Raw genomic sequence first — 57,671 nt, 5'->3', positions numbered from 1 at the left:
TCGCTTTACTCGCTAGTTCCCGAACCCCCTTTGAGCAGGAAGCGCCTTGATCAGCGCTTCCTTGCTGCTATCAAATCAAAAAAACCTCTGGTATCTATAAAGCGCGAGGTGTTTGGCGAGGATGTCGGCAGCATTGATGCTGCCGTCAAGCCTCCATGGATGGGTTCACGGCGGTCCTCGACAGACACCCCGTACCTTATAATGAAGTCGAACGATTTTTCAGTATGAAAGGATTCATTCCTCTTTTACCCATATATGGACTCCTCCCCAATTGCAAGCCAAGATTGCTTAAAAAATGATGTTTCCAACAGAGATCGAGATTGCCGCCATATATTCGGCCTCTTTGTGAAGGCACTTATGACCTTCGGGCCCTGATGAATCTATCCGCGTGCTTTTGTCTCAACCACCGTAACGATTTCCAAGAATCTCTGGGTAAAACGGACTTCAAAAGCACCGGTCTGACCTGTTGATCGTCATCACATTAAGTTCTCTTGCCTCCGCAATCTGTTGAACTCTTTTACATCACCGGTTTGAGGGTTATCCACGCTTGGCCCAGCGCCGGAACCCTTCCATCGCGTGGAGGCGGTGGGGCAAGGGTGGATAACCCGGTCTTTCAGTTACTAGGCCGTTTGCGGTACATAGTCCCCGTCGCGCGTTGCCAAGGCCCAGATGATCCGGGCATTCTTGTTGGCTAGCGCCACGGCTGCTTTATTGAAACCGCGCCGTTCGATCAGGCGTTTGAGCCACAGGCTCAAGGGATCGCTTTTATCGCCGCAGTATTTCAGCACCGACCGTGCGCCGTGAATCAACGAGGTCCGCAACGACCGATTGCCGCGCTTACTGATGCCCAGCAAGACCTGTTTGTCCCCACTACTGTGTTGCCGGGGCACCACGCCCAAGCTGGCCGCGTAATCACGGCTCGAATGATAGTCCTTGCCGTCCCCGACATCGGCTGCCGCCAACACGGCGGTCAAAGGGCCGATACCCGGTATATCGACCAAGCGACGGCTTAAGGCATGTTGCTGACAGACCGCGCTAATTTCCCGTTCCAGTGCTTTGATTGCTTCGTCCAAGTCTTTCAGGGCCTGATACTGCGTGGCCACAAGCCGGCGGCTTAGCGCACTGAGCTGATTATCGCCATCCTCCAGTATCTCCGGTAGTTGTTTTCTGAGCTGATTTACGCCACGCGGCAACACCATGCCCCGTTCGGCCAAATGCCCACGTATTTGGTTGGCCAAGGCCGTTCGTTCGTCGACCCTGCCTCGGCGAATACCGTGTAACATCGTTAAATCTTGTTGCTCGATCGTTTTTACTGCCACGGTGCGTTTGTTCGGCTGACAGGCTGCGGTGAAAATCGCTTCGGCGTCATTGAAATCGTTTTTGTTGCCGACTCCGAAGGCCTTAACGAAGCGGGCGTTCAATAACACCACTTCGTGGCCCAAGGCTGCAAACTCCCGAGCCCAATGATGCGCTCCACCACACGCTTCCATCGCGATCAAGCTCACTGGCAGTTGTGCGATAAACGCCAACAACTCAGAACGCTTCAACTTCTTTTTCACGGCTTTGCCATCTTTCATCGAGAACAAATGAAATACTTGCTTTGCAATATCCAAACCCATTACGTTACGATTCATGACAGGCTCCTCTTTCTTCCGGTTAAATTAGTCGGTGTATTTTGACACCGTTTAGGGGAGAGGAGGAGTCCATATCATCACCGTTACCTTTTTTTCCTTCAAGTTGGGAAAAGCTGAAGTCAATACCTGTTTTCTGGCATGTTTGCTTTGATTGACTATGATTACCCGCTTAACACGCTGAATTTCAAAGGGTAGTAAATCAGTCTGATCCCAGAAGGGCATCAGAGCTATCAGATTAATTACCCGGATGGGTTTACAGCTTGATCAATGAAACTTTAGCCATAATAAACGTGATTACTTTAGAGAGGGGAATCCATGGGTAGCCAGTCAATTTGGGGAAATATCGACCTTGATGCTTATCGGCAATTGGCCGATCCGGAAGTGGACGCATTAGTGGCCGCCCTGCTGCCTAAAAAAGGCAGCGAGTCTATCGGCCGCTTGGGTTATAACTCGATGCTGCTGATGGCCGATAAACTGATTCAAGACCCTGAGTTGGCTTTGGTCAATGATTCGCGACTTGCGAACTGGCTGAAAAACATGCCCGAGGAGATTGTTGATTATTTTGATCCGATGGAAGCGCCGGATTGGGTCGATGCCGCAAAGCTTGAACAAGGCTCTAAATTATGGCAACAGAACTCGTTGATAATGTTGCTTATTTTGTATTCAGGCAGTTTGCCCGCTTGTTATTTGATGAAAAACGGCATTCCGGCTTTGTACAAAACCGATAAACTGCGTGATCACCAATATATTTTTCAACGTATTTATGAAACCGGTTTGATGCTGGCGGCCTGTATGGATAAAGGTGGAATCAAAGTTGCTGAAGATGCTGCGGTTCAGGACGATGTTTTACTTTTGGAAGCGCTTAACATGCTTGATGCCGAGGGGCGATGGCAACAGCAAGGCTCTCGCCTGATTCGCACGGCAGGTGAAACCGGCACTCCGGCCGACTCCGAAAAAATAGCCGAGCAGATTGAGCTGTTACGCGGTAAACCGAAACGTTATCTGTGGGGAAAAGGCTATATCACCGCTAAAAAAGTGCGTTTTCTGCATGCCTCAATGCGTTTCATGCTCACGGAACCGGACAGTTTCAAACCCTGGGGCAACAAAGAGCAGCCGCAGACCTTCGCTGAACAGTTAAGTCAGGTGCAAACGCCTTGGGATTCAGAAAAACTGGGTGTTCCCGTTAATCAGGAGGACCTGGCTTATACCTTGTTGACCTTTGGTCTGGTCATTCCCCGGGGCTTGGAAAAATGGGGCTTACCGCTTAATCTGGAACAAAAGGAAGCTTTTTTGCATTTATGGAAAGTGACGGGTTACATCATGGGTATCCGGTCGGAATTATTGACAGATAACTGGCAGGATGCAGAAGCGCTTTTTGATGCGATTCACAGTAGACAAGCCGCTGCATCCGAAGAAGGCGCCGTATTGACTTCGGCTCTGATCGGCTTTTTAGGTGATTACTTGCCGGATGTGCCCGGTTTTGCACATCGCTTGTCGGCCGCCATGATCATCAGTCAGATTGGAATGACGAATGCGTCATTTTTGCTGGACAATACCTTAATCAAGGAAACCCGGGTTTTTTGGCGTAAACCTTTTTATACATTGGCTGGGGGCATTTTTAGTTGCAGTCTGTGGTTGCGCGCCAGATTTTATAAACGCTTCAAACACTTAGGCTGGATAACCGCACATCGTTTAAATGAAGTGAGTGAGTTGTTGATTGACAGCTGGCGCGATGCCTACTCACGCAAGCCGTTTTTTGTGCCGGCAGATGCGTCAACCTGGGTCCGCCAGCCGGGCGTCGATCAAGCTTATCAGGTGCGTTTGACCCGGTGGCGCAGACAACTGTTTTTTGTCGTGGGTTGTTCATTCGGTTTATTGACACTGGCGTTATTCGGTTTGGCGGCGGCCATTCCCGCTGCATTGGTGGGTGGGTGGAGCGCTGCAAAAATCGCATTGATTGGCGCCATTTTTTCCTGGCTAATTGCACTCGGTATGATGAACTTTCGGTTACCCACTATTTTTAATCTTCGGCCCACACTTGATGAGCCCAGTGATTAAGCCGTTCGTTTTGCTTGATTTGTTTCGTGCGCGTTCCTGAGTTTTTAATGTCATTACGGAGTCGATTTTTCTGATGAACACCTCGGTATGGTCAAAATTGCCCAAAACGGTCGCCAAACTGGCTGCCTTGGAGCAGGCTCCGGTTGCGAGTTTATGGGTGGATCAGGCCGGCATCGTCGGTTATTTTAATCAGCGTTTTGCTGAAACGATGGGCTATGGACCCAACGCCTTGCAAGGCACTTCGTTGGATCAGTTAGTGCCCGGCATCGAACTGAACCAATGGCAACAGGAATGGTGGAAAATTATTGAGACCGAACGTTATCTTCCGGTATTTCCTCTGACCTGGCGCCATGCTAAAGGCATCGCTCTGGAATATACGGCTTCGGTTTCTCTGGTTGAAGTGTCGGGTCTCCATTTTGCGGTATTTTATTTATGGCCCAAGCACTGCCCGCCAAAAGCAACAGAATCACTGCAAAAGCATGATCAGATGTTTTTTTTGCGAAACCTCGGTGAAAGCGTGTGTCTTTTGGATACGCTGGGCATCATCCGTTTTACCAATACCGCTTTTTGTAAACTTGCCGGCGGTTTAGAGTCTGATTTGATGGGATTACCCTTGCTGGAAATTATTTCTCCGACCAAATCATATTTAACCCGGGTTTGGGATGTTCTGCAGCAGCAACGCTCCAATTCCGAGTATGAATTTCGAAACCTGGCTGGAAAAACAGTGCATGTCAGAATGACGGTCGTGCAACTGTCGGACAATGAATCCGACTTCGCGCGTTATCTGGTCAGTTTTGTCGATATCACCGAGCAGATTAAAATCGCCAGGGAATTAGAGTTACAAAACGGCAGTTTTGAGAGACTGGCGTCTAATGTTCCCGGTTTCATTTACAAATTTCGCATGACGCCGGACGGATTGTTTTCTTTTCCCTATGCCAGCAGGGGCTGTAAAGAAGTCTTTGGTGTTGAGCCGGCCAGTGTCAAAAACGACGCAACCCCTATCGTAAACACGATTCACCCTGACGATTTTCCGATGTTTCAGGAGAGCATTCTGGAATCGGCCATGCACCTTAACCCTTGGAATTTCGAAGCCCGTCAGAAAACCAGCAATGGTGAATGGAAATGGTTTCATGCCGCTTCCAGACCGCAATTGCAGGACAACGGCGATATCATTTGGGAAGGCTTGGTGATGGATGTCACCTCGCGTAAGAAAGTGGAAGAGGAGCTCGCCAAAGCCAAATTGGCCGCCGAAGCTTCCGCCTCGGCCAAGGCGGATTTTTTAGCCAATATGAGTCATGAAATAAGAACACCGTTGAACGCCATTATCGGATTGAATCGCCTGGTTCTAAAATCCGAGTTGACCAAAGTCCAGCGTGATTATTTGAATAAAGTTCAACTTTCTTCAGAAAATCTGTTGGGTATCATCAATAACATTCTCGATTTTTCCAAGATTGAATCCGGAAAATTGGTCATCGAGCATATCGAATTCAACCTTGACAAGGTATTGGAAAATATCGGCACCATGCTCGAACCGATTGCGGCGGAAAAACGCCTGGAGTTATTGGTTGACCGGGGCATCGGCGTGCCTTTACTCATGATCGGCGATCCGCTTCGGATTGTTCAGGTGTTAACCAATCTGTGCAGTAATGCGATCAAATTTACCTCGCAAGGCGAAGTCATTATTGCCGTTGAATCGGTTTTCAACAAAGGGGAGGAGGCGCTGAGGTTCAGCGTTAAAGATACCGGCATCGGATTGTCGGAACAGCAGATAAGCAGGATCTTTGAGTCATTTACTCAAGCCGATAGCTCCACAACCCGTAACTACGGAGGGACCGGGCTGGGATTGTCGATCAGTAAGCATTTGATCGAGCATATGGGAGGTGAAATCGGGGTTAACAGTATTGAAGGTGTCGGCAGCGAATTTTATTTTACGTTACCGCTGAATGTCCTTCCTGACGCCCAGCCAGGAAGTGTCATGCCCGCTGAATTGGAGGGCTGGCATGTTTTATTGATTATGGAAAACGAAACGGGCTGTGCCATTTTCGAAAAAATGCTGCACGATTTGCGTTTTAAAGTGACAGTCTGCTCCTTGCGCGCCATGTCGCTGGAACAAATCCTGGATAATCAGCAGAAGTCCCAACACGTTCCCCATGAATTGGTGCTGTTGGATTGGAACATGCCGGCGAATCAAAAACAGGTCATCATTAATGCGCTGGAATCGGATGGATTTGGCTCTCAAACGCCGATCATCATCAATATTTCTTCACTCGAATCCGAAAGCATCAAAAAACTGTCGCATCGCTTCAGCAATATTTCATTTCTTAACAAACCCAGCACGCCTTCGTGTTTGATGGACGCCATTCTGAACGCCAGCGGCAAGGAAGCGTTGATAAGGACCATACAAGCCAAACATGATTCCAGGAATTTGGCTTTCTACGAGGCATCAGTGCGGGGTACTCGCGTTTTAGTCGTGGAGGATAATGAAATCAATCAGGTCGTGGTGCGTAAAACGTTGGAGGCTGCAGGGGTCAGCATTGACATTGCCGGCAACGGACGAGAAGCTGTTGATTGTTTGTCAAGCGCAGCCGATGGCTATTACAATGCCGTGCTGATGGATCTGCAGATGCCGGAAATGGATGGCTACGAGGCGACATTAACCTTGCGCAAAAATCCGCGCTTCGATAATTTGCCGATTATCGCGATGACAGCGCACACCATAGAATCGGACAAGCAGAAATGTCTGGAAGCCGGTATGCAAGACCATGTCGGAAAACCGATAGAACCGGAACTGCTTTTTTCAAAATTGGCGAAATGGACCACCAGCCGTCACCAATATCCTTCAGATCCGACGTCTGCCACTTCGGTCCGCCCGCCTGAAGTCATATCGACTAATCCATATCCGTTACAAAATCTTGTATCGGTCAATGTTTATTCCGCATTACATCTTTTGCAGGGTGACGAAAAACTCCTGTTGCGCTTATTGCTGAAATTTGCCGGTGAACAAAAAGAGACACCGGAGCAATTTAAAGCATTGCTGAACGATAACGAATGGGACAAGGCTGCCGAAAAAGCACATCAAATCAAAGGCGTTGCCGGCAACTTGCAAATTACCGCTGTTTTTGATGTGGCTAAAAAGCTGGAAACCGCGTTCCGCAATCATGAAAATGCAGAGCTAAGCCGTTTATTGGCTGATTATGCTGCTGCAATCCACGGATTTGTTAACGAAATAGCACATTGGCGTTTTGAAGAGCCTGAGCTGCACACTCATGTTGCCGACACCGATGAAATCCTGTTAACCGGAACCGATCTCAATGAAATCGTGACGTTATTCGATAAATTAATCGGTTTTCTGGAGGCCAACAATTGGCATGCAGAGGATTGTCTGGAACATATCAACGTGCGCTTGGGCGAAGTGTATGCTCATGAAATGAAGCGGATTAAAAACCATCTTGAGGATTTGGAGTTTCAAGCTGCAGCCGATTGTGTGCGCAAACTCAGAGAGCGCTTGCACGCTCCGATTTGAACTAAGTAAACGGGGGATTTATATGCCGGTTAAAGAATATCAACAGACTATCTTGATTATCGATGACGCCAAGGAAAACATCGTTGTGCTATCCCGCTTACTCAAATCGCACGGCAATATCATCTTCGCGCAAAACGGTGAAGAGGGCTTGCTTTCAGCTATGCAAAGCATACCGGATCTGATTTTGCTCGATATCTCAATGCCGGGATTGGACGGTTTTGAAGTCTTGATGCACTTGAAGCAGTCGCCTTCTACCGCCGATTTGCCGGTTATTTTTATTACCGGTATTCCCGACAGTGATACCGAAGAAAAAGGATTAACATTAGGCGCTGTTGACTACATTACCAAGCCGTTTTCCTCGGCGGTTGTTAAAGCGCGTGTCAGGCATCAACTGAAGCTTCAGCGCTTGACCCGGGCCTTAAAGGATGCGAATGCCCGGTTGACTCTGCTTGCCATGACAGACCCGCTAACCGGTGCCCATAATCGTCGCTATTTTATCGATATGCTTAAAAACGAGATGTCTCGCGCCAGACGCTACCAGCATCCGATGAGTTTAATGGTGATCGATATTGATAGGTTCAAAAATATCAACGACAGTTTCGGTCACGATGCCGGTGACCAGGTGATCATGGAAGTTGTTAAAACCAGTGCGGAAGTCTTGAGGAAAAACGATGTCTTTAGCCGTTTCGGGGGGGAAGAGTTCACTATCCTGATGCCTGAAACAACACTGGAAGAAGCCGCGCAAATCGCCGCAAGACTATGTGAAAAAGTGGCCGAAACCCAACTTGCTACAGATCATCATCAAATCAACTTTACAGTCAGCGGCGGTGTGGTTCAACTTGAAGACGGCGACCTGACGCCGGAAGCCATTCTCAAACGTGCCGATATTGCGCTGTATCAAGCAAAGCAGCAGGGCCGTAACCGGATTGTTGTGGCTGGAATGAACAATAACGGATAGAAAATTCGAGTTTGCTGACTGTTCTCAAAATTTCCTTAACTTGAAAATCCTGCACCGGAAGCACGCTTCTCGATGCTTCCGGATCAGGATAGCGCTGTTTTTAACCCAAATTAAAGCCTACTTTAATGGTCACTTGCCAATGTGCAATTTTGTTTTGCTCAATGTGGCCCCGTGTTTCAACGACTTCAAACCAGCGCATATTGGGAATGGTTTGGCTCGCTTTTTCAATCGCATTTTCAATGGCTTGTTGTAAGCCAACGGATGATGAGCCGGTGAGTTCAATTTTTTTATAGATATGATCGCTCATGAGTGTGTGCCTCTTCGGTAGTGGTGATCCAGTTCGAGTAACCTTTCGGGTGTGCCTATATCCAGCCAAAATCCTTCGAATTTTTGGCCTGTTATCCGCTGCAGTTCGATAGCTGATCTGAGTAGGGGTGCCAATTTCTGCTTACCGTGTAGACAGCCTTCGAATAATGCAGGGCTGTAAACGCCTATGCCGCTGAAAGTCAACTTGACAGGGGCATCATTCACGACATTGTTCGATTGGTCAAGACCAAAATCACCATCAGGATGGTGGGCGGGGTTATTGACCAGTATCAGATGCGCGAGATTGATTTCCAGTGTTCTGAGTGAAGCAAACGGAAAATCGGTTGCAATATCGCCATTGACGACAAGAAAAGGGGATGATCCCAGCAAGGGCAAGGCTTTGATAATACCTCCTGCAGTTTCGAGTGCGCCATCACCTTCATCGGAATATTCAATGGCAACATTGAATCGATTGCCATTGCCCAGGAAATGCTTTATCTGTTCGCCTAAATGTGCGAGATTGATAACAATTTCAGTGAAACCCGCCTGGCAGAGTTGTTCAATGGTGTGGACGATCAAAGCCTTATCAGCTGCCGGCAGCAGAGGTTTGGGCGTATGGTCGGTCAATGGCCTCATACGTTCGCCGCGACCGGCGGCAAGTATCATCGCTTTCATGCTCGACGCTCATAAATAGGAAGCACGGATTGCATCAGAAAGTCTGAAAATCCGGATAACTCGGGATAAAGTCGGCCTACCGATACGACGTGGTTCAGCGTGCGGGGAATATCTGCCAGATAGCCGGATTTATCATCGCGAAGATGCAAGCGGCTAAAAATGCCAATGGCTTTAAGGTGGCGTTGTAAGCCCATCAGGTTGAACCAGCGTTGGAATTGCGGATAGTCGGCCTCGAAGGGATGAACTTGTTTCAGTCGTTGGAAATAGTTTTTGAGCCAGCCATCAACGGCGGCTTCCGGCCAGCTGATATAACAATCTTTGAGTAATGAGACGGCATCGTAAGTGATGGGGCCCATTACGGCATCCTGGAAATCTATAATGCCTGGTCCGTTAGCACCGGTAACCATAAGATTTCGCGAATGGTAATCGCGATGAACAAATGTGACCGGTTGTGAGAGGGCTGAGCTTATCAAAAGTTCATCCCGATCCGATCTGATAGTGTCCGGAATGGCAATATCCAATAGCTTCTGCAAAAACCATTCGTCAAAAATTGCCAGTTCACGAGTCAAAAGCGGCGAGTCGTAATGAGGAATGTCCACGGTTGCATTCATAAAATACTTTTGTTGACGAAGCAAACTGTCCAATGCCTGCCCATAAAGCGCATCAACATTCTCTTCGCTGAGAATATCCAGAAAGCTGGTTGAGCCCAGATCCTCAAGCAACATAAAACCTAGCGCGTGATTATTTTCGAAAATCTCAGGGACATGAATCGATGCCTTGCGCATTAATTCGGCTATTTTTATGAAGTTAGCGGTGTTTTCCTTATCGGGTGGCGCATCCATCACGATAAAGCTTTTTTTTGAGGTGGAAATTCGAAAATACCGGCGAAAACTGGCGTCGTTTGAGGCCGGGCCAAATTCATCGAGCGTCAGCGATAAATCATTTTCTAGCCAATCGAGCATAAGGTTTACACGGGGGTCATCTGTGGTCATAGGGTCGGGTGTTACTTAAGTTTATAAATCAGGTAAAAAAACGGTTAGAATAGGTGTCCGGCATTTTATTCGCTTAGACCGATCCAGCCAATCATACAAAACTCTATCTATGCATTTCCGTTTTTTTCTCTATTTATTTTTTTTTGCTGCTGCCAAGACTGTATTGGCTGATGATGCAATTTGGGATTGTGAAAAAACCAGTGAAAGCGAGGAATGGGAATGTGTAACCGAAAAGCCCGCTTCTACTCAAGTCGTCACGCCTCCTCCTGTGCAGGCAAATCCGGTTCCTCCGGTTTCTGAACAACGCCCCATCGATAAGGTTCCTGAACCGCCTGTAGATAACGTCATAGATTCAGCCGAAGCCCCCGAAATAAAGACTTTACCGTCTGAATCGTTCAGTGAGGAGGCAGAAGGCGTCGCTTCAACTGAAATTGAACAGCCAGATCAGGAACTGGCTGATGAAAAGCCTTCTGAGTTGCTGAGTGAACCCGTTGCCGAAGAAAAAGCCAAGCCGGAAAAGCCTCCGGTCATGGTGAATTACACTGGCGCCAAGCCAAAAGCAACGCCGCCGACCGTTTCAGCAAACGATCAAAAAGGGTGGAATTGTGATGTCAAAGGCGACAATGATAACTGGAATTGCAAGCTGAGTGGAACAGACCCCAGAGGGAAGGCGAGCGTGATGGAGGACAGTGACACCGGGTTCACTCTGTTAACGCCGACATTTGATCATGACCAAGAGCAGACTTTCGATATTCTTCAGTCAAGGCTCAGTTATGATCCTTGGGCGACTTGCACCACGTCATTGGGAATGCCGCCTGATTTTAAATCCAGTAAGGATTTAAGAGAACAGACGCCAATGGAAGTGAATGCCGATTATTCCGAAATTTTTGATAATGAAGTGACCGGTTTTTTTGGCAATGTTGATTTGGCCCGAGCTGATCAACGTTTGACTGCCGATATGGTTCACTATGATACGGTCTCCCAGACAATGGATGCTCAGGGGCATTCTTTTTACAGCGAAGATGAATTGTCACTGTACAGTGACACGATGATGTTGAAACTGGGATCAGATGAAGCCAGGTTAAGAAACGCCCTGTTTATTTCGCCATCTACCCCCATCCGGGGTTCTGCAAAAGCGGTTTACCGGGACAGTAAATATTTTTCCAGATTCACTGATGTGGCGTTCACCAGTTGTGCACCCGGAAATCAGGACTGGTTAATGCATGCTTCCAATTTAAAGCTGAATAAAGAATCGGGTGAAGGTTCGGCTAAAAACGCCTGGCTGGAATTTAAGGGGGTGCCTTTCTTTTACACGCCTTACATTTCATTCCCTATCGACAATCGCCGGAAGTCCGGTCTTTTGTCGCCCAACTTTAGTTACAATGACAGAAACGGAGTTGATGTTTCCGCTCCTTATTATTTCAATTTGGCGCCGGATTATGACGCGACATTCCGTCCTCGTTATATTTCCAAACGGGGGATGATGATAGGGGGTGATGCCAGGTATTTATCCCGCATGAGCCTGAGCGAATTAAGCTTGGATGTATTAACGACTGATGCGTTGCGCGATGATGAGACGCGATTTCAAGGTTCATTCAGAAACAACGTAACCTTTATGCCTAATTTGGTTTCTACCATTGATGCCAATTATGTATCGGATGATGATTACATAGACGACATGGGTAATACGTTTAGTTTTAACAACAGGCGTTTTTTGAGGAGTCACGGAGACGTTCGCTACAATTTACCGGGGGTGTCGTTTTTTTCTCAGCTTGAAAGTTATCAAACCATTGATAAAACGATTCTGCCGGAACAGGAACCGTACCGCCGATTGCCGCAAACCAGGCTGGACCTGGGGCACTCTTTTGATTTTATGCCCCTGGATGTGGCGATGGGATCGGAGTTTGTGTATTTTCAGCATGATGAGATCGTTGAAGGAGCCCGGTTTAATGTGAAACCTTCAGTGAGTCTGCCTTTGGCAACGCCAGGCACTTTTCTGACGCCCAAGTTTTCCTTGCAACATACTCAGTATTCACTGAACAACCAGGCTGTAGGGGTGTCTGACAGTATTTCCCGTACTTTGCCGATTGTATCGGTAGACAGCGGCGTGATTATGGAGCGTGATCTTAACCTGGGTCAGTCGGCTTATACGCATACCATCGAACCTCGCCTGTTTTATTTATATATACCCAATACCGATCAGAATGATATTCCTATTTTTGACAGCGCTGAATACGACTTTAACTTCAGTAGTATGTTCAGGGAAAATCGTTTCAGTGGCGAAGACAGAGTGCAGGATGCGAATCAGATCACTACGGCATTGACTTCACGGTTGATTGATGCGGGTACAGGCAGGGAACAGCTAAAATTGAGTGTCGGCGAAATATTTTATTTTCAAGATCGCCGTGTTGATATCCCCACAAGTGAAATTCTCAGAAATCAATCCATCGCGGGCTATCAGGTGCAAGCGCCTCAACCGTTGGACACCAGCTTATCAAATCTGGTCACCGAGTTTGATGCTCAGTTGACTGATCATTTCAAGCTGATAACGGCTTTGCAATGGGATCATTATCAAAATGATGTCACCCGAACTGAAGTGGCTTTGAGGTACAACAACAGAGCTGATCAGATCATTAATCTTGGTTATCGTTACCGGCAGGATCTGTTGGAACAAACCGATGTTTCTATCCGTTGGCCGATTGTAGACAACTGGTATGTTGTGGGCAGGTGGCAATACTCAATGTTGTTCAACTCAACGGTTGAAAGTTTTGCCGGATTTGAAAAAGAAAGCTGTTGCTGGCGTTTTCGTATCATCGGCCGCCGTTATATCAACGCGATTAATGATCTGTCAGTCGCCGAGCAGGCTTATACCGGTGAAAGTCAAACGGGTGTGTTTGTTCAGCTTGAATTGAAGGGACTGTCATCTTTTGGAACCAGTCTGGATACGTTTTTTGAGAAAAATATCTATGGGTATCGTAAGCCCCAATAAGAGGATGTATTACATTTTTATGAAATTAGCGTTAGTGATTTTCCTGTTCTTGCGTTGTTTTTTTATTGCCCCTGTGGGAGCGCAAGTACTGGATAGAATAGTCGCGATTGTTGAGGAAGATGTCATTCTGGAAAGGGAGTTACAAAATGAGGTCGCCATAATTTCGCAGCGGATTAAAGAGAGCAAAACGATGATGCCGCCTGATTACATTCTCCGTAAACAGGTACTGGATAAACTCATCATGGACAAATTGCAGCGGCAATTGGCTGAGCGGTCCGGCATTAACATCAATGAGGAAACATTGGCCAATGCTGCCAACGATATTGCCCGAAGAAATAATATGACCACGGCGCAATTTCGTAACGAGCTGGAAAAGCAGTCTATCTCCTATCAGAGTTTTCTGGATAACCTGCGTAATGAAATTATTATCAATCAGCTGCGTGGCCGCGAGATCGGCGAACGGGTCAAAGTAACCGACAGGGAAGTCGAGCATTATCAGGATACCGAAGGTAAATTAGGCGGTGATGCAGTTCAGTACCGGTTGGGACATATTCTGGTGTCTTTGCCGGAGGGCGCATCGGCATCGGCTATCCAGAAAGCAAACAGTAAAGTGCAAGGGATAGTTAAACAGTTAAGGGAAGGCCAGGATTTCGGACAGGTCGCCATGGAGCAATCGGAAGGTGGTGATGCTTTGAAAGGTGGCGATTTGGGCTGGCGCCCGATCAGCCAGATACCTACTTTGTTTGTTGATGAAGTGGTTAAAATGAAACAAGGCGATATCTCTGATCCTATAAGAAGTCCAAGTGGCGTCCATGTGATCAAGTTATTGGAGACCAAAGGCGGAGGGAGTGGCCAGCACATGATCACGAAAACCCAGGTCAGGCATATTTTGATTAAAACCAATGAATTGGTTAATGATGAAGAGGCTAAGAAAAGACTGATAAACCTGAAGGGACGGATTTCAGACGGCGATAGTTTTGAAAGTCTGGCGAGAGCCCACTCGGATGATAAAGGCTCGGCATTGAATGGAGGAAGTCTAGATTGGGTAGCACCGGGTGCATTAGTAGCTGAATTTGAAGAGACCATGAATAAATTGGCAATTAATGAAATCAGTGAGCCGATACAAACGCAATTTGGCTGGCATTTGATCCAGGTATTGGACAGAAAACAACAGGATAACAGTTCCGAATTTGAAAAAGAGCAGGTCAGGGAGACGATACGCAAACGTAAAATTGAAGAAGAAACAGAGCTTTGGTTGCGCAGGCTCAGAGATGAGGGCTACGTTGAAATTTTTCACGACAGGTTATAAGCAATTTGCTGTCTTGGCGTCGATTGACAATAGTTTCCATAACGGATGACCAATATGAAAATGGATGACCAGTTAGTCCTGAAACTAAAAAATATTCTAGAAACACAGTCATTGTCGGCACATAGAGCTGCCATCGGTGACCTTGTGAAGGAACTGCAAATCGATGCACTGGAATGCGCTGCAGCCTTGCTGTATTGGGTCAATTCCATTGAACCCCCTGTATCTGAGAAAGACATCAGCCTTGTTGATGATGAAGCGGTCAATGTTCCAAGTATAAACCCACCGGCCAGAATGGTCCGCTATCGGCTGGATGTCGGACGTAAGCAGGGTTTATCAAAAGAATCGTTAACTGATCTATTAGTAGAAGAATCCGGCGTTGAACGAAAAATGATTGGCAACCCGGATATTCGATTGGCTTTTACTTTGGTTGAATTGCCGGAGGGCATGCCTGAAGATATTTTCCAGCATTTAAAATGTGTAGAGTTCAATCAACACCGGCTGAATATCAAACGCACCGGCAGCAGTTCTAGAAAAAAAAGACATCATAATTTTAAGCGATCAAAACAGAGTTCAGGTCAATCTCAGAAAAGTCCCGTCGAATGAGGCGGATAGCAAAAGTTCCCGGTTCTGAATGGTCAAGCCTGCTGCGTTTTTTAAGCGTTCGCAGTCGTTAATTTTTTCCGGCTCTGGTTTTCTTGATTTGCACTGACAGTTTTCCAGAAAATGTCCTAACCTTTATTACCAGATAGCAAGAGACGCTTTTGATTGAGGCGATATGCTGAACACATTAATTTTTTTAACTTTTTATGCCCATTATTCAATACATAGACACAGCACCCAAATTAAGCGAACTCTGCAGGCAAATCAGTAAAGAATCCTGGTTGGCTCTGGATACCGAGTTTCTCAGAGAAAAAACGTATTATCCAAAGTTTTGCCTGCTTCAGATTGCAACGCCCGATTGGGTTGCCTGCATAGATCCTTTGGCTTTGGATAGTCTGAATGAATTGTTCGACGCCATCTACAACCCGGACATCATTAAAGTCTTTCATTCCTGCAGGCAGGATCTGGAAATCTTTTACCAAATCACCGGTAAGGTTCCTTCACCGGTTTTTGATACCCAAATCGCAGCACCATTGCTGGGGTTTCAGGAAAATCCGGGCTATGCCATGCTGGTATCCAGTTTATTGAATGTAAACCTCAGCAAAGCCCATACGCGCACGGATTGGACGGTGCGCCCTTTGAGCGAGGCTCAGTTGGAGTATGCAGCAGATGATGTGATTTATCTGTGTCAAATTTATAAGCTCATGCTGGAAAAGCTGGAAAAATTGAACCGTCTGGATTGGCTGAAACTCGATTTTGAGCTCTTACAAAACACAGAGTTATATGATGTATCCCCCAAAAATGCCTGGCTTAAAGTACGCGGCAAAAATAAATTGACCGGCAAACAGTTATCCATTGTGCAAGCCTTATGCGAATGGCGGGAGAAAACCGCACAGAACGAAGACAGGCCAAGAAACTGGTTGTTGCGGGACGATATGCTGTTTGAATTGGCTAAGCTTCAACCTTCAGGTGTAGACGAGTTGATTGCCGTGCGGGGCTTTAATGAACGCATCGCGATGAAGCACGGCAAAACCATTTGCCGGTTGATTGACGAGGCAAAACAAAGGCCGCCGGTTCCACTCAATGAGAAAGGACGGTCAGCAAAAAAGTCTCAGCATCAAGAAGCGATTCTTGACATTTTAACCGCCCTGGTCCGCATTCGAGCTGATGAAAACGATTTAAATCCAGCGATTCTTGCCAGCCGGAAAGATCTGGAACTGTTGCTGTTTGATGACCCGGATTCCTTGCTCAGGCAGGGCTGGCGTTACAGCATGGTCGGACAGGAGTTGGAAGGCCTTTTAAAAGGCGAGCAACTTTTAGGCATAGAAGCGGAAAAAGTGTACAGCGTAAATAAACCGGAGTAATTCAATCTGAATTGGATTGGCAAGTTGTCCTAGAGCGTGACATTCAGTAACTGGGGGCAGAGTTAAGTGAATCTAAGTTTACTTTGCCCCCAGTTATTTATTAATCGTCGCGGCCGCTCGTCCATTAACAGCAATTATTTTCTCCCTTGCCCTACCAAAAATCCGATTAAGCCGGATGCAATTGCGCTGATAATGCCGGCGGCCCATTTTTTGTCTTCCACCGTTCCTACCGCGAAGAGATAAACACAGCCGCCAAAAACAACACCCACGACGAGAAGTGCAAAACAAAATAGCGAATAGGTCATCTTTCGTTTCAGTTCGGCCTCTGCCATTTCCCTTGCACGTCTGGCAGTTGCATCCTCGGGTGTTTCGTTGCTGACTGACAACTCGTACTTATGATCGTTACCGACAATTTGTCCCAGGTTGATCTGGGAGTCGCTGCGTTTTTCGTCGCTTATCCCGTTCACTAGATGCCTACGATCTCGGTCAATAATTGTTTGTTTTGATCAAGGATACCTAATCTTTTTTTCTCCGATTTAGCTTCAGCGACCACGTCATACAAGGCAATGGCTTTACGTAGAATCTCGGTTTTAGTGGTGTGCCCCGAAGAAGCCAGTTGTTCCAGACGTTCGTTTAGCTCAGGTGACACACTCAAGCTGAGGCGAATTGTTTCTTTATCGTTTGCCATACAGTTCTCCAATTGCGTTAAAAAGGCGCTATTTATATGCAAATAATACGCTTATTTTTCACATAAACAAGTTGCGAAATTGCAGACCGGTAGGTCGGGCACATGCTTTTCGTGCCCGACATTTCAATATTTCAATGTGGCAACGATTTGTGGTTTTGATGCTGCCATTTTATCATTGAGCACCGCAATGTCGGGCAACGATAAAACTGTTGCCCGACCTACACTTGGGAGTGTTGATATGCAATATCGCCGCGCCAAAACGGCGTTCCACATCACAAAAAATGCGCCATCCATTCACTGTCGACGCCATTGTGCTGTTGCCCTAACATCTCCACGGCATTTGGACTTTGCCACCGAGTTGTGTTTTGACTTGATTTCTTTTTGTTAGACGACCGATTTATGTCCCCTACTCGTCTTTAAAAACCAGTTCCTGTTCGTTCCTTTTTGGCAGGTTGCAGCTTACGATTTTCTCGTAACATTGTCGGCCCGATTGTCAGGTACACGGCATTTCAACATTCGGCAAGTTCTGATTGTAATAATCGGGGTCAGAGTAACATTAAGTTAAGTTAAGTTAATATTACCCTGACCCCCAGTTATTAATCGGTGTGATATTTCAAGCTAATATCTGCTAATTCACACCGGGAAATAGTTCAAAAATTATAGCGCGCCGAAAACTGCAGCCTTTGTAAATCCCCTTCCCGTCCGTCTAACAACTCGCGATTGGCGTAAATATACTCTAAGCCCATCACCGCCTGACTAACCGGGCTCCATAATAAATTGGCGTGTAACGACTGCACTTCCTGATTTAGAACCTGATTGACCCAATCCGGCTGTTCAGCTTGGGCATACCCGTAGACCACCGTCGAGCGCCATTGTTTGTTCCACCAATGCTGGTAAGCCAACATACCGCCGTAGCTGGTGGTCAGGTATAAATTGCCTTCATTATCCAGAGAGGCATCGCTGAACGTATTGTCCGTGCCGACATATCTGCCGTGCCCGTTGCCGTAATGCGCCATGAAACGAATGTTATCGAGATTAAAAACGTTGATTTTACCCGCCAAGCTGACAGCTCCGCCCCAGGCATCCTGTTTCAGGCCTAATTTGCTATTGGTGTAACGTATCTGTCTGCCTAGCGCCGCTATCGACAACGTGCCCCATTCCGGTGAGAAATTCAACCGCGTCACCAGATCAGGATAGCGGTCGGCATCAGGGTTGCTGAAAAAGGAATAGGCATTAGGATCGATGTCGTTCGCAGACTTCGAATTAGAATCCCAGATTCGAGATCTGGGCGCCTCGATTGCGGTTTGCCATTCCATCGCCGTGCCGGCCAAAGAGAAGGGCTGAGTCCACCGTACCAAGGGTTGTCTAAACAGGAACAGAGAACCAGCCGAACCGCCGTTATCGAGAATATCCGGTATTGCCTCCGCATTCAAAAATGTTGGCCAGGTCTGGCCCGCCAAAAAATGCCCAATTGAACCGTAGGCATGTCGCAAACGCGGGGTGTAATTATAAGTGCCGGCATTACCGAAAAAGTCCATTTCGATATAGGTGTTGATATCACCCCAGGCGCTAGGTGTAAACGACTTGAACCACAAGCGGCTCTCTTTGGCATGGAACGTCAGCTGGCTGTGTTCGCCAGACGCACCGCCAACCGGTATTTGCGACAACAGCAATTTTTGATCGCCCAACTTATCAGCTCCGGCACTGATGCTGTTTAAAAGCAAATCGGTTTTGACATAGCCGCCTATACCAACTGATGTATCCGTTCCGGGTATTTTAAATGTTCCTTTGACATCGCCCAGGGTCACCAGGGGTTTATCATCCTGTTTAGCTGGACTTGAAGCTACCGCTACTGGCGACTGGGTTAGTTTCATGTCCGGCTTTTCGGCGCGGTATTCCCCAAGCTTTTTTTCAAGTTCACCGATTCGCGAATTGGACCGGTCCAGTTGCTGTTTAAGTTCTCCCACCTCAGCCTTTAATTCCTTGAGTAAGCTCAATACCTCATTGTCTGCACTGGCCGCGTTACCCGATAAACATAAGAATAATATCAGCGAGAGAAGATAAAAGAGGTTCATAGATTAATTATCCATTTCTCTAAAAAGCGCATGGCAGGAAATACAGGTTGTATTAATTTGGTGCAACCTCACATTAATATCTTCCAGGCGATTGCGGCTGGCAAGATCATAAAGTTGCCCGGTTTGATCATGCAGTTTATTTGCCAACGCTAAAAACGTGGTTTGTTCGCTGGGTGTTAAGGTCAAACCGGGCATTTTGGAAATGATGGTATCGACGGTTTGAGACAGTTTCTGCGCACTGTCAGCGATGCGTTGCGCATATTTACGCCGCTCGCTATCAAGTTGAGTTTCGGTCATAAAGCGCTCATGCATCAACGTGTCCATTCGGTCCATCATGAGGCGCAATTGGCTATCATGAATCGAATGCAGTGCAGGCTGACCTGTTGTGCTTTCTCCTCCCAGATTTGACTGTTCGTCGTGCTGATGAGCGCAAGCGGACAAAACCAGGATGAATGTAATTGGCAGTATTTTCTTCATGTGTTTCTCCCGAATTGATTACAGCGAAGGGGTGCGGATTGCGGTGATGTGCCTCGATAACTAGTTCGCGGCTAAAGAGGGAGGCAATGCTGTTTGATTCGTATTTTGAACGTAATGCCCCTCAACTGTTAACACCAGAAAGTAAAAAGTCTAAAGGGTTAGTAACAGGTAATAGTATCTGCTCACCCCCTCCCATTTTATTGGGTGCGGGTGGTTGATTTAAAAGGCTTCTGCAACAAGGTTGTTGCAGAGAGCCACAGGGACGTATTGACACGTCCTTTGAATCAAGCACCTGCCCTCTCAATTCGAAAGCGGATGAGACGTTACTGGTATCGCTTATTCGTAATCGGATAGCGGAGGACAACTGCAAATCAGATGGCGGTCGCCGTAAACATTATCAACACGGCCAACCGGGGGCCAGTATTTATCATCATGCTGATGGTTATCAGGAAAAAATGCCTGTTGCCTTGAATAGGGCAATTGCCATTCAGCCAGCAATAACCGGTGAGTATGGGGCGCATTATGAAGCAGGTTATTGTGGAGATCGGCGCTACCGTTTTCAATTTCGGCAATTTCCAGGCGTATCGAGATTAAAGCGTCGCAAAATCGATCTATCTCAATTTTGGATTCACTCTCCGTGGGTTCAATCATTAACGTGTCAGCAACCGGGAAGGCAACTGTGGGTGCATGAAAACCATAGTCAATCAGCCTTTTAGCGATATCATCGACTGAAACGCCGGCGGTTTTTTTAAATTCACTGCAATCAATGATGCATTCATGAGCCACCCAGCCGTTTTTACCGGTGTACAAAATGGGAAAATGAGGCGCCAGGCGCTTTGCAATATAGTTTGCATTTAAAATGGCCGCCAGCGTGGCTTTTCTAAGACCGACCGCCCCCATCATTGCTATATAAGCCCATGAAATGGCCAATATACTGGCTGAACCCCATGGCGCTGCCGAAACAGTGCCGACGGTGCCCTGTTCTGTTGCGAAGCGATTGACGCCTTTGACGACCGGATGATCGGGTAGATAAGGCGCCAGATGAGCGCCAACCCCAATAGGTCCGGCGCCAGGTCCGCCTCCGCCGTGAGGAATGCTGAAGGTTTTGTGAAGATTCAGATGCGCCACATCGGCACCCAGTTTGCCGGGACGGCTGATGCCGACTAGAGCATTAAAGTTGGCCCCGTCCATATAAACCTGACCGCCATTTTCATGGACTAGGGTGCATATTTCACAGAATGCCTCCTCGAACACGCCATGTGTAGAAGGGTAAGTAATCATGATTGCGGCGAGGGTGTCTTTGTATAAGGCCGCTTTATCGCGTAAATCATCCAGACTGACATTGCCTTGATCATCACAGGCCAGAACGACGACTTTAAGACCGGCCAAACTTGCGCTGGCCGGATTGGTGCCGTGCGCGGATGCCGGAATCAGACAGATATCACGTTGCCCCTGGCCCATCACTTCATGATATTTGCGTATGACCAGCAGGCCGGTATATTCGCCTTGTGACCCGGCGTTGGGTTGAAATGAAAAGGCATCGAAACCGGTCAGGTCACACAGCATATCCTCCAGTTCATCGAACAACTGCCGGTAGCCTTCAGCCTGATGTAAAGGTACAAAAGGATGCAGGCCGTTGATGCTGGAGTAGGAAATCGTTTGCATGGCGGTTGCTGCATTGAGCTTCATCGTACACGAGCCTAGCGGTATCATGGCTCTATCCAACGCAATATCGCGTCTCGCCAGTCGCCGCATGTAACGCATCATTTCGGTTTCCGAATGATATTTGGCAAAGACAGGATGTTGCAGAATCGGATCGGAGCGCAGCAGCTCGTTGGGAATGCACTCACCGGTGAGTTCGTCCAGAAGGTTGATATCGGGCATTGGCGCATTGTCCGCTGCAAAAATACGCCAAAGTTTGCGAATTATTTCCCGATTGCTGGTTTCATCCAGCGACATGCCCAGATGGTCTTCGTCGATGAATCGTAAGTTTATTCCTGCGTATTCTGCTTTGGCCAGATAGCTTGCGGCACATCCTGGAGTAGAGACAACGACGGTGTCGAAATAGCTGTGTGTTTGAAGCTGAAAACCCAGTTGTTCAAGACCGGCTGCAAGAATTTGTGTGTAGCGGTGAACGCGGCCCGCAATCATTCGCAGCCCTTCAGGGCCATGATAGACAGCATAAAAGCCTGCAATAACCGCTAATAAGACTTGCGCCGTGCAAATGTTGCTGGTCGCCTTGTCACGGCGGATGTGTTGTTCGCGGGTCTGTAAAGCCAGGCGAAACGCGGTCTGATCCTGGTTATCTTTGGACACACCGATAATTCGGCCCGGAACTGAACGTTTGTAAGCCTCTTTGGTGGCAAAGAAAGCGGCATGAGGACCGCCATAACCCATAGGCACACCAAAACGCTGCGTGTTACCTACGACAATGTCTGCGCCAAAAGCTGCCGGTGGTTTTAACAGGACAAGGCTTAACAAATCGGTTGCTACCGTAACTAAAGCCGATTGTTTACGAGCTTCTGCGACAATGCTCGTCAGGTCTTTGATTGCTCCCGAGCAGTCTGGATTCTGAACCAGAATACCGAAGAGGTTTTGATGTTCATTCAGTTTTTCAACCGGACCTGTAATAATTTCATATCCCAGCGAGCAGGCACGGGTTTTTATTACAGCGATGGTTTGGGGAAAGCAGTCTTGATCGACAAAGAAAGTATTTGCGGTAGTTTCTGAGAGTCTTTTGGACATGCTCATAGCTTCAGCTGCTGCCGTAGCTTCGTCCAGCAACGATGAATTGGCCAATTCCATGCCGGTGAGATCAATGATCATCTGCTGGAAGTTGATCAGCGCTTCCAGCCGCCCCTGGCTTACCTCAGCCTGATAAGGCGTATAGGCGGTATACCAGCCCGGGTTTTCAAGCACATTCCGTTTGATGACTGCGGGCATATCGGTGTTGTAATAGCCCATGCCAATTAGCGAAGTTAACACCTTGTTGTTCTGCCGCATTTTCGCCAAATGCTTGAATACGGCGCTTTCGCTGATGATTTCCGTCAGTTTTAACGGTTCCTGATTGACTATATTGCTGGGAAAAGCTTGCTCGACAATATCCTCAAGACACGTCAATCCCAGTGTTTCCAATAGCTCCTTCAGTTGCGTTTCGTTAGAGCCAATATGCCGGTTTATATAATTGCCGCGCATTTCAAGGTCTTGTAGTTGTGGTCTTGAGCCCTGCATAGTTAGCCTCTAAAGTAACGGCGAGGAACAAAAGGTAAGTCGCATACGGTTAATTCCACATTGCTGTTGCGTACTTGAGCGTAAACCGTAGAACCAATAATTGCTGCATCCGAATTGATTAAGGCCATGGCAATGGGTTTGCCCAGGCTGGGAGAAAAGCCGCCGCTGGTTACATGGCCCAGATGGCTGCCTTGTTCATCAACGATAAGCGCATTTTCACGGACCGGCGTTCGGGCTTTGACAATAAGTCCAGTACGTTGACGTTCAGAGCCGTTTTGCAATTGATAAAGAATCGTGCCGGCACCCGGAAAGCGCCGATTATTGCCATGAATAATCCAGTTTAAACCGGCTTCCACTGGCGTGATGGTTTCATTGAGCTCATGGCCGTATAAGCAAAGCCCGGCTTCCAGTCTTAAGGTATCTCTGGCGCCTAAGCCGATAAGCTCCACATCGGATTCGTTTAAAATCAGTTCGGCTAATTGATTGGCATGTTTGTTGGGAACAGAGATTTCAAAACCGTCTTCACCGGTATAACCGCTGCGACTGATCATGCAGCGGATGCCTTCAATTTCTGTATAAAAGGCGTGCATAAAGCTAAGTTCGCAAGCCTCCGGTGCCAGATTAAACAGGATGTTTGCCGCTTTTGGCCCCTGTAATGCCAATAAAGCATGCTCATTCAAAATCTGAAATTGGACACGGTCCGACAAATGTTTTTGTAAATGCTGAAAGTCTTTTTCCTTGCAGGCAGCATTGACTGTGATTGCAAGATGACTTTCAAACTTGGTGATGACAATATCGTCAATCGTGCCGCCGTCAGCGTTGGTGAAAACAGTATATTGCTGCTGGCCGTTATTCAAACGGGTAATATTTCCAGGGCAAAGTTTTTCCAATTCACCGGCTGCAGCCTCGCCTTTAACCAGGCATTGCCCCATGTGGGAAATGTCAAATAGTCCGGCGTGATTGCGGCAATGCAGGTGTTCCTGAATGATGCCTTTTTCATACTGCAAGGGCATTTCGTAACCGGCAAAGGCAATGAATCGGGCGCCTGATCGGGTATGCAAATCATTGAGGTGTGTTTTCTTTAAGCTTGTCACTGGAGTCATTAACCACAAAGATAAATGATTAGGAAAAACTACGGCAAACAGAAGTTGGTTGCCGTAGGGTGATGCGAAAAATTGTCTATGTATTATTCTTCATACCATAAAAATGATGCGGCTTCGGGTTTGTCTGTTGACTTGTTAAATCGGAACGCTACATCCTGAGGTCTTTTACCACACGAACAACTTCTTTATCGCCGGGAACCGGCTCAATCGAGAATCCCAGTTTTTTTACTAATGATAACATGGGCTTATTGATTGCCAGGACTTCGCCTTCGAAAAAGGATAAGCCTTTATATTTTGCCGTCTGCATTAATGTTTTCATCAAACGGGTTCCGATACCCATGCCGTGACAATCATCCGACACAACTAATGCGAACTCGACCGAATGCCCATCGGGATTGGTCATATAACGGCCGACGCCAAGTTCTTTGGATTTCCCTTTTTCCTCGGTCACTGCGATAAAGGCAATTTCGCGGTCATAATCGATTTGAGTAAACCGCACGACCATTTCAGGCGTTAATTCTTGCAATGCCTGCATAAAACGGAAATATTTGGTGCGTTCGGAAAGACGATGGACAAAGTCTTTCTCCATATCGGCATCTTCAGGCCGGACAGGTCTGATACAAATGTTGGCACCGGTCGGTAACTGATAATAGTGGATTAATTCATGCGGGTAAGGGTGAATCGTCATATGGCTGTACGGCGACAGCTGATGCGATATCTGCACTTTAATCCGGGCGTCGACCGCCATGACACCCCGGTCATCTACGATGAGCGGATTGATATCAAGTTCCAAAATTTCGGGTAATTCGCTGACCATGCTGGATACGCTGAGCAAGGTGTTAACCAGAGCTTTTATATTCGCTGCCGGTAATTGCCGGAAGGGTTTGAGGTATTTTGCCGCTTTGGTTTTGGCAATCATTTGCTCAACCATATACTCATTCAAAGGTGGTAATGCCACCGCCTTATCATTGAGAATTTCTACCATCGTTCCACCCAGGCCCACCGATATTGCTGGCCCGAAAACAGGGTCTCTGATGACGCCTATCATCAGTTCTCTGCCACTGTAAGAGCGATGCATCGGCTCGATGGTCATCGTCACTTCATCGACATCCGGGTATTTTTGTTTGATCAGGTTCTCCATCTCCGTATAGTGCATGGATACATCTTTGGCGCTGTTGATATTAAGCCGCACGCCCCCGATATCGGATTTATGTGAGAACTGAGACATATTCACTTTCAGCGCCACAGGAAAGCCCAAGGTTTCTGCGGCGATAATGGCTTCCTTGGCGTTATCCACCTTGACAGTGTGGTTGACCGGAATTTTAAATGCCGCCAGGATAGCTTTTGATTCCTGCGCAGTCATAACCTGACGTCCTTCAGCCAGAACGCGTTCAATGATCAGTCGTGAGCCCTCAACATCATGGGTAACCTGTTCGTTTTGGGCCGAGGGTATTTGCTTTAACAGAATTTGATTTTGTGTGTATCGCGCCAAAAAAGAGAAGGCATCAACCGCAACTTCCGGAGTACTGAAGTGGGCAACCCGGCTGTTGTCAAAGAGACGTCGTCCTTCCTGTACCCGATTGCCACCCGTCCAGGAAGCCAGAACAGGCTTTTGTGTGGTTTTGGACGCGCTGATAATTAATTCCGCAACCTGTTTGGAATCCGTCATTGCTTGCGGCGTTAAAATAATCAGTGCACCGTCTATATTTTTGTCCTTAAGGCAGATCTCCAGCGCGTTTTTATAACGTTCAGGCGTAGCATCACCTAGAATGTCAACCGGATTTGCATGAGACCAGTGAGGCGGCAATACCTTGTTGAGTGCTTCCAGACTCGCATCGCTCAGTTCAGCCATTTTCACGCCGACTTCCTCTGCGCGGTCGGTACTCATGACACCGGGTCCCCCCGCGTTCGTGATGATGGCCAGACGATTTTGTTTAACCGTATAGTTGTTGGCCAGCACCCTTGCGGCAGAAAACAGTTGGGCGATACTGTAAGCTCTTACCACGCCGGCTCTTTCAATCGCGGCATCAAAAACGTCATCACCTCCTATCATGGCTCCGGTATGAGACATAGCCGCTTTACAGCCACTTTCATGGCGCCCTGATTTGATCAAGATAACCGGTTTCAGCCGGGCTGCCGCTTTCAATCCGCTTAAAAAGCGCCTTGCATCCCTGATACCCTCGACATACATCAAAATTCCGGTAGTTTTGCTGTCTAACGCAAGATAATCCAGCACTTCTCCAAAATCTACATCCGCCGCGCCTCCCATAGAGACGACAGTCGAAAAGCCTATATCCATGGATTGAGCCCAATCCAGAATGGCGGTGCATACTGCGCCAGATTGTGAAAGTAGCGCCAGATTTCCGTCTTTAATGACGCCATCGCCAAAAGTGGCATTCAGGTGCCCGTTTGGACGAATGATACCCAGGCAATTAGGCCCGATAATTCTAATGCTGTAGCGATGCGCAATATCGAGAACTTCTTGCTGCAAATGTTTGCCGGCAGTGTCCTGCTCACCAAAACCGGCAGAGATGATGATGACTGAGCCAATTGATTTTTCTCCACATTGACGGATAATCCCGGGCACAGTCTGTGCCGGTGTCGCAATAACGGCCAATTCAATTTTTTCAGGTATTGCAGCCAAGTCAGGATAGGCTTTTAAGCCGCAGATCGTGTCGCGGTTCGGATTGACGGGATAAAGCCCGCCGCTAAAGCCGGCCTCTTGCATGTTGATCATGATCCGGTGGCCCACGCTTTCAGGCCGCTCCGTAGCCCCTACGACAGCGACGCTTCTAGGGGTGAAAAATGGACTCAGGTAATGGGGACCCATACAATTGCTCCAGGAGTTAAAAAAGTCGGTTATGATTAAAAGGTATCTTTAAATCATGGGGAATGGATAATTTTAAGCATAAGGGTTTGTCCTCCTGTCAATTGGAGTCAAACAGAAACTTTTGGCATTTGCAAAAGCTTAAATTAGCTATATCAGTTTTGGGATAATTCCTGAGAATTACTCCTTACATACTGAAAAATTGTTTGACTTTATTAAAGGTTCAGGATGAGCCTGTCGAGGACTGCCGTGAACCCCTCCATGGGGGCTAAACGGCAGCGTTCTCTGCTGCCGAACATCCTCGCCAAACGTACCCGCATCCTCTGATGCCAGACATTTTTTTCGATCAGATAGGAGTAAAGAGAGCAGTGGATCTGCCAAGTATAGTTATAATTTTGGTGGTAAATAAGCAGATCGTTATGTTACGGCTGAAAGTATAACATTAATATTTTTTATATGATTTGCCGCGAGTTGTTCCCGGTTGTTCCCAATGAAAATTTGTTGCCGGTAAGGTTCTGTATTGTAACTACTCGCCCGCTTTGAATTATAGGCGTAGGTGCTTGATTTCAAAGGACGCGTAAACACGTCCCTGTAGCTCTCTGCAACATCCCTGTTGCAGAAGCCTTTTCAATCAACCACCTACACCCAATAAAATTGGAGGAGGTGAGCAGATACCCTGTATTTTATATAAAATGCCTTGCTGATTTTGGTTAATTTACGTTGCTAAAAAAACCGCAGGAAATACCTACGTTGTTTAAGAAGTCGATGAGAGCGCGCGCCCGCTCATCAAAAAGGTATAATTCCGTGTTAGCGGTAATAACCTGAACAATCCAAAACAAATCAAAAATAGTTGAATATGTGCAAATTAACCAAATAGCCTGCATCTAGCAGATGAAGGTGAGCTGATTTTTTTTACTGACTGATGAGATTTTTTATGTGTTTTAGTGCAAATATGTCTTTGGGACTCGGTATCGCGGGGCTGGTTGCTTCAAGTCTAACAATCATGGATAAGGAAGAGGCTTTTTGGGTTCGCTTCGCTAGAGCTTATGCGATTTTTCATTTTTCTTTGATGGAATTTATTCAATACTTTGCTTATCCGGTTGCGGACCAATGTGGTTATGGGACCAATTTATTGTTGAGCGAATTATCTGCTTACCATATCAGTTTACAGGCGTTTGCCATTATGCCGGCTTTAGCAACCTATTCAACCGATAGAGATGCTCTTAAGAAAGCGGCAATGATAGGCACTTCAATGAGTATTTGCTTTTTGATGTTCACGCAATTGCCCAATGATTGGCAGTTATTTGGTATTGCGCCTAATTTTATCGGTAAGATGTTTTCATGTTTGTTCATGGGGCAGTATCACATCGGTTATGCCATTTCAAGCGCCTTTGGACTGATTGTTACCCATGGCTCCTTATTTGCGTTGGCATTCAGCGGATTTCTTTGGGAAAATAACTGGAAAATTTCATCCTACCATTTGGTGATGGCCATCATGACCTTGTTTATGCCGCAATGGTTACTCGGTGTTTCAACGGGAGAAGCGGCGGCAATCTATTGTTTTTACTCAATTCCTATTACAGCCAGTTTTATGCCTGCTTTCAAAAAGTATTTTGAGGCTCAGCCGAAAAACCAGTCTGTCTATAGTTATGAAAATGAATAGAACAGGCTGAAGTAGAGGCGTTGAATCAGCGCGGGGCGGGGGCGATTTATTTAGCGAGCTTTCCAGTGGATAGCCAGCCAAATAGTCAGTTCATCCGGCGATGTCCACTCAACCCGGTGCTTTTGATGGGCAGGTATCAGCAGATAGTCTCCCTTTACCAGTTTTAGCGGTTGAGTCGACTCTTCATAACGCAGCAACGCTTGGCCCTGCAGTATCAATATCCATTCGTCATGGCTTTGGTCGTACCATTCTTCATAAGGAGTGATATGACCATTGGATATGATGCGTTCAATTTTGATAATGTCGTTATTCATCAGATTTTCGATAATTTCCTCGGGTATTTGGGCGGGGATGTTGGCAAAAATATTTGTCATATTGATTTCCTGGCAATAAGCCGATTGACACAGCAATCACTTGGGGTTTTACTGAGCATTAAGAGGTCAGTTGTTTGAAATAATTGTCATTATTCAGCGTAGGTTGAGTTGCCTGCTTTTTCACAACCCAACAATTACCGCCATGGCCTTGAAATGTTGGGTTGGCTATCGCCAACCGCAACCTACAAGGTGCATCACTTTTGTTTTGGTGCTCCGCTGAATAAGTTACAAATAATTTACTATAAAGTCAGTCAGGTGGTTCATAGAACTGAATTTTTAAGGGGATAGGCGATGAATTTGAAAGAGATTGACTATAAGCATCTATTCGAAAGATGTCTGCAGAGTACACATCTGTTTAATAACTGGTTAGATAAATCACGTTATGTTGATTTTATTGTTTTATTGGCATTACGTCTTTATCTTGTCCCTGTTTTGTGGATGGCAGGATCAAAAAAGTTTATGAATTTTACCGAGACTGCCGAGTGGTTCGGTAATAGCGACTCGGGACTGGGATTGCCTTTACCTTATTTGATGGTATTTTTGGTAGCATTGATAGAAGTGTTGGGCGCTGTTTTCCTGCTGATTGGCTTTAGTGTTCGGGTTATTTCAATTCCGCTGATGGTCATCATGATAGTTGCAGGCGTTATGGTGCATCTTAAAAATGGCTGGCTGGCTATCGCAACAGGGTCAGGACTTTTTGCAACAGACAGAACGCGCTCAGCCATTGAAAGTTTGGAACAGGCAAAATCAATTTTGCAGCAATTCAGTAACTACGATGTATTGACAGAAAATGGAAGTTTCGTTGTCTTGAATAACGGAATTGAATTTGCGGCGACCTATTTTATTATGCTGCTGGTTTTGTTTTTTTACGGTGGTGGCCGTTATGTTTCAATCGATTATTGGCTGTCAATGCGTTACAAACAGGATGAATGATGATAATCAAAACGAAAGCCGCAATTCCTGAGCGAGAAGTTACCGATCAACGTGTTTTTGCTGCACGCAGGGCCATTATTAAAGCCGCCGCCGGAGCGGCTACTCTCTCTTTTCTGCCGGGCGAATCAGTGGCGGAGCAAAAAAAATATGCCAAAGTGCCGATAGGGCCTTATTCTGCTGATCTGAAGCCCAATGATTTTGAAGATGTTGCCGGTTACACCAATTACTACGAATTTTCGACGAATAAAACAGATTCAAGTGTGCTTGCCCAACGGCTGACGACGCGTCCATGGACGATTACCGTGGAAGGTGAATGCGAAAAGCCGGGAGTATTTGATCTGGATGATATTCTCAAAAATAATCCACTGGAGCAGCGTATTTACCGGTTCCGTTGTGTTGAAGCCTGGTCGATGGTTGTACCCTGGATAGGTTTTCCGCTAGCCGGTCTTTTAAAACAGTTTAAGCCCACCTCAAAAGCCAGGTTTGTTGAATTTACAACGCTTTATAACCCCTTCGTAATGGTTGGGCAGAAAAGTAAAGTGCTGGAATGGCCTTATAAAGAAGGCTTGAGAATTGATGAGGCGATGCATCCACTGACGTTAATGGCAACCGGGATGTATGATGACGAATTGCCCAAACAAAACGGTGCGCCACTGAGATTGATTGTGCCGTGGAAATATGGTTTCAAAAGTATTAAGGCGATCGTAAAAATCAAATTTCAGGAAAGCATGCCTCAAACCGCGTGGAACAAAAGTGCGTCTAATGAATACGGGTTTTATGCCAATGTCAATCCCAGCGTACCTCATCCTCGCTGGAGTCAGAGCCGTGAACGGGTCCTGGGAGCAGGCGTTTTTACGCCTAAAAGAGCCACCGAACTTTTTAACGGATACGGCTCGGAGGTGGCTTCGATCTATGTGGGTATGGATTTGAAGAGCAATTTCTGAGTAATCCAGCGTTACCGGTCAGATAGTTTGACAGCGGCTAATTATGGGCTTGCATTAAACAAAGGAGGATTGAATTTAAATCCGAAATGCTGCGGATCTTCGCCTATTACGGCAGCGGAAAAAATATAAAACACATAGTCTTTGGTTTCTTTCGGCAGTTCATATTGCTGAAGAAATTTCCAGAAGTTTTTCTCGCGTGGGTTATCCGGCATTCTATTAATCATTCCCTTCACCCGGTTATCACCGTAGTTGTAACTTGCCATAACCAGTAATCCTGAGGCTTGAGCCTCTGTGCTGTAGATATACCTCAAATATTTTATACCGGCTTGCGTGGCTTGATTAAAATCGAAGCGGCCGTCCAGTTCATCATACTCTGGCACGTTTGCCAAAGGTCCCGGTTCAACGCCGTATTGCTGCGCCGTACTTGCCAGCAGTTGCCAGGCGCCTTTGGCAACGCCATATTTAGTTTCCGGGCCAATTGCATAAGTATCGTAATTACTTTCCTGAAGGGGTAAATAAATAAAATAGAGCGGCATCCCGTGTTTTTTGAGGGTGTTGATCACAATCGGCAGTAAACTGTTTTTTTCCAGTGTTTCTATCGCGTTTTGGATTCTTGACGAACTTTGCCAGTATTGAATATATTTTCTCACTTCAAGCACAAAGTCTTCAGGCAGTTCTAATTCGCTTTCCCCCAGTTCCCTGGCGACCTTCGCAATCAATTCTTCCTCGTATTGGGCTTTTGTTGGAAACCTTAAGCGTAAGGAGTTGGCTTCTTCAACATACTGGCGGTATTTGGCTTTCATATTCGCCAATCTTTCCCGGTCCTGAAGCATGCGTTTTCTTTCCGCAGCCAGTTTTTCCTGTTCCAATTTCAGTTGTTCCTGTTCGATCCTCAACTTTTCAGTACTGATGGCCCGCAGGGTCTTTTCCAGTGTTTCCGCACTTTCTTCTAGCCTGATATCGGCCTGCGATAAACCGACTTCCAGCATTTTGATGTCATAGAACATGTCAATCGCCAGTGTGCGGGCATTGTTCAGAGCAATCTGCTGATAGGCTACCAATCCAGCGGACAACAAAAATAAACTTCCTAAGACCCCTATAATTTTTTTATAACCCTTTTTTCGAACGACCCGGTCTTCATGGATCAGCTTGCGAACCATCAATGTATAGTCACCCATATCGTCTGCCGCTTCCTCGGCGAGTAAGCGCGCTTTGATGTGGTCTTGAGATAAATTTCGTGCCGCATGGCTCTTTTCAACAGGCAAAGGTTCAGCAAGTAAGACTTTAACTTGCGTCTGATCGGCATTCTCAGCGTGTTTTGCCAGTTGGATTTTTAGTTGAATACCGGAAAGACCCACTGCAACAGAGCAGGGCAGATTTAGTTTTTCTTTTTGTTGAATCAGTCTGCCGTTGATATAAAGGCCATTCGCACTTTGCAGATTAAAAATCCACCATCCGCCGTTTTCCCATTTAACTTCCAGGTGATGACGGCTGACCACATCGCTTTTGATAACAATAGAATTATCCAACGAACGGCCTGCCGTAAATCGGCCGGAAAATGAGTAGGTGGCAATGGTTTCACCCTGAGAGCCCACCAAGCTTACATTTAGCGCGTCCGGTTTAAATATCACGGTACGATCTTCGTCAACCACTGCGGCGTTGGCCGATAAAGTGGGTTTAATAACGGTTTTGTCGTCATTCATGGCTATTTACCGGATTTGCAGTGGGGGTTGTAACTACCTATTAGCACACGTCGAAAGTTATTACAAAAGTTTCGAGTTTATAGCAGCAATTCCCGGTTTGATGATAAAAAAGGGAAGGTGTAAGCTTTGCGGGGATGTCGGGCCGTCAAGCTCCCATGGATGGGTTTACGGAGTTCCTAGCAAGGCTTACACCTTTCCTCAAAGCAACATTAAAAGCTCAAACTGTGAATCGCTGGAGCTTATAGCGTTGTAGTTACGATGACATGAGGCTTTCACCTGTCCGCAAATACTGTGCTTCCGTGAGAATGGCGGTGCATTAGGCTATCGCTAATGCACCATTTGGCCCTGTCATTTTTAGAATTAAGGCAGTTTGACGGGTCGGGTAAAAACAAAGTCTGACTCTTTTGCGCTGGTATGGCAGCTATGGCATTCATGGTCAAACTGAGCGTTCGTTCCGTAGGGTTTTTGATCCTTTCCTACCCAGCGCGCATAGCCCCAGCCATCATTGGCCTTAAACTTTTTGCTGTCTTTAAACATAAATTCAATATGTTCTTTATCGCCAGGAACTGTAGCGGCCGGCCAGAGCGGATGTTCGCTGTCCTTCCATACCAGTTTGGCCAGGATTGTGCCGTCCGGCCAAGGATTGGTTTGACCGCTACGGGCCGCCTTGATCGCTACACTATTACCCAGAATGACCCGTAATGAGTTTTTATCGGTTCTATGCGAGATGCCTAAAACCGGCCAGTCCTTATAGTTTTTTGGAATTTGTAAGCCGTTAGGTGCTGGCTGAGTATTTGTTTGTTCACTCGCAACCGGTTGTGCAAATGCGAACATCATGGCAGGTATCAGCCACGGGAAAAGCCACTTGGATTTAACAGACATAAGGATCCCCTCGTGTAAATGGTTCATTGAAAAGCCGGTAGAGCGCTTCGGTAATTAAGTTTTAAGCAACCGTACGATAACGGGGTAAGCCGTGTCCGGCGGATTAACTCACATTGAAACCGGGAGGAATAGCTTCCCCGTTCAGTGATTCAGTTTCAACATGATCAACACGCGCAGTGATGGGGCCTTTGTAGCACCACTTGATCAATTGATCAACGGCATCTTCTGAGCCTGATGCAACGATTTCAACTCGGCCATCGGAAAGATTTTTCGCATACCCTGTAATACCGAGATTCTTGGCTTTCTTTTGGGTAAAGGCTCGAAAATAAACGCCTTGCACTCGCCCTGACACCAATATCCTGACTTGTTTTAGCATTTTTGAATTCTCCAGCAATAATGGATTTTTGGATTTCTGGCAAAATCATCCGGCAGTGTTGCTGCCGATATATCTTCGATCACCAGTCCCGAGAGTGCCTCATGGTCCATTTTAAAGCGTCGAAAGTTAGTGGAAAAATAGAGTACACCCGTCGTAGCCAAAAGCGCTGCGGCATCTGAAATCAATTCTACATGATCGTTTTGAATATCGAACACATCTTCCATCCGTTTTGAGTTGGAAAATGTAGGAGGATCCAGAAATATGAGATCGTATTGCCGTTTTTTATAGAGCCGGTCCGCTTCAGTCTGTAACCAGGTTTTGCAATCGGCCTGAATAATTTCGTGGTTGCCTTTTATGCCATTCAACGCCAGATTTTTCTGAGCCCAATCCAGGTAGGTTTTTGACATGTCGACGGTGGTAGTCGACTGAGCGCCGCCCATTGCCGCATGAACCGTAGCGCTCCCGGTATAAGCAAACAGATTCAGAAAACGTTTGCCTTTGGCTTCCCGCTGAATTCTGGCACGGATCGGCCTGTGGTCCAAGAACAAGCCCGTGTCCAGGTAATCTTCAAAATTGACCAGCAGTTTACATCCCGCTTCTTCAATGACATGAAACCGGCCTTGATCGCCCTGCTTTTCATACTGATCCTTGTTTTGCTTTTTACGCCTGATTTTCAAAAAAACCTGATCAGCGGGAATCGAAAACAGCTTGGGTATTTCTGCTATAACGCTGGCCAGCCGCTGATCGGCTTTGTCTGGGTCTATCGTTTTTGGCGGTTCATATTCCTGAACATTAATCCAGGTTTTATCACCTTGGTATAGGTCAACTGCGACAGCATATTCCGGCAGATCTGCATCATAAACGCGATAACAATGAATATTCTGCAGCTTTGCCCATTTCGTCAGTTTTTTAAGGTTTTTTCTTACCCGGTTGGAAAACATTTCAGCGCTGTTGTCGACTGATTCAGACGGGGTGTTTTGAGCAAGTTGAAACAGCTTTTCTTCTCTGTTTTTGGGCTTCGGTATAAAGAACGCAGTCTCATCCACTGTAAGGCGCAACAGTGTGCATTCCAGGGCTCCATTATAAAGTGTGATGGGTTTTTGTGAGCGTATGCCCAGCCTGAAGCCAAGTTCTGAGTTGCTGATAATCAGTGCGACTCGCCAGCCTGTAAAGCGGCTTTTTAATATATCGCCGAATTGCCGGTAAAGTTCGGATGTTGAGTCCTCATCCCCCAAGCGTTCGCCATACGGTGGATTGCACACCAGCAATCCCGGTTGCCAGTCGGCTGCGGGCTCTGCATCGACAATGTCACGGCGTTCGACATGAATTTTCCGGCTCAAGCCGGCGTTATCGATATGCGTCAATGCCGCATTGATACTTTGGCTGCTTTTATCAAAACCGGCAATGACCGGCAGTTTTTCAATGCCGGTGTTTTTGCGTAATTCCGCTTCACTGAGCAAATTTTGCCATAATGCGGCGTCATGTTTTTTCCAGCCTAAAAAGCCATAATGCGTTCTCAGCAAGCCGGGCGCATAATCAGCCGCCATCATTGCGGCTTCGACCAGTAAGGTACCTGAGCCGCACATCGGGTCTATCAGTGTACCGTTTTGTTTGGCTATGTCAGGCCACCCAGCGCGCAGCAGGATGGCGGCGGCCAGATTTTCTTTTATCGGCGCCTTGACTTGCGTATCACGATAGCCCCTTTTATGTAAGCTTTCTCCGGAAAGATCCAGGCTCAATTGCGCGTTTTCGCCATTCAGATAGACATTGATGCGTATTGTCGGTTGTTCCGTGTCTATATTGGGGCGTTTGTTGAATTTGGCGCGCATTTGGTCGACGATAGCATCTTTGACTTTAAGCGCACCAAAGTGCGTGTTGTTTATTGCTTTGGAGTTTTTGGCGCTGAAAGTCACCGCCATTGAATCGTCCGGTTTCATATGTTCGAACCAGTTGATTTGTTTTACGCCGTTATACAGATCATCCTGATGGTTGACAGGAAAGCTGCTCAGTACCAGTAAAACCCGGTTGGCAATTCTAGACCACAGGCAGACCCGGTAAGCGGTTTCCAGTGAGCCTTCAAAGGCAACACCGGCTACTGTTAACTTGGCATCAGTTATACCTAATTGTTTAAGTTCCTCAGCCAGAATCTGCTCCATGGCTTTGGGTGTAGTGGCAAACAATTGAAACGTATTCATATGCTTGGGGCTGGGCAATGGTTTGGGCAAAAAAAAGCTCAAGGTGAAGTTGATTGCCTTGCACCTTGAGCTTTTCTGTATGTGAGTCCGACGGTTTATTCGACTTTAATCAGCTCGATATCGAAAATCAAAGCGGAATTAGGACCGATTTTAGGGCCGGCTCCTCTGGTTCCGTAAGCTAATTCAGCAGGAATGTAGAAACGGTATTTTGCCCCTTCTTTCATCAGTTGAACGCCTTCTGTCCAGCCGGCAATCACTCTGTTTAACGGAAAAGTAGCAGGTGCACCGCGGCTGTATGAACTGTCAAACTCAGCGCCATCGATCGTGGTGCCTTTGTAATGAACAGTGACACTGTCAGTTGCTGCGGGTGATGCACCTGCGCCTTCAGTGACTATCTCATATTGCAAACCGCTTGGGGTTGTTTTTATGGTGGGTTTTTTGGCATTTTCGGCTAGAAACGCGATGCCTGCCGCTTTATTTTCTTCCGGTGTGGTTGCGTTGGCTATGGAAAACACAGTAAATCCTATCAGTAGGGCGGCAAAAATCGAAAAAGCGCGGGTATAAAGTTTACTCACGGATTCTCCTTTCTAATTGTAATGGAGCCTATAGTCTATCAAAAAAACCACGATGTGCCTTTTAAATCATTTTGACAACGTGACATTTGATTATGGTACATCTGAGATCGCACCGCTACTTTGTTGGCAACATTCAATAACCATTTTTTGCGCAAATAAGTTTTGCGTCTGAAGCCGCCATGGCCTTCGTGATAAGCCAAATAAAGCTGTTTTGCGTCCCCTATTGGAATACCCAGTCGGGTGTGACTAATATGGTTATACCAGCCTACAAAATCGGTTGCGTCAGCAAAATTACTGCGGCTGGCCAACCAGCGTCCTGTATCTTTTTTATAATCATCCCAAGTTCCGTCCAGTACCTGCGCATAACCGTAAGCGCTAGTCGGCCTGAACCAGGGAATAAAGCCCAGAAGACGGGTTCGCGGTGGCTGTGCGTCTGCCACAAAACGAGATTCCTGGTAAATGAAAGCCATTTGAACAGGAATCGGTGTGCCCCATTTTTTATGAGTTTTGCGGGTGCTTTTAAGCCAATCACTCTTTTCAACAAAGGTTGAGCAGATATTATCAGGGTTTTTGGGCGGCGAGGATGTACAGGCGGATAAGGCAAAAACAGATAAAAGTAGTAGACTGTATCTCAATTTGATTAAAATCCATGAAGAAGAAAATTGTAGTGCGGGTGAATTGTTGATATTCATATCGTGTAGCCAAACAATTCTGAGCCATTACAGGCAACAAAGCCGGATAATCAACTAAAATAATAATTCTAACTTTATAGTGGGTTTAAAACTCCGGTTTCTCCCTTAGAAAACAGAGATTAAGTGGTCGGACGGACAAGCACGATGAGTTTAATGCCTAAGTGCCTCATGTCACCGTTTTTAGATTTGCTCTGATCGCCGTTTTAATGATGCCACCAAAATCTGATGTACCCAAGAGATGCAAGGTAATTTATGTCATACGAAAAACGATTTTATCGAAAAAAATTAACCTCACACGGTTTTATTTATCTTGGCGGCGAAGAGTATGAGATTACCCTGAGCAATATCTCTATTACCGGTATGCTGGCTGAACTTGCCACCAAAGAGCCGGAAAACAAGGTCGTAGAATTATTCGAGACGATCAAAATGAAGCCCTTGGCTGATGTTTACCTGCATGAGATGCGATTGGCTGGAGAAGTAGAAATTGTCAGATCCGATATCATTGATGGGCATTTGTATCTGGCTATGGAGTTTCGCACGATCGAGCATGACATTGATAATTTGTTTTACGAAAGACAAGTTTACCGTAAAAGCCTGTCAGCGCCTGGGCTTATCATTTTGAACGGTGAGCGCTGCCATTTTATGACGGTAAATGTTTCTGTAGACGGTTTAATGATTCGTTTGCCGCAGCTCATCCTGGTTGATGAGGGAACTGTGGCTGCATTCGATTTTAAACGCCTGGATATGCTGGGTGAAGTTAAAGTGGTGTGGGTCAAGCACCAGAATGGCGAGACCTTAATGGGGCTGGAGTATATTTATTTGGAAAAAACCTTTGTTAAAGGGGTTCCTCGATTTGCCCGGCCAAGATCGAGTAATGTTTAGTTAAAACGTATCTGCTCACCCCTTTCCCGTTTTATTGGGTGTAGGCGCTTGATTTCAAAGGACGCATTAATACTTCCCTGTAGCTCTCTGCAACATCCCTGTTGCAGAAGCCTTTTCAATCAATCACCTACACCCGCTATTCCAAGCGGGCGAGTAGCTACGTTAAAACCTTTGTTTATCTCTGTTGTTCCAATAACCAAGCGCCAGGGCATGAGCGTCCTCTTGGTTATCCCCTTTGCCCAGCAACCTTAATGCAACGGCAGCTGTGCCTGTTACCGCTGCTTCGGCATACTCATCACTGATCTCTCCACGCCAAAGCAAAACTAATTGTTGTGGGTCAAGATCATCCGGTTTCATATGGCGGCGTTGAAATAACGCAGGCCACAGTTCATCTGACAAAACGCCTTCGTGGACGCTTTGAACAAGACAATCGCCATCAGGGTTTCGTTCTACTTCTCCGCCTTCCCCTTTAAATACCGACACATGCGGCTGATTGAGCAATAAAGCGGCTTCTTGATGAACCTGCCGGTAGCCTGGATGAAAAATGCCCTGGATACTGTAAGCGGCATTGAAAGGATTGAGCAGGCGGACCAGGGTATGAACCGGTGACCGTAAGCCCATAATACGGCGAAGTTCAATGATTTCAAAAAGCTGCGGACAAAAATGTTCCAGTGACAAATAGCTGAATCTGTTTGAAAGCAGCTGCTGTTGCGATTCCTGCATTGAGGTAGCCGCTTGAATGCCTAAATAAGCCAATACGTTTTGAGTATAAATTCGGCCATTGGTATGCCCGCCTGCACCGTGCATAAAAACGCTGACGCCGTTTTCGGCAAGCAGCAATGCGGATAAAAGGAACCAGGGCAAGTGCCGCCGTTTACCTGCGTAGGATGACCAGTCCAGGTCGGCTGGTGATACGTCTAAAGGCTGAGTAAACGAATCGCGTGCTGCATGAACAAACCCTGCAAGTTCCTCTCTTGTTTCTTCTTTAACCCGCATTAACATCAAAAAAGCGCCGAGTTGAGACGGCAGCACTTCGCCGGCCATGATCATGCGCATGGCTTCATAAGCCTCATCACGGGTCAGTGCCCGCGTGCCTTTTTTACCTTTTCCCAGAATGCGGATAAACGGTGCAAATGGATGTTCTTCTTTGTCATAAGCCTGCATAGCCATCTTTATATGACCCTGAGCATTGGTACATAATGATCGACAAGAAGTCCGGCAAACATCAGCGTAATGTAAACGATGGAATAAACAAACGTTCGGATCGCGGTTTTATCGTCTTTGGTACGCATCATCAAGAGTGCAAAATAAATGAAACCCAGCCCCAAAGGAACGGCAAAGCCCAGATAAATAAGCCCGCTCATGCCCGTCAAATAGGGCAGCAAGGTGACAATCAGCAAAAGGATGGTATACAAAAGAATCTGCAAGCGAGTGAATTCAAGGGTATGCGTAACCGGCAGCATCGGAATATTGACCAGTGCATATTTTTCTCTTTTAGCGATTGCCAGCGGCCAAAAATGGGGAGGTGTCCAAACAAAAATGATCAAGACCAGCAGCAGGGCGTAAGGGTGTATCTCACCGGTAATGGCGCACCACCCCAATAAAGGTGGAGTTGCGCCGAATGCGCCGCCAATCACTATATTTTGGGGTGTCATTCTCTTGAGATAGCGCGTGTAGATGATCGCGTAGCCGAACATGGATAAAAAGGTTAGCACCGCGGTCAGCACGTTGACCCCAACTAATAGAATAACCATTGACGCCACGCCAAGAATGGTTGCGAAAACCAATACCTGATTAGGTTGTAAAAAAACCTGGGGTAAGGGTCGTTTAGGGTTGAGTTTAATATCAATTTCACGGTCGATGAAATGATTGACCGCAGCAGCCGATGAGGCGGCCAAGGCAATTCCGATGAGTCCCCAAAAGGCTAAATCCAGAGGCGGCAAGCCGGGCACAGCCAACAACATGCCTACAACTGCGGTAAAAAGCATTTCCGCTACGACATTTGGCTTGCAAAGGACCAGATAACTTTTCCAGAGGGGTGGCTGAATTATGGTCTCGCTATTCATTTTTTTAATCGATCTCAACGGGGTGATTTTGAAATAGAATACAGTGAACTATTGATTAATGAAATAGTCGGAAGCGCTAACATTTCTACAAAGAGGACGTTATGAAATATATAAAAATTTTGGGGCTCATGCTGGCCATAGGCGCATCATCAGTGAATGCCGAAACCAAAGTGCACGAGCATCAGCTTAAAAACGGCTTAAAAATTTTGGTGAAAGAGGATCATCGCTCACCGGTAGTAGTTTCCCAAGTCTGGTACAAGGTAGGTTCCAGCTACGAACCAAACGGTATCACCGGTATCTCTCACATGCTTGAGCATATGATGTTCAAAGGTACCGACAAACTGCAACCCGGTGAATTTTCGCGGATCATAGCGGCCAATGGCGGTAATGAAAATGCGTTTACTGGTAGAGATTACACGGCTTATTTTCAAACCATGGAAAAATCGCGGTTGCCGGTGAGTTTTGAACTGGAAGCCGATCGTATGCGCAATCTGAATTTGCTGGATGAAGAGTTGAAAAAGGAATTGCAAGTCGTCTATGAAGAACGCAGGATGCGCACGGACGATAATCCGAGGGCCAAGACGCAGGAACACTTTACCGCGATGGCCTATTCCAACAGTCCCTATAAAAATCCGATTATCGGTTGGCCGTCCGATATCGAGAATTACTCGATTGAAGATTTAAAAGCCTGGTATCAGCGCTGGTATGCCCCTAACAATGCGACCTTGGTGGTTGTTGGCGATGTTGAGCCTAAAGCCGTTTTCAGTCTGGCCGAAAAATATTTTGGCGAACTCAAACCCAGTGAAATTGTAGCCATTAAGCCGCAACAGGAAGTTCCCCAATTGGGCATCAGAAGAATGGTGGTGAAAGTTCCTGCCAAGCTTCCCTATTTGGTGATGGGCTATAAAGTGCCGGTGCTAAAGACTTCCGAGCATGAATGGGAAGCTTACGCATTGGAGGTCATGGCTGGCATTTTGGATGGCGGCAGCAGCGCACGTCTGGAAACCAATCTGGTCAGGGGCAAGCAACTGGCTGTATCGGTGGGGGCCGGTTATGGACTGGCGTCACGATTGGATGAATTGTTTATGCTGGAGGGAACTCCTGTACAAGGAAAAACTGTTAATGATTTGGAAGTTGCTTTGAAAGAAGAAATTGAAAAACTGAAATATGAGCTGGTGCAGCAAGACGAATTGCAGCGGATCAAAGCTCAGGTTTTGGCCAACGCTATTTACGAGCGCGATTCCATGTTCTATCAAGGCATGCAAATGGGGATACTTGAAACTGTTGGACTAGGCTGGCAAAAAGAGAATGAGTATGTCAAGAAAGTCAGTCAGGTTACTGCAGAACAAGTTCGGGAAGTGGCTCAGAAATACTTCAAGGATGATACATTAAGTGTCGCTTACCTTGATCCCCAACCGATTGCCGAACAGAAAACTGAAAAAACCAATGAGGGAGCCAACTGATGCGTATTTTTTTACTGTTAGTATTGATGACAATCAGTCCGCTGAACTGGGCTGCCGCAAAAATTGAAACATGGCAGACTCCCAAAGGCAGCCGCGTTTTTTACATTTATGCCCCGGATTTGCCGATGGCCGATATACGCATTACCTTCGATGCCGGGAGCGCCCGTGACGGCGCACAGCATGGGCTGGCCGCCTTGACCTCGGGTTTACTCGATACAGGAGCCGGCAAATGGAGCGCCGACGAACTGGCCCGGCGATTTGAAAGCGTGGGCGCCAATTTCGGTACCAGCGTGTCCAGAGATACAGCATCTTTATCACTGAGGACATTGACCGATCCGCCGTTGTTCGATAAGGCGGTTGAAACGATGAAAACCATTTTGATTCAGCCCGTCTTTAATCAGGCTGACTTTGAAAGGGAAAAAAATCGCACATTGGCGGCGTTAAAACACCGAGAGTCATCCCCCGCTGCTTTAGCCGACTTAACATTTAATAAAGTCGTTTACGGAGATCATCCCTATGCGCATTCTTCAGCCGGAGAAATTGAAACGGTTACCGCCTTGACTGCTGACGATCTTAAGAAGTTTTATAAGCAATATTACGTTTCCGCTAATGCCTTGGTCGTCATCGTCGGGGATTTAACCAAAAAACAAGCGGCCAAAACGGCCGAAGATTTATTGGCCGATCTGCCCGCCGGGCAAAAACCGACCGATATTCCCGAAGTCAGTTTGCCTAAGCATGCAAAGCTGCAGCATATTGAATTTCCTTCCACGCAAACCCATGTGTTGTCAGGATTACCCGGCATGCATAGAAAAGATGAAGATTATTTTGCGCTGTATGTAGGTAATCATATTCTGGGTGGCGGTGGTTTAGTCTCCAGACTGTTTGAGGAAGTACGGGAAAAACGCGGCTTGGCTTACGGTGCATCCAGCTCATTTGCGCCGATGTTTAGAAAAGGGGCCTTTAGCATGGGGCTGCAAACCCGTAATGATCAAACTCAACAAGCCCTGGATGTCATGACGCAAACACTGGCCGATTTTATTGAGACAGGACCGACAGAGGCTGAGCTTGATGCGGCCAAGAAAAATTTAACCGGTGGATTTGTGATGCGCTTTGATACCAACAGTAAACTGGCCGGTTATGCAGAAATGATTGGTTTTTATGGCTTGCCTTTGGATTATCTGGATACTTTTCCTGAGAAAGTGCTGGCGTTGACGGTCAACGATATTAAAGATGCTTTCAAGCGCCGTGTTAACCCCAAGTTACTGCAAACCGTAACGGTCGGAGAAGCCGTCAAAACGCGTGAAAAATAAAATCAGAATCATTGGCGGCGAGTGGCGAAGCCGCCAAATTACGTTTATCGATGCGCCGGGACTTAGACCTACTCCCGGCAGAGTCAGAGAAACGCTGTTTAACTGGTTGCAATACGATATACCGGGTTGCCGCTGCCTTGATCTTTTCGCCGGCAGTGGTGCTCTGGGCTTTGAGGCCGCGTCCCGAGGTGCTTCACAGGTGGTTCAGGTCGAGAATAATCAGGAAGCCTGTCGGCAGCTGCATGAAAATAGTGTTCATTTGGCGGCGCGTCAGATAAAAGTCGTCAATAGTGATGTTTTCCGTTTTTTAGCGGGCAATTCCGAACCTTTCAACGTTGTTTTTCTTGACCCACCTTTTGCTAAAGATATGGCCCTGCAAACCTGTCAATGGCTGGAAGATAAAAACTGGCTGACGAAAACGGCCAAAATCTATGTAGAGACGGAGAGTAATCTGGCGTTAAACGGATTACCGGACAACTGGCGCCTGCTCAAACAAAAAAAAGCAGGTGAGGTGGGTTATCAGTTGTTTGAACGAACCGGGTATGCATAGATTGACTCCTATCGGATCGAGCAGAGCACTGATTAGAAGTCCATCGGAACAAGATATTTCACTCCGAGTGATTTATGCCTTTTCCCGTAGAAAAAATCATTGCGGCGGTTGGTCAAAAAAGTGGCCTAACAAAAGCCGGCCCGGTTTTTTGAATATAACATTCACCTGCGATTGATCGGTAAGGCCAAGATGCGCCGTTCGATTTCATCCATCATTTGCAGATAGGCTTTTCCTTGCGTACCGCCATAGCGGCGCATCAATTCGGCTTCCGGGATAAATTCGGGTAAGTCGGAGGTCTTCGGCATAATATCGCTTTCGGTTACCGCTGCCAGTAGCGATTGTACTTGCCTTGCTTGCTGTTCGTCGGTGACGGCCAACTCGCCCATGAGCGTTCCGGCTCTATCGGCGGCAATATCGTTAAACGAAAAGCCGCTGCCGCCTTTCGAATCCTCTATTTCCTTGTACAAGCCCACGGCATCTGCCAATGGCGTACCAGCATAAGCGGCCAGTAGCGCAGAAACCAAATAGTGCTTGGTTAGGTCGTCGCGGTTCTGGAGCTTTACTGTTCTCCAATTGGGACGTGACCAGGTTTGGCTTTGAGAGATGAGTTTGCTCAAATTCTTTTGGTTAGCATAAAAAGCGAGCACCAATATGACTGCCCGGTTTTCTTTTATGGCCTCGCCGTTTTGACTGCGCTCTTTTGCCGCGCTAAACAGGGGCTGCATCAAGTCCGTCAGTTTAATAGGTGTACGGCTGGTTTGTGTCAACTCGGCCAAACGCCTTTGATAAAACTCAATTTGACTCAGTTCCTGAGGGGGGAGCATTACGCCGCTTAACCGGGCAGGCAAGTCAGTTCGCCATTGATACGTGATGACCAATTGCCGGTGTTCAAACCTGATATTTCTGACGGTTTTGTTAAATTCGTGCCAATCGAATAAGGTCTGACTATTCGTCAATACATAATTGACCCAGCTATTTGCTAAAAAGGCAGGAATAGGTAAATTACCCAGGCTCAAACTTTCAATCATCGGCAGTTTTTCGGTTTGCTTGATTTCTAGCCTGACATTGATAAAACGACCCAGCGGATTGGTGGGCAATGTGACCGTGGCTTCTACAATAGCCCGGCCTTTTTCGATAACCAGGCCCGCAACAGCCTGGGCATATTGATTTGCAAAATAATTGACGGCCAAATCCAGCTCTTCCTGCCGCAGCCTGGCCCTGACAACCGCGCCTGACCGTAACCGGCGGGGATCGTTCATTTGAATGAGTTGTTTGGCTCTGGCGATCCGTGCCGGTGACAAATCCGCCTGTTTTTTTAGTTTAGGCTCATCTTCCAATGCCAGGATAAGTAGGCCGGATAAGATGATGGGTAGAAGAATTACAGGCAATACGATCAGTTTTATCAGGTTCATGCTTAGCGTTATGCCTTGGACTTGTCGGGAGTTTTGGAATTATTGAATTAAGTGTGGCAAGTATAACGGTATGTTTCTATGTTGCCTGCCTCAACAGAGATTATTTGGAATCTCAAGCAGCTTAATAAAGACCCGGCCGAAACTCAGATGGGGTATTCCAAACGATAGACGGAAACGCACCGAATTTTTTGTTTCCTCTCCTGCTTATCCTGCGGTTTAATAAGGGCTTTATTGATATGTCTTGTAAATTGAATCGATGAACATCATACACGGTGGGTGGCAGCCTGAATCAAATGCTGATTTTATCCAGAATGGGCAATTTTATCTCTGGATTGAAAGCGATGAAGCAGTCAAGGCCAAAAAGAAAGCTACTTTTCATCCGCAACATCTTCATAATGAAGCGTTACTGATATTTTTGAGGGAAACGTTGGGTATTACGGCAGCTAATACCGACAGTGTGAGGCTGCAATCTATTTATTTGCCCAGTTTTCAAGGTGTTCCTTTACCATCGCCCGAATTGGGGCTGGATCTACCGAATGACGGCCCGGTTGAATTAGCCGAATTTCAAGTCTCTTGCTACCGGCTGCAGCAACCGGTTAAAGACATCAATCATATTCATTTTTTATGCTGTTATCAGGCGGCTAATACTCGAATAGGCAGCGACTTTTTATTCTGGTATTACTTTTCCCAATCCCTCAAAGATATTTTTTATAAGGATCGGTTCATCCCTGCGTTGATCGCTCACAACAACAGAGGCAAAACAGAACTTTACCGCAGCTGGAAAATCATTTCCCCTCACTATGAGGCGTTGATTCAACATGCTTTGCAACAGATTCCTTTAGCCTGTCATTTGGGATATGAGCCGGAATCGTTGTTACGCCATTTTTCGGAAGTCTGTATCAGCGGCATTCTAGAAAAGGCATTACACGATTTGCCGCAGGTATTTCTGAGCAAGATCAAAGATGAAGTGATCACCGATATCTTGTCAGTCCGCAACGCATTTAAACCGGTTTTTAACTTACCGGCTAAATTGCCTCCGGCATTGCAGCATTATGTCCAATGGCAACAAAGACTAAGCGGTAATGATCAAGAGCTGCTCTCTCAGTTAGGCTTGCAATTACACGAAGCGCCTGCTGAACAGCCTGATTCATGGCTTTTGGAGTTTTTTCTGAGCAGCACGCAAGACCCTTCGTTGAAGTGGGCGCTCAGTGAATTTTGGCAATACCCTCAAGACGATCATCCTTTGCTTTTCAATCAACTGGGCTCGCATATAGAACAGCAGGTTTTAACTCAGTTGGCGCATGCGGCCAAAATTTATCCCAAACTGTGGGCCGGTCTGGAAACGCAAACGCCTGAATCTGTGACTCTGACCTTGGATGAGGCCTTCGAGTTTTTGCAAGAACAGGCCTGGGTCCTTGAGGATGCAGGCGTAAAAATTATCGTGCCTGCCTGGCTGACACCCAAAGGCAGACAACGCGCCAAACTCCGGTTACAAACCGGCAGCAAAAGCAAAACCGGTTCAGCATCGGCCAAAAGCTATTTATCTCTGGATAACATGATTGAGTTCAGCTATGAGTTCGCAATTGGCGATCAATCGGTTTCGGTAGAAGAATGGCAGCAACTGGTTGCTTCCAAAGTCCCGTTGGTGCAATTTCGTGGTCAATGGGTGCAACTGGACCGCGAAAAAATGCAGGAAATGCTGGCGCTTTGGCATCAGCAGCAAAATGAACAGCAGCGCCTGTCGATTCAGGAACTTCTCAAAAAATTGGCCGAACAGGACGAATTTGAGGTCAATGTTGAGGACAGCTTGGCGAATATGCTGGAAAAGCTGAATGACAATAGCCAATTTGAGCCGATTGAAGATCCTGAGTTACTTAATGCAAAGCTGCGCGACTACCAAAAACGAGGCGTGGCCTGGATGCGTTATTTGGAATCATTGGGTTTAAACGGTTGTCTGGCTGACGATATGGGGCTGGGCAAAACCATGCAGGTGATTGCCAGCCTGGTCCTGGAAAGAGCCGGTGACAAAATAGCCCCAACACTCTTGGTTGCTCCTACCTCGGTGTTGGGCAATTGGCAGAAAGAGGTGGAAAAGTTTGCGCCGCATTTAAAAACGTTTATTCATCATGGAGGCGGCCGGGAAAAAGAGCGTCAAGCCTTTCAAAAGGGCAGCCAAGAGGTGGATTTGGTCATTACTTCGTATACCTTGGTGCGCAAAGACGCCGCGCTGATAAATGCCTGCACCTGGCAACGCATCGTTCTTGATGAGGCGCAAAATATTAAAAATCCTAAAGCGGCCCAAACCAAAGCTATTTTGACGCTGGATGCCCCACATCGACTGGCGTTAACCGGGACACCCGTTGAAAACAGACTCATGGACCTCTGGTCGATTTTCAACTTTCTCAATCCCGGCTATCTGGGCAAGCAGGCTCAATTTCGCAAGGTCTATGAGCTGCCGGTACAACGGGATAATGACGTCAAACAATCAGCCATACTTAAAAAGCTGATTCAACCCTTCATGCTGCGCAGGTTGAAAACTGACAAAAACATCATTAAGGATTTGCCGGATAAAATCGAAGGCAAACAATATTGCAATTTAAGCAAGGAACAAGCGTCGCTTTATGAGGCGGTGATTAAAGACGTTGACCGGCAATTGGATCAATCGGAAGGAATTGCAAGACAAGGTTTGATGTTATCCACTTTGATGAAACTGAAACAGATCTGCAATCATCCGATGCAGTTTTTACAAGACGGCAGCGCCTTTACCGCGGATCGTTCTAATAAACTGGAGCGCCTCGGCGATATGCTGGAAGAAGCCTTGGCCGAGGGTGACAGTGTGCTGGTGTTTACTCAGTTCACTGAAATCGGCGAATGCCTTGAACGTTATTTGCGCAGAGAGAAGCAGGTACGTACATACTATTTACACGGCGGTACTGCGCGGCAAAAACGCGAACAGATGATCAATCAGTTTCAGGATCCCGACATGCCACCTTCGGTATTTGTGTTATCGCTAAAAGCTGGGGGAGTGGGTATTACTTTGACTCGAGCGAATCATGTCTTTCATTTTGATCGCTGGTGGAACCCTGCGGTAGAGAATCAAGCTACTGATCGTGCGTTTCGTATAGGTCAGCAAAAAAATGTGTTTGTCCATAAGTTTGTTACGCTTGGGACTCTGGAAGAGCGCATAGACCAAATGATCGAAGACAAGCAAAAAATGGCCGACACAATAATCGGCAACGATGAAAGCTGGTTGACGCAACTCGATAATGACGCATTTAGAGCGTTGATTGCTCTCAATAAAAACAGCGTAATGGCGGACTAGATTATGAAAATCAGTAAAACATGGTGGGGACAACAATTTTTAGCGGCTCTTGAAAACTTTACCGATAGCGGACGTTTGGCAAGAGGTCGTTCGTATTCGACGGATAATCGAATCAAAACCTGGAAACTGGCAAAAGGAATTGCCAGCGCCACGCTTCGCGGCAACATCAATCCTTATTTTGGTGTGTACAAAGAGCCCACATATCACGTCAGTGTAAAAATGCTTCCGTTATCCGGAGCCCAATGGGAACAAGTGATTGCACTGTTCAGCCAAAAAGCGAGCGTCATCTCCAAACTCTTGATTAACGATATGCCTGAGTCGATCGAAAATGAATTCAAAGCGGCGGATACTCATTTGCTGCCGCAAAGTTACAAGGACTTTATTGTGCAGTGCGATTGTCCTGACTATGCGGTACCTTGCAAACACATTGCCGGAGTTTGTTTCCGTTTGGCACAGCAATTTGACCATAATCCGTTTTTACTCTTTGAAATGCGCGGCTTGTCACCGGAAAAACTGAGAAAGGAGTTACTCAAATCGCCATTGGGAAAAATACTGGCCCAGGGGCAAGAAACAACCCAGCCAAGTTTGATTCCGGCAGAGCATTTTTATACACAACCAAAACCGCAGGAATTACCCAAACAAATCACTTCCCACCAATTTTGGCAGGGTCAAAAGCCGCTACCCAAAGCCATTGAATCACCACAAGAAGCCTTGATTCCGGCACTTGTCATTAAGAAAGGCGGTGATTACCCGGAATTTTGGCAGAAGCAGACTTCGTTTATTAGCGTTATGGAAGATTTTTATTTACGCATGCGAAAACTGTGTTTGAGGGAGCTGTCATGATGAGCAATAAATCAGTTGTCCCGTTTCAGTCATCGATCGAATAGAGCTTGTCGAAGGGGGCTTGAAAGCTGGATGTTGTGATCGCGGCAGGCCGACTGCCTGGTAAAAACCGTAAGCTGAAACGATTAGCGAGATACTTCCTTTTCTCCGGACACAAACTGCATGACCTCTTGCCACCAGGGTAAATTGGGTGTCAGAGGCAGGGTGTTATGGCCCGCATTTTTGAATGACCAGAGTTGTTTACGATGGGGCAGAGAGTTGAACAGCTTCAAACTGTTCTTGTTGGGGATGATTTGATCCTCTTCAGCTATTAAAACTGCGGCATTCCCAGAATAATCATGCAAATTATTAACCGTATTGAATTTGTCGCGGATCAGCCATTTGGCCAGAAAAAACCAGTAATGGTGTTGGGCAACATTGGCCAGGCTGTCAAACGGGGTCATTAACACAATACCTTTTATTGGCACTTGGCCTGACTTTACAATAGCGCCGGCGACTCCGCTGCCAAGCGATTCACCCCACAGAAAAATAGGACCACCAAAGTCGTCTAGTGCCTTTTTTACGGTTTCAAGACCATTTGCGAGCAATGCCGGTTCAGAGGGCCCGCCCTCTCTGGCGCCATAGCCGGGATACTCTGCCAAAATGACACGATAATCGAGCTTTTCCAGTGCGTCAAAATAATAACTCCGGTCTACAGCCGAGCCTGCATTGCCGTGAAAGACGATGACCGTGCCTTTATAGTCTGAAACTGGCGATTTGGACATCAGCCCCAGATAGGTGTCAGTTGTCGGCCAAAGTTTCAAGTCAAGCTGATCTGCCAGTTCTTGTTGCCTAGTTGGTGAATGCTTCCCGGGGAAATAAATAAGACTGCGCTGTAACAAAAACACAACAAGGAGTAACAGCAGATAAGGCAGCAGAATCGAGAACATTCGTTTGATGACCGTCATTGGGATTGAATCGATTGAAAATTATAAATTTTTTTATTCCCCTCGCCTAACCGGCAATGCCGTTAAGTTAAGCGTATTTTGCAGGAACGGGCCATTTACGCGATCTAAGGTAGTTCAATCGTGGGCATGGCCCGTTCCTACGGTTACTTAATTTTGAAAAATGCAACGGCTTGTTGAAGTTGTTCGGCCTGACCGTTGAGCTCCTCTGCGGTTGCGGCCAGTTGTTCGGATGCCGCGGCATTCTGTTGGGTAGCATTATCCAGTTGCCGCATGGCCTCATTGATTTGACTGATTCCGCTGGACTGTTCAGTGGATGCGGCGGTGATTTCTTGTACTAAATCAGACGTTTTAACGATACTTGGTACCACATTATTAATCATCACACCTGCTTTTTCCGCAATCGAAACACTGTTGATGGCCAGTTCGTTGATATCCTGGGCGGTGATTCGGCTGCTTTCAGCCAGTTTTCTAACTTCTGCGGCAACGACAGCAAAACCTTTGCCGTGCTCTCCGGCAGAAGCCGCTTCTATCGCAGCATTGAGAGACAGTAGATTGGTTTTGTAGGCAATATCCTCAATCTGGCCAATTTTTTTGGCAATATTTTTCATCGCGCTTACTGTTTCATTGACCGCCTCACCTCCTTGTTTTGCCTCGCTCGCAGATTGGCTGGATATTTTTTCGGTTGCCATGGCATTTTCGGTGTTCTGCTGAACCGAAGACTGCAACTGTTCAATGGAGGCTGATGTTTCCTCTACACTGGCCGCTTGTTCGGTAGCCGCCTGACTCATTCCTTGCGCGGTAGCGCTGACTTGTTGTGATGCGCTGGATAGATTGTCGGAACCGGATCGCACTTCGGCGACAACTCGACTGAGTTGGTCGCGCATGTTACGCAGTGATTCGCCTAACTGACCCACTTCATCCTGGCTATGAATATCAATTTCTACACTTAAGTCGCCCTCAGCCACTTGTCCGACAATGCCCACTATCGTATTTAACGGTCCGGTAATACGCCTGGATATCCATAATGAAATCAATAATCCCAGGAAAGCTATTACGGATACGCCTATCATCAGGCCGATGAATTGTTCATTCATTTTATTAGCCCGTTCCATTTCAGCTTTGGCGACATCCTGCTGCAATTGCAGCAATAGCCTTTCATTGTCGGTAGCGGTTTTAAACAGCGGTATCGCTGTTTTTACCATATGCAGCGCCGCAGCTTCAAAATCATCTTTTTCCAGTAAATGCAGAGCGGACAATAAACCTTTTTTAACAAAGGCTTCACGGGACACCGAGAATTCTGCGGCTAATCGCTTTTCTTCCGGTGTCAGGTCTGTAGCCATATAGGCTTGCCAGATAGCACTGATCTTCTCAATATTGTCTTTTACAATTTGGATATGACGGTCGACATGATGAGTTGCCTCGTGCGTTTTTGAAACCGGCACTACGGGATCATGCTGAATAGCCAACAAAACTTCACGGGTATTGGTATTCATCAAATCCATGATTTCCCCCAGCTGAAGTGACGGAACCAATCGATCAGTGTAAACGGTTTGCAGCGATGCCCGCATGGCATTGTAACCATAGAGAGCAACGCTTCCTGTCAACAGAATCAATATCATGAGAATACCTGTAGACAACATGATTTTGCGGGCAATTTTTAGATTACTAAACCAATTCATTGCAGATTCCTTTTGTATTTTTATGATATGTATGCAAATGAACCAAGTATAGGTTGCAACATCAATCCATGCGATGTTGCATTTTTAATCTATTCAATGGATTTGGAATAAAGCCAGGAAAGTGGATTTGTTTAAGTTTTAAAGTTGCCTGTCCGCTAATAAACCCTCAACGGCAAAATTAATTTTAGCAACTAATCGCCTGCTTTGAATTGAGGGCGTAGATGCTTGATTTCAAAGGACACGTGAATACATCCCTGCACCTCTCAGCAACATATCTGTTGCAGACGGTTAGGGCGGTAGGATGCGGTGAGGCACGAACCGCATCTGTCGCGATTGATGCGGTTCCTATTGTCACCGCATCCTATGGGCTGAACGGATTTAAATGAAATAGTGTATGCGTGAGTTGTGGTGTAAAAGAAGCAAATGCAGGGTTTAGCTACTAGTAGGGATATTCACATTTTGAACGATGTAATTTGTTCATTTATTGCTTGAACTTAATACCTGTGGATAATGTTCCGTCTTTAAGTCCTCTATCAGCGTCATTGCCGCGTCGGCAATGTTCCGGCATGACAAAATCTTCTTCCGGATCGCATGGCAAACCCATAAACCCATGAGCGGCGCACCTACCATAAATATAATTTAATTCGTAACAAGATTTAGTCTGAGTCGATATATTAGGCTTAATATCTTTTTTAGTTTTAGCATAGCTCTCGGGCCTAGTTTTGATGATCTTCTTGTAATGTTTATGCTCGGGCTGATCTGAATAATAAACATGGCCCGAGGGATCAGTGAATTTGAAGATATCAGCATAAGTGCAGTATGGGGTTAACAAGGCGAACATTAAAATAATTTTTTGATTCATATTCAAGATTTTAGCTAATTCCGCGAAGGGAAAATGAGTCCACTATCATTGTAGTTCTCTAACTATTCTAAATCCAGTCGATGCTCTCACCCCAATTATGCGTCTTATGCGTCGTTCCCAAGCTCCAGCTTGGGAATGCCTACCTTCAAGCTCTGCTTGGTATTTTAATAGAGCAAAACGATAGGCAACAAAGCGTCTTTACCCGCATAAGCCCGCGCACTTGAATAACGCCAATGTTCTGGCAAGTCCACATAACCACGTTTGACAGGATTGTTATGAATGTAGGCTAAGCGTTGCATCAGCATCGTGTCATTATTCATTTCTTCCGGATGTGACCCTTCTTGCCAGAATTGATAGTGGCTTTCGGTTTTGTGCTTGCGTTTGTAATACGCAAAATAGCTAAGAAAAGTTGTTGCCTTGCGTTGTTCTAATAAATCGAGAATTTGTCTGGCAGTAAATGATTTGAATTGTTGGATGCGTTTGCTGTGCTGGCTACCGCTCGCAATAAAATGCAAGTGATTTTCCAAGATAACATAGGCATGGAGTCTGAAATCGGTGTTTTCCTGCAACCAAATGAAACTATCGAACAATAGTTGCACACTTTCCGGACGTGTGAAAACGGGTTGCCAGCCAGCAACCGTTAAGGTGTGGAAGTAAGGATAGGCTTCGTTCAGAATTTTATAGCGGCTACGTCCCATAGATTTAATTTGCCCAGAAGCAGATGTTCGTCAAGCAGAGCTTGAGGTTAGGCATTCCCACGCTGGAGCTTGGGAACGAGATAAGTGATTTTCCAAGATAACATAGGCATGGAGTCTGAAATCGGTGTTTTCCTGCAACCAAATGAAACTATCGAACAATAGTTGCACACTTTCCGGACGTGTGAAAACGGGTTGCCAGCCAGCAACCGTTAAGGTGTGGAAGTAAGGATAGGCTTCGTTCAGAATTTTATAGCGGCTACGTCCCATAGATTTAATTTGCCCAGAAGCAGATGTTCGTCAAGCAGAGCTTGAGGTTAGGCATTCCCACGCTGGAGCTTGGGAACGAGATAAGTGATTTTCCAAGATAACATAGGCATGAAGTCTGAAATCGGTGTTTTCCTGCAACCAAATGAAACTATCGAACAATAGTTGCACACTTTCCGGGCGTGTGAAAACGGGTTGCCAGCCAGCAACCGTTAGGGTGTGGAAGTAAGGATAGGCTTCGTTCAGAATTTTATAGCGGCTACGTCCCATAGATTTAATTCGCCCAGAAGCAGATGTTCGTCAAGCAGAGCTTGAGGTTAGGCATTCCCACGCTGGAGCTTGGGAACGAGATAAGTGATTTTCCAGGATAACATAGGCATGAAGTCTGAAATCGGTGTTTTCCTGCAACCAAATGAAACTATCGAACAATAGTTGCACACTTTCCGGACGTGTGAAAACGGGTTGCCAGCCAGCAACCGTTAAGGTGTGGAAGTAAGGATAGGCTTCGTTCAGAATTTTATAGCGGCTACGTCCCATAGATTTAATTTGCCCAGAAGCAGATGTTCGTCAAGCAGAGCTTGAGGTTAGGCATTCCCAAGCTGGAGCTTGGGAACGAGATAAAAACCCGACAGACGATTCGAACGTGCCAATGCAACAGCCCAACCAAAAGTAGGCGAAGGTTGGGTGAGATTGCGAACCGCACCAATCGCGAAAGGCGCTTTGCCGTTCCATTGCACCACGTATTGACCTAACCGGCGCTTGCGTTCCAGCGTTTTGCTGACGGCCTGACGCAGACAATCCAGCATGGCTTGCGTATCCGGACTGCATGATTGTTCCTGTTATAGATTGTGCAAGCTGCGCTGAACAAAAATTGGGGGTCACCCATTTTCTGCTTGGTGCTTGGCCACCGAGCGGCCAATGCTGTTTCAAATTTAGCTAAAGCCAATACACAACCTGGTTTTGTATTGCCCCAGAGCAACTTTTAACTGATTTTACGTTTAGTCCCTATATAAAAGAACAACCCAAATGCCAGGACTGCAGGCAGCAGATTCCGAGTCACCAGCCATTTCCAATTAGGTATTTGGGAGACATATCCCCAAAAGCGTTCACGATTAGTTGTAGAGAATTCATTGGGAAGAAAGCACGCTGTATAAGTGTAAAAAGAGCTGTCGAAAACAAAGCACTTAGCTCTTTCTTTGGTATAGGCCTGACTATGTTTTGTTTCTATACTGGAATCGTCAAAAACGGACTGGAGTACATGATAACCGGCTTTAAGTTTTTCGCTTATTTCGCCTGGATTATTGTCAAATGCAAAAGTGTAGTTTTCACCCGTTTGCAAAACGGAATATCGATAGACCTCGCCCTGGTTTTCGTAAACATATTCATCTTTGGCTGCGCGAGCTTCGGGGCAATAATTTATTGCATATACAAGGATCAGATGGCACAAATAAACCAAGACAGTTATCTTCCTTGGCTTAGCAGGCAATGACAAGCCAGCTTGCACATAAATTCGATTCATCGTCATGAGCTGAATTCCTCAGAGAATAAAGCAAAATTATGCTCTTCTTAGCCAAGAAAAACCTCATTTGTTTGAACACCAGACCTTACGAAGAAGGGATTTAGACACAGTTGTTTAGCACAAAACAGGGTCACCCATAAGCCTTGAACCTACTGTCCTTTGTGGTGTGTGATGATCTCTCAAAAACGGTCGTTTTTAGGAAGCTGATTTTTGTTTTAAGTGGTGCGTATTTGGTGCCATAATGGTGTATGGTAGATTTTTGAAAGGTCAGGCAATGGCAAGACAGAGCATATCCGTATCAGAGCCAAACGACGAATGGTTAAAGGCTCAAGTCGCAAGTGCAGAATACAGCAGCAAGAGCGAAGTTATTAACGACCTCATCCGACAGGAACGGCGGCGGCGGCTTGAAATCGAACATATCCGTTCCGAACTGATTAAAGCGGAACAGAGTGATTTTACAGACGAGCAGCCGGATGATTTATTAGCCAACTTCAAGGAAGAAGCACGGCAAGATGGGCTCTTATAAACTCTCGAAAAAAGCCCGCGCCGATTTGAAGAGAATCTGGTTATACGGTGTTAAAAGACATGGCATCCAGAGAGCCGATCAATATCATCAAGGAATGCTTGACCGCTTTGTGCAAATCGCAGAACAGCCTTATTTATATCAGGCCGTTGACTATATCCGTGCAGGATATAGGCGGAGTGTGTATGGTACCGACAGCATTTATTACCGGATCAATGGCGATATAGTCGAAATCATGGCTATCTTAAGTCATCAGGATACCGAGGACTGGCTATAACCCCGTTTCTCTTTAGCCGTTTGCAAGCGGTTTCTGCCTCGTTCCCAAGTTGGAGCTTGGGAACGAGATAATCAAAAGAGTAACTGTGCTTTTTGCAGTTTCTGCCGATAACATTACCGGTTTGATTAACGCTAAAAAGGAGCTTGCCATGCTGGATTCTGTTTCTTCCATTACTTCACTTGCAACGCAAATGTCAGTACAAAAAACGGGGCAGCAAGTTCAGCTTGCTGTGCTGAATAAAGCGCAAGATATGCAAGAGCAACAAGGGGAGGCGGTTTTGCAATTATTGGAATCGGCTTCAATACCTGCTGAAAGTATCGATGTGCATGCTTGAATAGACCTGTGCAATACTTTATTTGTTAGGTTATTCGCAAATCCAGCGAGGTAGGTACGGCTCATAGCTTTAATTTGATCAGAATCAGATGTTCGTCAAGCTGAGCTTGAGGGTAGGCATTCCCAAGCTGGAGCTTGGGAATGAGATGGTTTGGGAACGGGATATTCGAATTTCCGTTGATCCCGTTAGCTGTTTATCCAGCCAAACAGCTACTCCTGCCCTGCCAATAATTCTTCTTTTCTGCCTAGCTGTTCAATGATGCCGTCCAGTTGATCCAGGCTGGAATAGGAAATCACCAGTTTGCCTGAGCCGTTTTTCTTTTGGTTGATGGCAACCTGAGCCCCTAGTTTGGCCGTCAAGTCGTCTTGTAAGTTGAGAATATCGCGATCGGGTGTTTGAGCGGATTTTTTCTCGGTAGCATTTTGAATGTCTTTTACCAGACGCTCTGCAGCCCTGACACTCAAGCCTTGGCGGGCAATTTTATGTGCAGCGGCCACCTGTTCTGCGCCATCCAAGGCAAGCAAGGCTCTGGCATGGCCCATTTCCAGAGCTTTACTGCTCAAAAGCTTTTTGACTTCCGGGTGCAAATCCATCAGGCGCAATAAATTGGTGATGGTGGTTCTCGATTTGCCGACCGCATCGCCTATCTGTTGGTGAGTGAGCGAAAATTCGTCCAGCAGTCTTTTAAGCGCTTCCGATTCTTCCAGAGGGTTTAAATCCTCTCTTTGGATATTTTCAATCAAGGCAATAGCCATTGCTGATCGGTCGTCAATCTCTCTGACAATGACCGGAATATCCTGCAAACCGGCTATTTGCGCGGCGCGCCAGCGGCGTTCTCCGGCGACGATTTCGTATAGATTTTCACCCGTTTTGCGCAAAACTACCGGCTGTATTACACCTTGGGATTTGATTGAATCAGCCAGTTCCTGCAGTTTTTCCGGATCAATGTCTTTTCTGGGTTGATATTTTCCGCGCCGCAACCATTCAATCGGTAACGATTGGATGGCGTTTGATTTTTCCTGAGAGGCCGTATTATTGGATGCTGGCATTTCACCCAATAACGCATCCAAACCCCGGCCAAGACCGCGTTTTTTAATCATAGTCGCTTATTCTTCCTTCTCTTTTCGAATGAGTTCGCCAGCCAGTGCAATATAAGCGACGGCGCCGCGTGATGCTTTGTCATACATAATGACCGGTAATCCGTGGCTTGGGGCTTCCGCTAAACGAATATTTCTGGGAATACAGGTCCGGAACACTTTATCTTTAAAATATTCCAGCAATTGATCCGACACATCCTTGGTCAGGCGGCTGCGATTGTCAAACATCGTTCTCAGTATGCCTTCCAGGTGTAATCCGGGATTGACGGTCTGAATGTTTCTGAGTGTCGACATCAGTGCCGATAATCCTTCCAGTGAATAATATTCGCATTGCATGGGAATGAGTACGCTGTGAGCCGCCACCATGGCATTTAGCGTCAACATGTTCAAGGCCGGAGGGCAATCAATCAGTATGTAGTCAAACTGATCTTTGATGGGCTCCAGTGCTTCGGCAAGCCGTCTTTCGCGGTTTTCAGC

Annotated in this window: 49 protein-coding genes (2 of these 49 only partly in view); 20 read left to right on the top strand and 29 right to left on the bottom strand. The window is 46.5% G+C overall.

Translation table 11 applies throughout. The features are described from left to right. Positions 1-16 carry the end of a hypothetical protein gene (locus GO003_RS04585; RefSeq protein WP_159658003.1) on the top strand. 1,031 nt of this gene lie to the left of the window's left edge, so only the last 16 of its 1,047 coding nucleotides appear in the window; the start codon falls outside the window, past its left edge; its stop codon occupies positions 14-16. Positions 17-620: 604 nt separating this feature from the next. Here GO003_RS04585 and GO003_RS04580 read toward each other — a convergent pair. Further along, positions 621-1,634 (bottom strand): IS110 family RNA-guided transposase, encoded by a 1,014-nt coding sequence (locus tag GO003_RS04580; protein ID WP_159658909.1) that lies wholly within the window; start codon positions 1,632-1,634, stop codon positions 621-623. Between the two features lie 315 nt (positions 1,635-1,949). Between GO003_RS04580 and GO003_RS04575 the strand changes: the two genes are divergently transcribed. The 3 genes from GO003_RS04575 (at position 1,950) to GO003_RS04565 (ending at position 8,173) form a co-directional block, all read left to right on the top strand. Then, a complete protein-coding gene (locus GO003_RS04575; RefSeq protein WP_159657782.1) occupies positions 1,950-3,692 on the top strand; it encodes an oxygenase MpaB family protein in 1,743 nt (580 codons plus the stop codon). Between the two features lie 73 nt (positions 3,693-3,765). Then, on the top strand, positions 3,766-7,215 hold the full coding sequence (locus GO003_RS04570; RefSeq protein WP_159657784.1) for an ATP-binding protein: 3,450 nt from the start codon (positions 3,766-3,768) through the stop codon (positions 7,213-7,215). Positions 7,216-7,237: 22 nt separating this feature from the next. Further along, entirely contained in the window at positions 7,238-8,173 is a 936-nt protein-coding gene (locus tag GO003_RS04565) for a diguanylate cyclase (RefSeq protein ID WP_159657786.1), read from the top strand. Positions 8,174-8,273: 100 nt separating this feature from the next. Here GO003_RS04565 and GO003_RS04560 read toward each other — a convergent pair whose 3' ends face one another. The 3 genes from GO003_RS04560 to GO003_RS04550 are packed head-to-tail and all read right to left on the bottom strand — an operon-like array spanning position 8,274 to position 10,116. Next, a complete protein-coding gene (locus GO003_RS04560; RefSeq protein WP_159657788.1) occupies positions 8,274-8,480 on the bottom strand; it encodes a dodecin in 207 nt (68 codons plus the stop codon). Beyond that, complete coding sequence (gene murU, locus GO003_RS04555; protein WP_159657790.1) at positions 8,477-9,154, bottom strand: N-acetylmuramate alpha-1-phosphate uridylyltransferase MurU; 678 nt, start codon at positions 9,152-9,154, stop codon at positions 8,477-8,479. Before murU ends, GO003_RS04560 begins: the two co-directional genes overlap by 4 nt. After that, positions 9,151-10,116 carry an aminoglycoside phosphotransferase family protein gene (locus tag GO003_RS04550; RefSeq protein WP_231088819.1) on the bottom strand — a complete coding sequence of 322 codons (966 nt, stop codon included), beginning with the start codon at positions 10,114-10,116 and terminating at the stop codon, positions 9,151-9,153. Before GO003_RS04550 ends, murU begins: the two co-directional genes overlap by 4 nt. Before the next feature lie 139 nt (positions 10,117-10,255). Between GO003_RS04550 and lptD the strand changes: the two genes are divergently transcribed. The 4 genes from lptD to rnd all read left to right on the top strand — a co-directional run bounded on the left by lptD (position 10,256) and on the right by rnd (position 16,408). Then, entirely contained in the window at positions 10,256-13,135 is a 2,880-nt protein-coding gene (gene lptD, locus GO003_RS04545) for an LPS-assembly protein LptD (RefSeq protein WP_159657794.1), read from the top strand. A 19-nt stretch (positions 13,136-13,154) separates the two neighbouring features. Beyond that, on the top strand, positions 13,155-14,444 hold the full coding sequence (locus GO003_RS04540) for a peptidylprolyl isomerase (protein ID WP_159657796.1): 1,290 nt from the start codon (positions 13,155-13,157) through the stop codon (positions 14,442-14,444). Positions 14,445-14,498: 54 nt separating this feature from the next. Then, on the top strand, positions 14,499-15,047 hold the full coding sequence (locus GO003_RS04535) for a DbpA RNA binding domain-containing protein (protein WP_159657798.1): 549 nt from the start codon (positions 14,499-14,501) through the stop codon (positions 15,045-15,047). A gap of 203 nt (positions 15,048-15,250) precedes the next feature. Next, positions 15,251-16,408 carry a ribonuclease D gene (gene rnd / locus GO003_RS04530; RefSeq protein ID WP_159657800.1) on the top strand — a complete coding sequence of 386 codons (1,158 nt, stop codon included), beginning with the start codon at positions 15,251-15,253 and terminating at the stop codon, positions 16,406-16,408. Between the two features lie 134 nt (positions 16,409-16,542). Here rnd and GO003_RS04525 read toward each other — a convergent pair whose 3' ends face one another. The 7 genes from GO003_RS04525 to GO003_RS04495 all read right to left on the bottom strand — a co-directional run bounded on the left by GO003_RS04525 (position 16,543) and on the right by GO003_RS04495 (position 26,812). Next, entirely contained in the window at positions 16,543-16,875 is a 333-nt protein-coding gene (locus GO003_RS04525) for a hypothetical protein (protein WP_159657802.1), read from the bottom strand. Continuing rightward, positions 16,875-17,096 carry a ribbon-helix-helix protein, CopG family gene (locus GO003_RS04520; protein ID WP_041356728.1) on the bottom strand — a complete coding sequence of 74 codons (222 nt, stop codon included), beginning with the start codon at positions 17,094-17,096 and terminating at the stop codon, positions 16,875-16,877. The genes GO003_RS04525 and GO003_RS04520 overlap by 1 nt, the downstream gene beginning before the upstream one ends. Before the next feature lie 650 nt (positions 17,097-17,746). Beyond that, positions 17,747-19,171, bottom strand: a complete 1,425-nt coding sequence (locus GO003_RS04515) for a DcaP family trimeric outer membrane transporter (protein WP_159657804.1) — start codon at positions 19,169-19,171, stop codon at positions 17,747-17,749. A 3-nt stretch (positions 19,172-19,174) separates the two neighbouring features. Beyond that, entirely contained in the window at positions 19,175-19,648 is a 474-nt protein-coding gene (locus GO003_RS04510) for a cytochrome c (RefSeq protein ID WP_159657806.1), read from the bottom strand. Between the two features lie 336 nt (positions 19,649-19,984). Beyond that, a complete protein-coding gene (gene gcvP, locus GO003_RS04505; protein WP_159657808.1) occupies positions 19,985-22,879 on the bottom strand; it encodes an aminomethyl-transferring glycine dehydrogenase in 2,895 nt (964 codons plus the stop codon). 2 nt (positions 22,880-22,881) lie between these two features. Further along, on the bottom strand, positions 22,882-23,982 hold the full coding sequence (gene gcvT, locus GO003_RS04500; RefSeq protein ID WP_159657810.1) for a glycine cleavage system aminomethyltransferase GcvT: 1,101 nt from the start codon (positions 23,980-23,982) through the stop codon (positions 22,882-22,884). Positions 23,983-24,130: 148 nt separating this feature from the next. After that, the gene (locus tag GO003_RS04495) at positions 24,131-26,812 is read right to left on the bottom strand and encodes a bifunctional acetate--CoA ligase family protein/GNAT family N-acetyltransferase (RefSeq protein ID WP_159657812.1); all 2,682 of its coding nucleotides are present in this window, start codon (positions 26,810-26,812) and stop codon (positions 24,131-24,133) included. Positions 26,813-27,743: 931 nt separating this feature from the next. Between GO003_RS04495 and GO003_RS04490 the strand changes: the two genes are divergently transcribed. Beyond that, positions 27,744-28,472: a DUF5765 domain-containing protein gene (locus GO003_RS04490; RefSeq protein ID WP_159657814.1), complete on the top strand. Its 729-nt coding sequence runs from the start codon at positions 27,744-27,746 to the stop codon at positions 28,470-28,472. Positions 28,473-28,522: 50 nt separating this feature from the next. On the opposite strand, the gene GO003_RS04485 is transcribed toward GO003_RS04490, so the two are convergent. Beyond that, positions 28,523-28,846 carry a cupin domain-containing protein gene (locus GO003_RS04485; protein WP_206444712.1) on the bottom strand — a complete coding sequence of 108 codons (324 nt, stop codon included), beginning with the start codon at positions 28,844-28,846 and terminating at the stop codon, positions 28,523-28,525. A 291-nt stretch (positions 28,847-29,137) separates the two neighbouring features. Here GO003_RS04485 and GO003_RS04480 point away from each other — a divergent pair, with 291 nt between their 5' ends. Continuing rightward, positions 29,138-29,779 carry an HvfX family Cu-binding RiPP maturation protein gene (locus tag GO003_RS04480; RefSeq protein ID WP_159657816.1) on the top strand — a complete coding sequence of 214 codons (642 nt, stop codon included), beginning with the start codon at positions 29,138-29,140 and terminating at the stop codon, positions 29,777-29,779. Positions 29,780-29,781: 2 nt separating this feature from the next. Then, a complete protein-coding gene (gene msrP, locus GO003_RS04475) occupies positions 29,782-30,723 on the top strand; it encodes a protein-methionine-sulfoxide reductase catalytic subunit MsrP (protein WP_407942111.1) in 942 nt (313 codons plus the stop codon). Positions 30,724-30,764: 41 nt separating this feature from the next. Here the strand turns inward: msrP and GO003_RS04470 are convergent, their stop codons facing one another. From GO003_RS04470 to GO003_RS04445, 6 genes are all read right to left on the bottom strand, one after another. Continuing rightward, positions 30,765-32,426: an FHA domain-containing protein gene (locus tag GO003_RS04470; protein ID WP_159657820.1), complete on the bottom strand. Its 1,662-nt coding sequence runs from the start codon at positions 32,424-32,426 to the stop codon at positions 30,765-30,767. 360 nt (positions 32,427-32,786) lie between these two features. After that, entirely contained in the window at positions 32,787-33,308 is a 522-nt protein-coding gene (locus GO003_RS04465; protein WP_231088818.1) for a cytochrome P460 family protein, read from the bottom strand. A gap of 103 nt (positions 33,309-33,411) precedes the next feature. Then, positions 33,412-33,684 carry an acylphosphatase gene (gene yccX, locus GO003_RS04460; RefSeq protein WP_159657822.1) on the bottom strand — a complete coding sequence of 91 codons (273 nt, stop codon included), beginning with the start codon at positions 33,682-33,684 and terminating at the stop codon, positions 33,412-33,414. After that, entirely contained in the window at positions 33,678-35,879 is a 2,202-nt protein-coding gene (gene rlmKL / locus GO003_RS04455) for a bifunctional 23S rRNA (guanine(2069)-N(7))-methyltransferase RlmK/23S rRNA (guanine(2445)-N(2))-methyltransferase RlmL (RefSeq protein ID WP_159657824.1), read from the bottom strand. The genes yccX and rlmKL overlap by 7 nt, the downstream gene beginning before the upstream one ends. A gap of 95 nt (positions 35,880-35,974) precedes the next feature. After that, positions 35,975-36,454, bottom strand: coding sequence for an FKBP-type peptidyl-prolyl cis-trans isomerase (locus GO003_RS04450; protein WP_159657826.1), 480 nt, complete (start codon positions 36,452-36,454; stop codon positions 35,975-35,977). Positions 36,455-36,492: 38 nt separating this feature from the next. Beyond that, entirely contained in the window at positions 36,493-37,146 is a 654-nt protein-coding gene (locus GO003_RS04445; RefSeq protein WP_159657828.1) for a transglycosylase SLT domain-containing protein, read from the bottom strand. 252 nt (positions 37,147-37,398) lie between these two features. On the opposite strand from GO003_RS04445, the gene GO003_RS04440 reads away from it, so the two are divergent. Then, a complete protein-coding gene (locus GO003_RS04440; RefSeq protein ID WP_159657830.1) occupies positions 37,399-38,028 on the top strand; it encodes a PilZ domain-containing protein in 630 nt (209 codons plus the stop codon). A 162-nt stretch (positions 38,029-38,190) separates the two neighbouring features. On the opposite strand, the gene GO003_RS04435 is transcribed toward GO003_RS04440, so the two are convergent. Further along, positions 38,191-39,198: a glycosyl transferase family protein gene (locus GO003_RS04435; protein ID WP_159657832.1), complete on the bottom strand. Its 1,008-nt coding sequence runs from the start codon at positions 39,196-39,198 to the stop codon at positions 38,191-38,193. Positions 39,199-39,200: 2 nt separating this feature from the next. Further along, positions 39,201-40,094: a heme o synthase gene (cyoE, locus tag GO003_RS04430; protein WP_159657834.1), complete on the bottom strand. Its 894-nt coding sequence runs from the start codon at positions 40,092-40,094 to the stop codon at positions 39,201-39,203. 101 nt (positions 40,095-40,195) lie between these two features. Here cyoE and GO003_RS04425 point away from each other — a divergent pair, with 101 nt between their 5' ends. From GO003_RS04425 to rsmD, 3 genes are read left to right on the top strand one after another with little or no spacing between them, the layout of a single operon-like run. Continuing rightward, on the top strand, positions 40,196-41,557 hold the full coding sequence (locus GO003_RS04425) for a M16 family metallopeptidase (protein ID WP_159657836.1): 1,362 nt from the start codon (positions 40,196-40,198) through the stop codon (positions 41,555-41,557). Further along, complete coding sequence (locus GO003_RS04420; protein WP_159657838.1) at positions 41,557-42,867, top strand: M16 family metallopeptidase; 1,311 nt, start codon at positions 41,557-41,559, stop codon at positions 42,865-42,867. Before GO003_RS04425 ends, GO003_RS04420 begins: the two co-directional genes overlap by 1 nt. After that, positions 42,857-43,417: a 16S rRNA (guanine(966)-N(2))-methyltransferase RsmD gene (gene rsmD / locus GO003_RS04415; protein WP_159657840.1), complete on the top strand. Its 561-nt coding sequence runs from the start codon at positions 42,857-42,859 to the stop codon at positions 43,415-43,417. Before GO003_RS04420 ends, rsmD begins: the two co-directional genes overlap by 11 nt. 161 nt (positions 43,418-43,578) lie before the next feature. On the opposite strand, the gene GO003_RS04410 is transcribed toward rsmD, so the two are convergent. Next, entirely contained in the window at positions 43,579-44,829 is a 1,251-nt protein-coding gene (locus GO003_RS04410) for a hypothetical protein (protein ID WP_159657842.1), read from the bottom strand. A 256-nt stretch (positions 44,830-45,085) separates the two neighbouring features. On the opposite strand from GO003_RS04410, the gene GO003_RS04405 reads away from it, so the two are divergent. Beyond that, positions 45,086-48,151: a DEAD/DEAH box helicase gene (locus tag GO003_RS04405; RefSeq protein WP_159657844.1), complete on the top strand. Its 3,066-nt coding sequence runs from the start codon at positions 45,086-45,088 to the stop codon at positions 48,149-48,151. A gap of 3 nt (positions 48,152-48,154) precedes the next feature. Then, complete coding sequence (locus GO003_RS04400; RefSeq protein WP_231088817.1) at positions 48,155-48,994, top strand: SWIM zinc finger family protein; 840 nt, start codon at positions 48,155-48,157, stop codon at positions 48,992-48,994. Between the two features lie 125 nt (positions 48,995-49,119). Here GO003_RS04400 and GO003_RS04395 read toward each other — a convergent pair whose 3' ends face one another. The 6 genes from GO003_RS04395 to GO003_RS04370 all read right to left on the bottom strand — a co-directional run bounded on the left by GO003_RS04395 (position 49,120) and on the right by GO003_RS04370 (position 54,969). Beyond that, positions 49,120-49,941: an alpha/beta hydrolase gene (locus GO003_RS04395; protein WP_231088816.1), complete on the bottom strand. Its 822-nt coding sequence runs from the start codon at positions 49,939-49,941 to the stop codon at positions 49,120-49,122. Between the two features lie 143 nt (positions 49,942-50,084). Continuing rightward, entirely contained in the window at positions 50,085-51,620 is a 1,536-nt protein-coding gene (locus GO003_RS04390; protein ID WP_159657846.1) for a methyl-accepting chemotaxis protein, read from the bottom strand. Between the two features lie 481 nt (positions 51,621-52,101). Next, positions 52,102-52,482, bottom strand: coding sequence for a DUF4124 domain-containing protein (locus GO003_RS04385; RefSeq protein ID WP_159657848.1), 381 nt, complete (start codon positions 52,480-52,482; stop codon positions 52,102-52,104). Positions 52,483-52,646: 164 nt separating this feature from the next. Beyond that, positions 52,647-53,180 carry an REP-associated tyrosine transposase gene (locus GO003_RS04380; RefSeq protein WP_231088815.1) on the bottom strand — a complete coding sequence of 178 codons (534 nt, stop codon included), beginning with the start codon at positions 53,178-53,180 and terminating at the stop codon, positions 52,647-52,649. 848 nt (positions 53,181-54,028) lie between these two features. Continuing rightward, entirely contained in the window at positions 54,029-54,250 is a 222-nt protein-coding gene (locus GO003_RS04375) for a hypothetical protein (RefSeq protein WP_159659128.1), read from the bottom strand. Between the two features lie 176 nt (positions 54,251-54,426). Further along, positions 54,427-54,969 (bottom strand): hypothetical protein, encoded by a 543-nt coding sequence (locus GO003_RS04370; RefSeq protein ID WP_159659129.1) that lies wholly within the window; start codon positions 54,967-54,969, stop codon positions 54,427-54,429. Between the two features lie 253 nt (positions 54,970-55,222). On the opposite strand from GO003_RS04370, the gene GO003_RS04365 reads away from it, so the two are divergent. The 3 genes from GO003_RS04365 (at position 55,223) to GO003_RS04355 (ending at position 56,097) form a co-directional block, all read left to right on the top strand. Next, positions 55,223-55,489 carry a ribbon-helix-helix domain-containing protein gene (locus GO003_RS04365; protein ID WP_231088814.1) on the top strand — a complete coding sequence of 89 codons (267 nt, stop codon included), beginning with the start codon at positions 55,223-55,225 and terminating at the stop codon, positions 55,487-55,489. Then, complete coding sequence (locus GO003_RS04360; protein ID WP_159659130.1) at positions 55,476-55,763, top strand: type II toxin-antitoxin system RelE/ParE family toxin; 288 nt, start codon at positions 55,476-55,478, stop codon at positions 55,761-55,763. Before GO003_RS04365 ends, GO003_RS04360 begins: the two co-directional genes overlap by 14 nt. A gap of 148 nt (positions 55,764-55,911) precedes the next feature. Then, positions 55,912-56,097 (top strand): YjfB family protein, encoded by a 186-nt coding sequence (locus tag GO003_RS04355; RefSeq protein ID WP_159659131.1) that lies wholly within the window; start codon positions 55,912-55,914, stop codon positions 56,095-56,097. A 209-nt stretch (positions 56,098-56,306) separates the two neighbouring features. Here GO003_RS04355 and GO003_RS04350 read toward each other — a convergent pair whose 3' ends face one another. Together GO003_RS04350 and GO003_RS04345 are read right to left on the bottom strand one after the other, a co-directional pair. After that, complete coding sequence (locus tag GO003_RS04350; RefSeq protein ID WP_159659132.1) at positions 56,307-57,197, bottom strand: ParB/RepB/Spo0J family partition protein; 891 nt, start codon at positions 57,195-57,197, stop codon at positions 56,307-56,309. Positions 57,198-57,203: 6 nt separating this feature from the next. Continuing rightward, positions 57,204-57,671: the 3' portion of a ParA family protein gene (locus GO003_RS04345; protein ID WP_159659133.1), read on the bottom strand. 300 nt of this gene lie beyond the right edge of the window; only the last 468 of its 768 coding nucleotides appear in the window; its start codon lies off the right edge, out of view; its stop codon occupies positions 57,204-57,206.

Origin of the sequence: Methylicorpusculum oleiharenae, from assembly GCF_009828925.2 — a bacterium.
In the GTDB taxonomy this organism is placed as follows: domain Bacteria; phylum Pseudomonadota; class Gammaproteobacteria; order Methylococcales; family Methylomonadaceae; genus Methylicorpusculum; species Methylicorpusculum oleiharenae.
Note: the sequence above shows the minus strand (reverse complement) of the source record. Positions and strands in the feature narration are given on the sequence as shown.

Bases quoted from the DNA above. Each gene is read 5' to 3' on its own strand.
- GO003_RS04580 (WP_159658909.1), bottom strand. From the start codon at position 1,634: ATGAATCGTAACGTAATGGGTTTGGATATTGCAAAGCAAGTATTTCAT.
- GO003_RS04575 (WP_159657782.1), top strand. From the start codon at position 1,950: ATGGGTAGCCAGTCAATTTGGGGAAATATCGACCTTGATGCTTATCGG.
- GO003_RS04570 (WP_159657784.1), top strand. From the start codon at position 3,766: ATGAACACCTCGGTATGGTCAAAATTGCCCAAAACGGTCGCCAAACTG.
- GO003_RS04565 (WP_159657786.1), top strand. From the start codon at position 7,238: ATGCCGGTTAAAGAATATCAACAGACTATCTTGATTATCGATGACGCC.
- GO003_RS04560 (WP_159657788.1), bottom strand. From the start codon at position 8,480: ATGAGCGATCATATCTATAAAAAAATTGAACTCACCGGCTCATCATCC.
- murU (WP_159657790.1), bottom strand. From the start codon at position 9,154: ATGAAAGCGATGATACTTGCCGCCGGTCGCGGCGAACGTATGAGGCCA.
- GO003_RS04550 (WP_231088819.1), bottom strand. From the start codon at position 10,116: ATGCTCGATTGGCTAGAAAATGATTTATCGCTGACGCTCGATGAATTT.
- lptD (WP_159657794.1), top strand. From the start codon at position 10,256: ATGCATTTCCGTTTTTTTCTCTATTTATTTTTTTTTGCTGCTGCCAAG.
- GO003_RS04540 (WP_159657796.1), top strand. From the start codon at position 13,155: ATGAAATTAGCGTTAGTGATTTTCCTGTTCTTGCGTTGTTTTTTTATT.
- GO003_RS04535 (WP_159657798.1), top strand. From the start codon at position 14,499: ATGAAAATGGATGACCAGTTAGTCCTGAAACTAAAAAATATTCTAGAA.
- rnd (WP_159657800.1), top strand. From the start codon at position 15,251: ATGCCCATTATTCAATACATAGACACAGCACCCAAATTAAGCGAACTC.
- GO003_RS04520 (WP_041356728.1), bottom strand. From the start codon at position 17,096: ATGGCAAACGATAAAGAAACAATTCGCCTCAGCTTGAGTGTGTCACCT.
- GO003_RS04515 (WP_159657804.1), bottom strand. From the start codon at position 19,171: ATGAACCTCTTTTATCTTCTCTCGCTGATATTATTCTTATGTTTATCG.
- GO003_RS04510 (WP_159657806.1), bottom strand. From the start codon at position 19,648: ATGAAGAAAATACTGCCAATTACATTCATCCTGGTTTTGTCCGCTTGC.
- gcvP (WP_159657808.1), bottom strand. From the start codon at position 22,879: ATGCAGGGCTCAAGACCACAACTACAAGACCTTGAAATGCGCGGCAAT.
- gcvT (WP_159657810.1), bottom strand. From the start codon at position 23,982: ATGACTCCAGTGACAAGCTTAAAGAAAACACACCTCAATGATTTGCAT.
- GO003_RS04495 (WP_159657812.1), bottom strand. From the start codon at position 26,812: ATGGGTCCCCATTACCTGAGTCCATTTTTCACCCCTAGAAGCGTCGCT.
- GO003_RS04490 (WP_159657814.1), top strand. From the start codon at position 27,744: ATGTGTTTTAGTGCAAATATGTCTTTGGGACTCGGTATCGCGGGGCTG.
- GO003_RS04485 (WP_206444712.1), bottom strand. From the start codon at position 28,846: ATGACAAATATTTTTGCCAACATCCCCGCCCAAATACCCGAGGAAATT.
- GO003_RS04480 (WP_159657816.1), top strand. From the start codon at position 29,138: ATGAATTTGAAAGAGATTGACTATAAGCATCTATTCGAAAGATGTCTG.
- GO003_RS04470 (WP_159657820.1), bottom strand. From the start codon at position 32,426: ATGAATGACGACAAAACCGTTATTAAACCCACTTTATCGGCCAACGCC.
- GO003_RS04465 (WP_231088818.1), bottom strand. From the start codon at position 33,308: ATGTCTGTTAAATCCAAGTGGCTTTTCCCGTGGCTGATACCTGCCATG.
- yccX (WP_159657822.1), bottom strand. From the start codon at position 33,684: ATGCTAAAACAAGTCAGGATATTGGTGTCAGGGCGAGTGCAAGGCGTT.
- rlmKL (WP_159657824.1), bottom strand. From the start codon at position 35,879: ATGAATACGTTTCAATTGTTTGCCACTACACCCAAAGCCATGGAGCAG.
- GO003_RS04445 (WP_159657828.1), bottom strand. From the start codon at position 37,146: ATGAATATCAACAATTCACCCGCACTACAATTTTCTTCTTCATGGATT.
- GO003_RS04440 (WP_159657830.1), top strand. From the start codon at position 37,399: ATGTCATACGAAAAACGATTTTATCGAAAAAAATTAACCTCACACGGT.
- GO003_RS04435 (WP_159657832.1), bottom strand. From the start codon at position 39,198: ATGGCTATGCAGGCTTATGACAAAGAAGAACATCCATTTGCACCGTTT.
- cyoE (WP_159657834.1), bottom strand. From the start codon at position 40,094: ATGAATAGCGAGACCATAATTCAGCCACCCCTCTGGAAAAGTTATCTG.
- GO003_RS04425 (WP_159657836.1), top strand. From the start codon at position 40,196: ATGAAATATATAAAAATTTTGGGGCTCATGCTGGCCATAGGCGCATCA.
- GO003_RS04420 (WP_159657838.1), top strand. From the start codon at position 41,557: ATGCGTATTTTTTTACTGTTAGTATTGATGACAATCAGTCCGCTGAAC.
- GO003_RS04410 (WP_159657842.1), bottom strand. From the start codon at position 44,829: ATGAACCTGATAAAACTGATCGTATTGCCTGTAATTCTTCTACCCATC.
- GO003_RS04405 (WP_159657844.1), top strand. From the start codon at position 45,086: ATGAACATCATACACGGTGGGTGGCAGCCTGAATCAAATGCTGATTTT.
- GO003_RS04400 (WP_231088817.1), top strand. From the start codon at position 48,155: ATGAAAATCAGTAAAACATGGTGGGGACAACAATTTTTAGCGGCTCTT.
- GO003_RS04395 (WP_231088816.1), bottom strand. From the start codon at position 49,941: ATGACGGTCATCAAACGAATGTTCTCGATTCTGCTGCCTTATCTGCTG.
- GO003_RS04390 (WP_159657846.1), bottom strand. From the start codon at position 51,620: ATGAATTGGTTTAGTAATCTAAAAATTGCCCGCAAAATCATGTTGTCT.
- GO003_RS04385 (WP_159657848.1), bottom strand. From the start codon at position 52,482: ATGAATCAAAAAATTATTTTAATGTTCGCCTTGTTAACCCCATACTGC.
- GO003_RS04380 (WP_231088815.1), bottom strand. From the start codon at position 53,180: ATGGGACGTAGCCGCTATAAAATTCTGAACGAAGCCTATCCTTACTTC.
- GO003_RS04375 (WP_159659128.1), bottom strand. From the start codon at position 54,250: ATGCTGGATTGTCTGCGTCAGGCCGTCAGCAAAACGCTGGAACGCAAG.
- GO003_RS04370 (WP_159659129.1), bottom strand. From the start codon at position 54,969: ATGACGATGAATCGAATTTATGTGCAAGCTGGCTTGTCATTGCCTGCT.
- GO003_RS04360 (WP_159659130.1), top strand. From the start codon at position 55,476: ATGGGCTCTTATAAACTCTCGAAAAAAGCCCGCGCCGATTTGAAGAGA.
- GO003_RS04355 (WP_159659131.1), top strand. From the start codon at position 55,912: ATGCTGGATTCTGTTTCTTCCATTACTTCACTTGCAACGCAAATGTCA.
- GO003_RS04350 (WP_159659132.1), bottom strand. From the start codon at position 57,197: ATGATTAAAAAACGCGGTCTTGGCCGGGGTTTGGATGCGTTATTGGGT.